This window comes from Streptomyces sp. NRRL B-1140 (assembly GCF_001280065.1).
GTDB lineage: Bacteria > Actinomycetota > Actinomycetes > Streptomycetales > Streptomycetaceae > Streptomyces.
This window is the reverse complement of record NZ_LGEA01000091.1, coordinates 511,597-563,631: the sequence shown is the minus strand read 5'-3', so window position 1 is coordinate 563,631 and position 52,035 is coordinate 511,597. Positions and strand designations below refer to the sequence as shown.

At 70.6% G+C, this 52,035-nt stretch carries 47 protein-coding genes (1 of these 47 only partly in view); 13 read left to right on the top strand and 34 right to left on the bottom strand.

What is annotated here, in order from left to right; all coding sequences use genetic code 11:
- From ADK65_RS14430 to ADK65_RS14420, 3 genes are all read right to left on the bottom strand, one after another.
- The coding region (locus ADK65_RS14430; RefSeq protein ID WP_234352878.1) for a serine/threonine-protein kinase at window positions 1-1,113 on the bottom strand (1,113 nt) is incomplete at its 3' end.
- Window positions 1,114-1,192: 79 nt separating this feature from the next.
- On the bottom strand, window positions 1,193-1,651 hold the full coding sequence (locus ADK65_RS14425; protein WP_053670477.1) for a MarR family winged helix-turn-helix transcriptional regulator: 459 nt from the start codon (window positions 1,649-1,651) through the stop codon (window positions 1,193-1,195).
- On the bottom strand, window positions 1,648-2,253 hold the full coding sequence (locus tag ADK65_RS14420; RefSeq protein WP_053670476.1) for a DJ-1/PfpI family protein: 606 nt from the start codon (window positions 2,251-2,253) through the stop codon (window positions 1,648-1,650). The genes ADK65_RS14425 and ADK65_RS14420 overlap by 4 nt, the downstream gene beginning before the upstream one ends.
- A gap of 169 nt (window positions 2,254-2,422) precedes the next feature.
- Here ADK65_RS14420 and ADK65_RS14415 point away from each other — a divergent pair, with 169 nt between their 5' ends.
- The 3 genes from ADK65_RS14415 to ADK65_RS14405 all read left to right on the top strand — a co-directional run bounded on the left by ADK65_RS14415 (window position 2,423) and on the right by ADK65_RS14405 (window position 5,393).
- A complete protein-coding gene (locus ADK65_RS14415; RefSeq protein WP_053670519.1) occupies window positions 2,423-3,778 on the top strand; it encodes an aspartate aminotransferase family protein in 1,356 nt (451 codons plus the stop codon).
- A 141-nt stretch (window positions 3,779-3,919) separates the two neighbouring features.
- On the top strand, window positions 3,920-4,621 hold the full coding sequence (locus ADK65_RS14410) for a GntR family transcriptional regulator (protein WP_053670475.1): 702 nt from the start codon (window positions 3,920-3,922) through the stop codon (window positions 4,619-4,621).
- Window positions 4,622-4,742: 121 nt separating this feature from the next.
- Window positions 4,743-5,393, top strand: coding sequence for a hypothetical protein (locus ADK65_RS14405; protein ID WP_053670474.1), 651 nt, complete (start codon window positions 4,743-4,745; stop codon window positions 5,391-5,393).
- A gap of 9 nt (window positions 5,394-5,402) precedes the next feature.
- On the opposite strand, the gene ADK65_RS14400 is transcribed toward ADK65_RS14405, so the two are convergent.
- Together ADK65_RS14400 and ADK65_RS14395 are read right to left on the bottom strand one after the other, a co-directional pair.
- Window positions 5,403-5,696 carry a hypothetical protein gene (locus ADK65_RS14400; protein ID WP_053670518.1) on the bottom strand — a complete coding sequence of 98 codons (294 nt, stop codon included), beginning with the start codon at window positions 5,694-5,696 and terminating at the stop codon, window positions 5,403-5,405.
- Between the two features lie 136 nt (window positions 5,697-5,832).
- Window positions 5,833-7,116: an adenylosuccinate synthase gene (locus ADK65_RS14395; RefSeq protein ID WP_053670473.1), complete on the bottom strand. Its 1,284-nt coding sequence runs from the start codon at window positions 7,114-7,116 to the stop codon at window positions 5,833-5,835.
- Window positions 7,117-7,302: 186 nt separating this feature from the next.
- On the opposite strand from ADK65_RS14395, the gene ADK65_RS14390 reads away from it, so the two are divergent.
- Window positions 7,303-8,178 (top strand): diacylglycerol kinase family protein, encoded by an 876-nt coding sequence (locus tag ADK65_RS14390; protein ID WP_053670472.1) that lies wholly within the window; start codon window positions 7,303-7,305, stop codon window positions 8,176-8,178.
- 1 nt (window position 8,179) lies between these two features.
- On the opposite strand, the gene ADK65_RS14385 is transcribed toward ADK65_RS14390, so the two are convergent.
- From ADK65_RS14385 to ADK65_RS14285, 21 genes are all read right to left on the bottom strand, one after another.
- Window positions 8,180-8,779: a Uma2 family endonuclease gene (locus ADK65_RS14385; protein WP_053670471.1), complete on the bottom strand. Its 600-nt coding sequence runs from the start codon at window positions 8,777-8,779 to the stop codon at window positions 8,180-8,182.
- Between the two features lie 148 nt (window positions 8,780-8,927).
- A complete protein-coding gene (locus ADK65_RS14380; protein ID WP_053670470.1) occupies window positions 8,928-10,148 on the bottom strand; it encodes a cytochrome P450 in 1,221 nt (406 codons plus the stop codon).
- A 52-nt stretch (window positions 10,149-10,200) separates the two neighbouring features.
- Window positions 10,201-10,866: a response regulator gene (locus ADK65_RS14375; RefSeq protein ID WP_053670469.1), complete on the bottom strand. Its 666-nt coding sequence runs from the start codon at window positions 10,864-10,866 to the stop codon at window positions 10,201-10,203.
- Complete coding sequence (locus ADK65_RS14370) at window positions 10,863-12,203, bottom strand: sensor histidine kinase (RefSeq protein ID WP_234352877.1); 1,341 nt, start codon at window positions 12,201-12,203, stop codon at window positions 10,863-10,865. Before ADK65_RS14370 ends, ADK65_RS14375 begins: the two co-directional genes overlap by 4 nt.
- 101 nt (window positions 12,204-12,304) lie before the next feature.
- Window positions 12,305-12,988 carry a response regulator gene (locus ADK65_RS14365; protein ID WP_053670467.1) on the bottom strand — a complete coding sequence of 228 codons (684 nt, stop codon included), beginning with the start codon at window positions 12,986-12,988 and terminating at the stop codon, window positions 12,305-12,307.
- The gene (locus tag ADK65_RS14360) at window positions 12,985-14,361 is read right to left on the bottom strand and encodes a sensor histidine kinase (RefSeq protein ID WP_053670466.1); all 1,377 of its coding nucleotides are present in this window, start codon (window positions 14,359-14,361) and stop codon (window positions 12,985-12,987) included. The genes ADK65_RS14365 and ADK65_RS14360 overlap by 4 nt, the downstream gene beginning before the upstream one ends.
- Window positions 14,354-15,565 (bottom strand): acyltransferase family protein, encoded by a 1,212-nt coding sequence (locus ADK65_RS14355; RefSeq protein ID WP_053670465.1) that lies wholly within the window; start codon window positions 15,563-15,565, stop codon window positions 14,354-14,356. The genes ADK65_RS14360 and ADK65_RS14355 overlap by 8 nt, the downstream gene beginning before the upstream one ends.
- Complete coding sequence (locus ADK65_RS14350; protein ID WP_053670464.1) at window positions 15,558-16,562, bottom strand: alpha/beta hydrolase; 1,005 nt, start codon at window positions 16,560-16,562, stop codon at window positions 15,558-15,560. Before ADK65_RS14350 ends, ADK65_RS14355 begins: the two co-directional genes overlap by 8 nt.
- 156 nt (window positions 16,563-16,718) lie before the next feature.
- On the bottom strand, window positions 16,719-17,915 hold the full coding sequence (locus ADK65_RS14345; RefSeq protein ID WP_107092286.1) for an RNA-guided endonuclease InsQ/TnpB family protein: 1,197 nt from the start codon (window positions 17,913-17,915) through the stop codon (window positions 16,719-16,721).
- Between the two features lie 240 nt (window positions 17,916-18,155).
- Window positions 18,156-19,019: an alpha/beta hydrolase gene (locus ADK65_RS14340; RefSeq protein ID WP_053670462.1), complete on the bottom strand. Its 864-nt coding sequence runs from the start codon at window positions 19,017-19,019 to the stop codon at window positions 18,156-18,158.
- A gap of 176 nt (window positions 19,020-19,195) precedes the next feature.
- Window positions 19,196-20,380, bottom strand: a complete 1,185-nt coding sequence (gene kynU / locus ADK65_RS14335) for a kynureninase (protein WP_053670461.1) — start codon at window positions 20,378-20,380, stop codon at window positions 19,196-19,198.
- Window positions 20,373-21,203 (bottom strand): tryptophan 2,3-dioxygenase family protein, encoded by an 831-nt coding sequence (locus ADK65_RS14330; RefSeq protein ID WP_053670460.1) that lies wholly within the window; start codon window positions 21,201-21,203, stop codon window positions 20,373-20,375. Before ADK65_RS14330 ends, kynU begins: the two co-directional genes overlap by 8 nt.
- Before the next feature lie 169 nt (window positions 21,204-21,372).
- Window positions 21,373-21,786, bottom strand: a complete 414-nt coding sequence (locus tag ADK65_RS14325; RefSeq protein ID WP_053670459.1) for a DUF3151 domain-containing protein — start codon at window positions 21,784-21,786, stop codon at window positions 21,373-21,375.
- Between the two features lie 198 nt (window positions 21,787-21,984).
- Entirely contained in the window at window positions 21,985-23,457 is a 1,473-nt protein-coding gene (locus ADK65_RS14320; protein ID WP_053670458.1) for an MFS transporter, read from the bottom strand.
- 70 nt (window positions 23,458-23,527) lie between these two features.
- Window positions 23,528-24,550, bottom strand: a complete 1,023-nt coding sequence (gene fbaA, locus ADK65_RS14315; protein WP_053670457.1) for a class II fructose-bisphosphate aldolase — start codon at window positions 24,548-24,550, stop codon at window positions 23,528-23,530.
- Window positions 24,551-24,698: 148 nt separating this feature from the next.
- Window positions 24,699-25,247, bottom strand: coding sequence for an orotate phosphoribosyltransferase (pyrE, locus tag ADK65_RS14310; RefSeq protein ID WP_003991805.1), 549 nt, complete (start codon window positions 25,245-25,247; stop codon window positions 24,699-24,701).
- 10 nt (window positions 25,248-25,257) lie between these two features.
- Window positions 25,258-26,046: an aldose epimerase gene (locus tag ADK65_RS14305; protein WP_053670456.1), complete on the bottom strand. Its 789-nt coding sequence runs from the start codon at window positions 26,044-26,046 to the stop codon at window positions 25,258-25,260.
- Window positions 26,047-26,168: 122 nt separating this feature from the next.
- On the bottom strand, window positions 26,169-26,990 hold the full coding sequence (locus tag ADK65_RS14300) for an SRPBCC domain-containing protein (protein WP_053670455.1): 822 nt from the start codon (window positions 26,988-26,990) through the stop codon (window positions 26,169-26,171).
- Between the two features lie 140 nt (window positions 26,991-27,130).
- Window positions 27,131-28,786 (bottom strand): polyamine aminopropyltransferase, encoded by a 1,656-nt coding sequence (locus tag ADK65_RS14295; protein WP_053670454.1) that lies wholly within the window; start codon window positions 28,784-28,786, stop codon window positions 27,131-27,133.
- 105 nt (window positions 28,787-28,891) lie between these two features.
- Window positions 28,892-29,419 (bottom strand): DUF2617 family protein, encoded by a 528-nt coding sequence (locus ADK65_RS14290; RefSeq protein ID WP_053670453.1) that lies wholly within the window; start codon window positions 29,417-29,419, stop codon window positions 28,892-28,894.
- Window positions 29,420-30,034: 615 nt separating this feature from the next.
- Window positions 30,035-30,316 carry a hypothetical protein gene (locus ADK65_RS14285; RefSeq protein WP_053670452.1) on the bottom strand — a complete coding sequence of 94 codons (282 nt, stop codon included), beginning with the start codon at window positions 30,314-30,316 and terminating at the stop codon, window positions 30,035-30,037.
- Between the two features lie 128 nt (window positions 30,317-30,444).
- Here ADK65_RS14285 and ADK65_RS14280 point away from each other — a divergent pair, with 128 nt between their 5' ends.
- The 5 genes from ADK65_RS14280 (at window position 30,445) to ADK65_RS14265 (ending at window position 36,402) form a co-directional block, all read left to right on the top strand.
- On the top strand, window positions 30,445-31,644 hold the full coding sequence (locus tag ADK65_RS14280) for a pyridoxal phosphate-dependent aminotransferase (protein ID WP_053670451.1): 1,200 nt from the start codon (window positions 30,445-30,447) through the stop codon (window positions 31,642-31,644).
- A gap of 135 nt (window positions 31,645-31,779) precedes the next feature.
- Entirely contained in the window at window positions 31,780-32,025 is a 246-nt protein-coding gene (locus tag ADK65_RS38565; RefSeq protein WP_159038785.1) for a hypothetical protein, read from the top strand.
- A 279-nt stretch (window positions 32,026-32,304) separates the two neighbouring features.
- Window positions 32,305-34,038 carry a hypothetical protein gene (locus ADK65_RS37120; protein ID WP_234352876.1) on the top strand — a complete coding sequence of 578 codons (1,734 nt, stop codon included), beginning with the start codon at window positions 32,305-32,307 and terminating at the stop codon, window positions 34,036-34,038.
- A complete protein-coding gene (locus ADK65_RS14270) occupies window positions 34,038-34,439 on the top strand; it encodes a hypothetical protein (RefSeq protein WP_053670450.1) in 402 nt (133 codons plus the stop codon). The genes ADK65_RS37120 and ADK65_RS14270 overlap by 1 nt, the downstream gene beginning before the upstream one ends.
- A 436-nt stretch (window positions 34,440-34,875) precedes the next feature.
- Window positions 34,876-36,402: a hypothetical protein gene (locus tag ADK65_RS14265; protein ID WP_159038784.1), complete on the top strand. Its 1,527-nt coding sequence runs from the start codon at window positions 34,876-34,878 to the stop codon at window positions 36,400-36,402.
- Window positions 36,403-36,532: 130 nt separating this feature from the next.
- On the opposite strand, the gene ADK65_RS38560 is transcribed toward ADK65_RS14265, so the two are convergent.
- Window positions 36,533-39,205, bottom strand: a complete 2,673-nt coding sequence (locus tag ADK65_RS38560) for a hypothetical protein (protein WP_159038783.1) — start codon at window positions 39,203-39,205, stop codon at window positions 36,533-36,535.
- Window positions 39,198-40,721, bottom strand: a complete 1,524-nt coding sequence (locus ADK65_RS14255; RefSeq protein WP_053670447.1) for a hypothetical protein — start codon at window positions 40,719-40,721, stop codon at window positions 39,198-39,200. The genes ADK65_RS38560 and ADK65_RS14255 overlap by 8 nt, the downstream gene beginning before the upstream one ends.
- Window positions 40,722-41,028: 307 nt before the next feature.
- Between ADK65_RS14255 and ADK65_RS14250 the strand changes: the two genes are divergently transcribed.
- The 4 genes from ADK65_RS14250 to ADK65_RS14235 are packed head-to-tail and all read left to right on the top strand — an operon-like array spanning window position 41,029 to window position 49,335.
- Window positions 41,029-43,203: a hypothetical protein gene (locus ADK65_RS14250; RefSeq protein WP_063788015.1), complete on the top strand. Its 2,175-nt coding sequence runs from the start codon at window positions 41,029-41,031 to the stop codon at window positions 43,201-43,203.
- A gap of 33 nt (window positions 43,204-43,236) precedes the next feature.
- A complete protein-coding gene (locus ADK65_RS14245) occupies window positions 43,237-44,877 on the top strand; it encodes a type I restriction-modification system subunit M (protein ID WP_053670446.1) in 1,641 nt (546 codons plus the stop codon).
- Window positions 44,870-46,066 carry a restriction endonuclease subunit S gene (locus ADK65_RS37115; RefSeq protein ID WP_199825628.1) on the top strand — a complete coding sequence of 399 codons (1,197 nt, stop codon included), beginning with the start codon at window positions 44,870-44,872 and terminating at the stop codon, window positions 46,064-46,066. The genes ADK65_RS14245 and ADK65_RS37115 overlap by 8 nt, the downstream gene beginning before the upstream one ends.
- Complete coding sequence (locus ADK65_RS14235) at window positions 46,063-49,335, top strand: type I restriction endonuclease subunit R (RefSeq protein WP_053670444.1); 3,273 nt, start codon at window positions 46,063-46,065, stop codon at window positions 49,333-49,335. The genes ADK65_RS37115 and ADK65_RS14235 overlap by 4 nt, the downstream gene beginning before the upstream one ends.
- Window positions 49,336-49,374: 39 nt before the next feature.
- Here ADK65_RS14235 and ADK65_RS39255 read toward each other — a convergent pair whose 3' ends face one another.
- The 6 genes from ADK65_RS39255 to ADK65_RS14210 form a co-directional block, all read right to left on the bottom strand.
- Window positions 49,375-49,527, bottom strand: a complete 153-nt coding sequence (locus ADK65_RS39255) for a hypothetical protein (RefSeq protein WP_234352875.1) — start codon at window positions 49,525-49,527, stop codon at window positions 49,375-49,377.
- A 72-nt stretch (window positions 49,528-49,599) separates the two neighbouring features.
- Window positions 49,600-49,761, bottom strand: coding sequence for a hypothetical protein (locus ADK65_RS39250; RefSeq protein WP_234352874.1), 162 nt, complete (start codon window positions 49,759-49,761; stop codon window positions 49,600-49,602).
- Window positions 49,751-50,407 (bottom strand): DUF433 domain-containing protein, encoded by a 657-nt coding sequence (locus tag ADK65_RS14225; RefSeq protein ID WP_053670443.1) that lies wholly within the window; start codon window positions 50,405-50,407, stop codon window positions 49,751-49,753. The genes ADK65_RS39250 and ADK65_RS14225 overlap by 11 nt, the downstream gene beginning before the upstream one ends.
- Window positions 50,408-50,492: 85 nt before the next feature.
- The gene (locus tag ADK65_RS14220) at window positions 50,493-51,398 is read right to left on the bottom strand and encodes a hypothetical protein (protein ID WP_199825627.1); all 906 of its coding nucleotides are present in this window, start codon (window positions 51,396-51,398) and stop codon (window positions 50,493-50,495) included.
- 282 nt (window positions 51,399-51,680) lie between these two features.
- Entirely contained in the window at window positions 51,681-51,821 is a 141-nt protein-coding gene (locus ADK65_RS39245) for a DUF397 domain-containing protein (RefSeq protein WP_053670441.1), read from the bottom strand.
- Window positions 51,775-52,035, bottom strand: partial view of a helix-turn-helix domain-containing protein gene (locus ADK65_RS14210; RefSeq protein WP_053670440.1) — the 3' end only. It continues 657 nt past the right edge of the window; the window shows 261 of its 918 coding nt (coding positions 658-918); the start codon falls outside the window, past its right edge; it ends in the stop codon at window positions 51,775-51,777. The genes ADK65_RS39245 and ADK65_RS14210 overlap by 47 nt, the downstream gene beginning before the upstream one ends.

The following is a 52,035-nucleotide window of genomic DNA, read 5'->3' as shown; positions in this document are numbered from 1 at the left end:
GACTTGGGGCAGGGCGGGGCGTGGTGCCGACTCGTCGGCGGCGGGGGCGTGTTCGGGGGTGGGGCCGGGGCCGGCCGTGGGGACCGGACCCGGCTGCTTCCCGGCGCCGCCGTCCGCCTGCGGGCCGGTGGGGGCCGGTCGCACGGGTCCCCGCTCGGCTTCGGCGGCGGGCCGGGTCTGCCCTGTCTCCCCTTCCGGATCCTCCGTCTCCAGCAAGCGCACCGCGTGCCGCCCCAGTTGGGCCACCAGCGCGCTCGGCAGCCAGGGGTCGAGGGCGCGGCCGTCGGAGACGGTGTCGTCCGCGCCCGTGCGCTGCAGGACGCGGTCGAGGGAGGGCCGGGCGGCGGGGTCCTTGCGCAGGCAGTCCCGGACGAGGTCGGCGATGCCCTCGGGGACGCCCTCCAGGTCCGGTTCCTCCTGGGCGATGCGGAACATCAGGGCGTGCACGCCGCTGTTGGCGCTGCCGAACGGCAGGACGCCGGTGGCGGCGTAGGCGAGGACCGAGCCGAGGCAGAAGACGTCGCACGCCGGGGTGATGCGGTCGCCCCGCACCTGCTCGGGCGCCATGAAGCCGGGCGATCCGACGAGCGCGCCGGTCCGCGTGAGCCCGCCGTCCGTCACGGTCTGAAGGGCGCGGGCGATGCCGAAGTCGATGACGCGCGGGCCGTCGATGGTGACCAGCACGTTGGACGGCTTGAGGTCGCGGTGGACGATGCCGGCCGCGTGGATGTCCTTGAGCGCGTGCGCGAGCCCGGCCGCGAGGATGCGGACCGTCCGCTCGGGCAGGGCACCGTGGTCGTGCCCGACGACCTGCTGCAGGCTCGGCCCGGCGACGTACCCGGTGGCCACCCACGGCACGGCCGCCTCGGTGTCGGCGTCCAGCACCGGCGCCGTCCAGTACCCGCCGACCCGCCGCGCGGCCCGCACCTCCTGCCGGAACCGCTCCCGGAACTCCTCCTGCGCGGCGAGCTCCTCACGGACCAGCTTCACGGCGACCGTACGGCCCCGCTCCGAGCGGGCCAGGTACACGTGCCCCATGCCCCCCGCACCGAGCCGCGCCAGCAACCGGTACGAACCGATCTGCTGCGGATCCCCGGGCCCCAGCTTCTCCATCGCTCAGCCGCCTTCCCCCCACACGCGAGCAACAGACCGAGAATAGTGCGGGGCCGGGGCGGGGCGACCTGGACAATCCCTACGGTTCCGTAACAGGCGGGCCCACCTGGTCGAGCACCCTGGACAGCCGTTCCAGTACCCGGACCGCCTCCGCCAGCTCCTCCTGACCGAACGCCTCGGCCAGCCGGTCGGCGAACGCCGCGTGCCCGGGGTCGATCCGGGCGATGGCCGCACGCCCCTCCTCCGTGGGCGCGAGGAGCTTGGCGCGGCGGTGCGCCGGGTTCGGCCGGTACTCGGCGAGCCCCTTGCCGACGAGCAGGTCGGCGATGCGCTGGACGCTCTGCCGTGTGATGCCCATGGCGCGGGCGATGCCGGAGACGGGCAGCGGTTCGCCGAGGACCGCGCCGAGCACCTGCCACCAGGCGGCGGTCAGCCCGGAGGGCCGGGCCAGTTCCTCCGCGACGGCGAGGAACTGGCCGTTGAGCCGGAACACCCCGAGGGCGCTGCTGCTGAGCAGCTCCTGCCGCTCCCGGCTCACAGCGCGCCGGCCTTCTCCAGCACCCCGTACGCCGCCGCGTCGGAGTCGTGGAACAGCCGGTACCAGGCGTCCAGCACCTCCCCCTCGTGGACCCCGAGCAGCCGGAGGACCTCCCGGGCGAAGGCGACGGGCTCGGTCGGGCCGGCGGTGACCAGGTTGCCGTCGGTGACGGCGTCGGTCTCCACGTAGCGCCCGCCGCCCGCGTAGCCGGTCGCGGCCAGGTAGAAGGAGATCGCACTCGTGTGATCGCGGTCGTCCAGCAGGCCCTCGCGGGCGAGCCCGGCGGTGGCGCCGCAGATCGCGGCGACCGGGACGCCCGCGTCGAGGAAGGCCCGGGCGGTGCGGGCGAAGGGGGCGAGGTCGTCCGTGGTGTCCCAGAGGTCGGCGCCCGGGAGGATCAGCAGCGCGCTGTCCTCGGGGCGCAGGTCCGCCAGGGCCAGGTCGGGCTGGACACGCAGTCCGCCGGTGCTTCGCACGGGGGCCGTGGACGGGCCGACGGTGCGGATCTCGTGGCCGGCGCGGGCGAGGTGGGCGGTGGCGTGGCCGGTCTCCCAGTCGGCGAGGGTGTCGTACACGGCGAGATGGACGGGCTTGCTGCTCATGGCTCCTCCTCGACTTCCCTGTATGACAACATACTGTCGAATAGGCAGCATGTTGTCAATAGGTTGCACCGCACCGCACCTTCCCGTCGACAACCTGTCGCGGAAACCCCCGGACCTCACACACCACGCCGATTTCCCGCCCCCGCCCGCCATGCCTACGCTCGCCCGCATGACCCCTCAGCCGAACCCCGAAGCCGGCGCCGCCGTCAAGGCCGCCGACCGTGACCACGTGTTCCACTCCTGGTCCGCTCAGGAGCTCATCGATCCGCTCGCCGTCGCCGGTGCCGAGGGGTCGTACTTCTGGGACTACGACGGCCGCCGCTACCTCGACTTCTCCAGCGGGCTCGTCTACACCAACGTCGGCTACCAGCACCCGAAGATCGTCGCCGCGATCCAGGAGCAGGCGGCGAGGATGACGACCTTCGCGCCCGCCTTCGCCATCGAGGCGCGCTCGGAGGCGGCCCGGCTGATCGCCGAACGGACCCCGGGCGACCTGGACAAGATCTTCTTCACCAACGGCGGTGCCGACGCCGTCGAGCACGCGATCCGGATGGCCCGGCTGCACACCGGCCGTCCGAAGGTGCTCTCGGCGTACCGCTCGTACCACGGCGGCACCCAGCAGGCCGTGAACATCACCGGCGACCCGCGCCGCTGGGCCTCCGACAGCGGCACGGCCGGGGTCGTGCACTTCTGGGCGCCCTACCTCTACCGCTCCCGCTTCTACGCGGAGACCGAGGAGCAGGAGTGCGCCCGGGCGCTGGAGCACCTGGAGACGACGATCCGCTTCGAGGGCCCCTCGACCATCGCGGCGATCATCCTGGAGACGATCCCGGGCACGGCCGGGATCATGGTCCCGCCGCCCGGCTATCTCGCGGGCGTGCGCGAGCTGTGCGACCAGTACGGAATCGTCTTCGTCCTGGACGAGGTCATGGCCGGCTTCGGCCGCACCGGCGAGTGGTTCGCGGCGGACCTGTTCGGCGTCACGCCCGACCTGCTGACCTTCGCCAAGGGCGTGAACAGCGGCTATGTCCCGCTGGGCGGTGTCGCGATCTCCGGCGCGATAGCCGAGACGTTCGGCAAGCGGCCCTACCCCGGCGGCCTGACGTACTCCGGGCACCCGCTGGCGTGCGCGGCGGCGGTGGCGACGATCGACGTCATGGCGCAGGAGGGCGTCGTCGAGAACGCGGCCCGGCTCGGCGCCGACGTCGTCGGACCGGAGCTGCGGGCGCTCGCCGAGCGGCACCCGAGCGTCGGCGAGGTGCGCGGCACCGGCATGTTCTGGGCGCTGGAGCTGGTGCGCGACCGCGAGACGCGTGAGCCCCTGGTGCCGTACAACGCGGCCGGTGAGGCCAACGCCCCGATGGCCGCCTTCGCCGCCGCCGCGAAGAAGGGCGGACTGTGGCCCTTCGTGAACATGAACCGGACGCACGTCGTGCCGCCCTGCAACATCAGCGAGGCCGAGCTCAAGGAAGGCCTGGCGGTGCTGGACGCGGCGCTTTCGGTGGCGGACGAGCACACGCGGTAGACACCGGACACTTACGGTAAACACCTGTAAACCCGTCAGTAACCGACCTCCTCGCGCCTTATTCGAACGCGTAAGGTGGCGTGCTCGTAGACATCCATGTACGCGCACGCCACCCGAACGCGACGAGGGAGACGCCCGACCATGCCCGCCAGCTCCGGCAACGGCGCCGTGACGCGCAGCACCCTGCGGCAGCAGATCGCCGACGCGCTTCGTGACGAGGTGCTGGCCGGGCGGCTCCAGCCGGGGCAGGAGTTCACGGTCAAGGAGATCGCCGAGCAGTACGGGGTCTCGGCGACGCCGGTGCGCGAGGCGCTCGTCGACCTCTCCGCGCAGGGGCTCCTCGACGCCGACCAGCATCGCGGCTTCCGGGTCCACGAGTACTCGGTCGACGACTTCCGCGGCATGATCGAGGCGCGCGGTCTCGTCATCGAGGGCATGTTCCTCGCGCTGACCGACGGGCACCCGGGTGCGGTGCGGCCGGACGATCCCCGGTACGCCGCCGTCGTCGCCGGTGTCCGCAGGCGCGGCGAGGAGGCCCAGCGGGCCGCCGCGGCCGGTGACCTCACCGTCCTCATCGGCTACGACCTGCGCTTCTGGCGTGAGCTCGGCGCGTGCTTCGGCAACCCCTACCTCGCCGACTTCCTGAACCGGCTGCGCGTGCAGACCTGGGTCTGCGCGGTCCAGCACCTGCGCCGGCTCACCGATCTGCGCGGCGAGCTGTGGGCCGGTCACACCCGGCTGGTCGACGCCCTGATCGACCGCGACAACGACGCCGCCCGGGCGATCATCGCCGCGTACAACACGCACTCCCTCAGCCTGATCGAGCGGCTCGCCACCGGATGACCCGCGTCGCGGCTGTCCGTATGGGTATGGGACATGCACGGCGGGCGCCGTGACAGCGGCGCACCGCTACCCTTCTTGACCACCGTGCTACCCGAAGACCGCGCTGAGCGAGGAGCCCTCTTTGGCCTGTGACCTGTGGCTGGTACCGCTCGTCGACGTGTTGTGCCACACGCCGGACAATCCCTTCGCCGAGGAACTCGCGCAATACAACAAGGTGCTCGCCGAGGCCGGTCTGCCGCCGGTGCCGGTGTACCAGTACATGCCGGGGCTGTCCGGGGATGTCGCCCCGGTCGCGGGCTTCGACTACGACGCGCTGCACTTCCTGCGCCGCGCCTATCTGCTCCAGGTCTGCGGCCTGCCGGTGACGCCCGTGGACGAGCTGGGCGGCGACTACGAGCAGCTGCTGGAGATGTTCGAGTCGACGGCCCAGCAGTCGCACCTGGTCTGGCACTACGACCACGCGGGCGCCTACGTCCCCGTCGACTTCCCCGGGCCGCTCGCCGACGACGATCTCCTCGCCGGCGGCGGTCCGCTGGGCTCCTCGCACGCCCTGCTGCGGGAACTGGAGGTGGTCGCCCCGGCCATCGGGATCGACCCGGCGAACCCCCCGGCGGCCCCCCAGCCCCCGCCCGCCCCGACGGAACTGGAGGAACCCGCCGTTCCCGCCCCGTACGATCCGAGCCCGTTCGCCCGTGAGCGGCACGTCTGGCTCGGACTGCACGCGGCCGTGACCCGCAGCCTGGCCCAGGGGTCGATGATCGTCTTCAGCTGAGGGCGCGGTTCACCGTCCGAGCTGGGACAGGCCCTTCTGCACGTCCTCCATGTTCATCACGGGCGTGTAGGAGATCTCCGCGCCCAGCTGGAGGAAGTAGGGCTCGCTGATGACCGGCATCTGCCAGCTGTCCTGCATGTCGAAGACCACGTAGGCGGTGCGCTTGCCGTGGTCGGAGGTGAAATAGGCCGCTTCGGGCTTGATCTGTTCCATCGACTCCTGGATCAGCTTCCCCAGGGTGCCGTTGCGGATGGCCTCGTTGGCCTTCTCCGTGTCCATGGACGCCTTGAGCAGTACGCGCATCGCACTCACCTTCTCCTGGCCGACGCGCATGGGGGTACGGCTTCAGCGTATGCCCGTTCCCGGCAACCTTCCCGGCGGAAGAAAAGCGGGCCGCCCCCCGTGTGCACGAGGGGCGGCCGGCTCAGGTCGGGGCGGCTCAGAGGAACGAGTTGATCTCGATCGTCTCGTCCCGGCCCGGGCCCACGCCGATCGCGGAGATCGGGGCGCCGGACATCTCCTCCAGCGCCTTCACGTACGCCTGGGCGTTCTTCGGCAGGTCCGAGAACGACTTGGCCTTGGAGATGTCCTCGCTCCAGCCCGGCAGCATCTCGTAGACCGGCTTCGCGTGGTGGAAGTCGGTCTGCGAGTAGGGCAGCTCCTCGACGCGCTTGCCGTCGATCTCGTAGGCGACGCAGACCGGGATCTGCTCCCAGCCCGTGAGGACGTCGAGCTTGGTGAGGAAGAAGTCGGTCAGGCCGTTCACGCGGGTCGCGTAGCGGGCGATGACCGCGTCGAACCAGCCGCAACGGCGGTCACGGCCGGTGGTGACACCGCGCTCCCCACCGATCCGGCGCAGCGCCTCGCCGTCCTCGTCGAACAGCTCCGTCGGGAACGGGCCGGCGCCGACGCGGGTCGTGTACGCCTTGAGGATGCCGATGACCCGGCTGATCTTCGTCGGGCCCACGCCGGCGCCGGTGCAGGCGCCGCCCGCGGTCGGGTTCGACGAGGTGACGAAGGGGTACGTGCCGTGGTCGATGTCGAGCAGCGTGCCCTGGCCGCCCTCGAACAGGACGACCTTGTCGTCCTCCAGCGCCTGGTTGAGCACCAGGACGGTGTCGGAGACGTACGGCGCGAGCTTGTCGGCGTAGCCCAGCAGCTCCTCGACGACCTGGTCCACGGCGATCGCGCGGCGGTTGTAGAGCTTGGTGAGGACCTGGTTCTTGACGTCGAGGGCCGCCTCGACCTTCTGCGTGAGGATCGACTCGTCGTACAGGTCCTGCACGCGGATGCCGACACGGTTGATCTTGTCGGCGTAGGTCGGGCCGATGCCGCGCCCCGTGGTGCCGATCTTCCGCTTGCCGAGGAAGCGCTCGGTCACCTTGTCCACCGTCACGTTGTACGGCGTGATGATGTGCGCGTTTCCGCTGAGGAGGAGCTTGGACGTGTCGACGCCACGCTCGTTCAGACCGCTCAGCTCGGAGAGCAGGACCGACGGGTCGACGACGACGCCGTTACCGATGACCGGCGTGCAGCCGGGAGACAGGATTCCGGAAGGGAGGAGGTGCAGTGCGTACTTCTGGTCACCGACGACCACCGTGTGGCCGGCGTTGTTGCCGCCCTGGTAGCGCACCACATAGTCCACGGACCCACCGAGAAGGTCGGTGGCCTTTCCCTTGCCTTCGTCACCCCACTGAGCACCGAGCAGCACAAGTGCGGGCACGCGCGTACACCCCTTCCGGGCGGGGCATGTCCATGGTCGAGGGCGAACGCGGAGAATATGCAGCCGCGTGCACCGCGACCGCCGTTGGCCGCCAACCGTCGGACCGGATGCCCCGGAATAGACGAAGCCCCTGGCGCAATAGCGCAAGGGGCTCTTGCACAAAGATGCTACCCGAGGAAGCGAGGCATGGCCGAGGTGGCGACTTCCGCGACGTCCGAGCAGCTGCTGGTGGTGGTCGACCCGGTCGCCCGTAGGTCGGACGGCGAGTCCGTTCGGATCGCGAAAGACGTGCTCGGCGCGGGTGCGGGCATCAAGCTGTGCCTGCCGGACGGGCCGGACGAATTCGCCCGGGCGCTGGCCCGGCGGGGCTCGCGGCGGCCGGTGGTGGTGGGCGACGACCGGACCCTGATCCGCGCGGTGGCGCTGCTGCACCGCCACCGGGAGCTGGCCGGATGCCCGCTGTCGGTGGTGCCGGTCGGGGGCGCGCATTCCCTGGCCCGGTCGCTGGGGATACCCACGGGGACGGTGGCCGCTGCGCGTGCGGTGCTCGACGGGGTCGAGCGGCGCATGGACCTGATGGTCGACGACAGCGACGGGGTGGTGCTCGGCGCGCTGCGCATACCGCCGCTGCGGCCGGACGGAGTGACCGCCGAGGCCGCGCCGGATCCGGACGACGTCCCGGGCCGCCCCTGGCTGCGGACCTGCCAGTCCTTGGTCCGGACCCTGGTTCCGGCGGGCCGCCCGTCCCGGCTCGCCGCCCTGCCCGAGCCGGGGCCGTCCCGGCTGCGGGTCGAGGTGGACGGGGAGACCCTCGTCGATCTGGACCAGCCGGTGGAGGCGGTCTCCGTCGCACCGGCCGCGGCGGGGGTCGCGTCGGTGGAGGTCAGACCGGTGTCGGTGGGCGCGGAGGCCTCACCGCTGCTGGCACAGGGCCGGACGGTGACGGTGTCCGGGGCGCACTTCCGCTACCGGGCGGACACGGTGGTGTCGGGTCCGGTGCGGACCCGGACGTGGGTGGTGCGGGAGGGCGCGTGGGGGCTGACGGTGCCGGCGGTGTCGTGAATCAGTCACCGGGGGGCAGGAATCCGGCGGTGTCGAGGGTGCAGCCGAACGGCTCCGGGATGTCGAGCTTCTCACCGAAGGGCTTGGAGAGGCGCAGCTCGTACCCCTTCCCCGACGGGGACCCGTAGACGACCGCCTGCCGCTCCTGCATGTCGAGGATCAGGTAGACGGGGACACCGGCCTTGGCGTAGACGCCGACCTTGTCGGTCAGGTCCTCGGAACGGGTCGAGGGGGAAGTCAGCTCGGCGACGAGGGACAGGGCTTCGCCGTCGAGGTGGGTGCTCGTGGTCTCGAAGACACGCTCATGCGCCGCGTGGATGTCCGGCCCGAAGGCCCGCTCGTGCTCCGGGAAGACGTAGAGGAACGGCGAACGCTCGATCACATGCTCTTCGGGGAGATGCGGCTCCAGTTGGCTGCACACCAGCCGCATGACGCGGCGGTAGTACCCCTTCGACCACGGCGACACGACGATGCTCCCCCTGACGATCTCGGCCTTGTAGCCGTTGGGCACGTTCAGCTCGTCGAGGAGGCCCAGGAGCTCCTCGAAGTCACCTCGGGGCTCGGTGCCGCTGATCAACGGTCGCTCTGCCATGAGTGTCATGATGCGCCCTCCCTATGGGATGCGAGCCATCCGCCACCCGGTGTAGTCAGTTGATAACGCGCTGATGGTCCTGTCCGAGCCGCCGCTGGGCCGGCGGGGCTGCGGCGGCGGGACATGACGACGTGACCGGTGCGGGTCGGGGCAGGGGTCATGCCACCTCCACGGTCAGCGCCTCCAGCCCCCTGATCACGAAGTTCGGCTTGCGCGCCGGCTCCGCCGCGAGCCGCAGGGTCGGTGCCCTCTCCAGCAGCGCCCCCATCGACGCCGCCAGCTCGATCCGGGCCAGTGGTGCGCCGATGCAGTAGTGGATGCCGGCGCTGAAGGAGATGTGGGGGTTGTCGGTGCGGGTCAGGTCGAGGGCGGACGGGTTCCGGAAGACGGCGGGGTCGTGATTCGCGGAGCCGAACAGCATCGCGATCTCCGCGCCCCGGGGGATCGTCGTGCCGTCGATCTCGATCTCGTCCAGGACCCAGCGTTCGAAGAGCTGCAGCGGGGTGTCGTAGCGCATCAGCTCCTCGATCGCGGACGGGATCAGCGTGTGGTCCGCGCGCAGCAGCTCCAGCTGCGCCTCGTTGCGGAACAGCGCGTACCAGCCGTTGACCGTGGCGTTCACCGTGGCCTCGTGACCGGCGTTGAGCAGCAGGACGCAGGTGGAGATCATCTCCTGCTCGGTGAGGCGGTCGCCCTCGTCGTGGGCCTCGATGAGACCGGAGACGAGGTCGTCGCCGGGCTCCTTGCGGCGCGCCGCGATCAGCTCGCGCAGATAGTCGGTGAACTCGACCGACGCGCGGACCGCCCTGGCCGCGGTGTCCTCGGACGGGTTCAGCTCGTACATCCCGCAGATGTCCGCCGACCAGGGGCGCAGCGGGGCCCGGTCGGACTCCGGGATGCCGAGCATCTCGGCGATCACCGCGACCGGGAGGGGCTCGGCGACGTCCTTCAGCAGGTCGCCGCCGCCCGCCGCGACCAGATCGGACACCAGGTCGTCGGCCAGGGCGCGCACGTACGGCTTCAGCCGCTCCACCGTGCGTGGGGTGAACGCCTTCGACACCAGGCGGCGGATCCGCGTGTGGTCCGGCGGCTCCAGGTCGAGCATCCCGTGATCGTTCAGCGTGTGGAACGGCTCGTGCTCCGGCGGGGGCGCGGTGCGGCCGAACTCCTCGTGCGTGAACCGGTGCTGGTACGTGCGCCCGAGCCGCCGGTCGCGCAGCAGGGCCGAGACGTCCGCGTGGTGCGCGACGAGCCACTGGTTCGTGGGCTCGAAGTACCGCACGCGGCCCTGGGCCCGCAGGTCGGCGTAGGCGGGGTACGGGTCGGCGAGGAACGCCGGGTCCCACGGGTCGAACCCGAGGTCGGAAGCAGCTGCCATGAACGGACGCTAGCCCGGCACCCCCCACTCTGACCAGGGGCGGCGCCCCCTGTCACCCCGGCGTCACCAGCCGTGCCTCGTAGGCGAACACCGCCGCCTGCGTGCGGTCCCTGAGGCCGAGCTTCACCAGGATCCGGCTGACATGTGTCTTGATCGTCGACTCGGCGACCACCAGCCGCTGCGCGATCTCCGAGTTCGACAGGCCCTGCGCGATGAGCACCAGCACCTCCGTCTCCCGGTCGGTGAGATCCCCGTAGGCCGCCTGCGCGGAGGGCATCAGGGCCGGCTTCTCGGAGAGCTTGGAGAACTCGGTGATCAGCCGCCTGGTCACCGACGGCGCCAGCAGCGCCTCCCCCGAGGCCACCACACGCACCCCGTCGGCGAGCTGGCGGGCCGAGGCGTCCTTGAGGAGGAAGCCGGAGGCTCCCGCGCGCAGCGCCTGGTACACGTACTCGTCGAGGTCGAAGGTGGTGAGCACCAGCACCTTGGCCGCGCCGTCGGTGGCGACGATCTCGCGGGTCGCCTCGATGCCGTTCAGCTCGGGCATGCGGATGTCCATCAGCACCACGTCCGGGGCGAGCTCGCGGACCTTGGCCACGGCTTCCCGGCCGTTCACCGCCTCACCGACGACCTCGATGTCCGGCATCGCGTTCAGCAGGACCGAGAATCCCTCACGCACCATCATCTGGTCGTCCGCGATCAGCACCCGGATGGTCATGAGCCGCCCTCGTCCGGCAGGGCGACCGGCAGGAACACCGCCACCTCGTAGCCTCCGTCGTCGCTGCGGCCCGCCGTCATCTCCCCGTCCAGCATCGACACCCGCTCCCGCATGCCGGTGATGCCGTGCCCCGCGCCGGGCGAGGGCTTGATCAGGCTCGGGTTCGGCGGCGGGCCGTTGACGATGCGCAGCCCCAGGCCGCCGAGCACGTACCCGAGCTCCACCCGGGCGGTCGCGCCCGGCGCGTGCCGCAGGGTGTTGCTCAGCGCCTCCTGCACGATCCGGTACGCCGACAGCTCCACGCCCTGCGGCAGCTCGCGCACCGCGCCGGTCACCACCTTGTCGACGGCCAGCCCGGCCTCCCGCACATTGGCCAGCAGCCGCTCCAGGTCGGCGAGCGTCGGCTGCGGGGCGTCCGGGGCCTCGTAGTCCTCGGCGCGGACGACACCCAGCACGCGGCGCAGTTCGGTCAGCGCCGCCACCGCGTTCTCCCGGATCGTGACGAACGCCTTCTCCAGCTCCGGTGGCGGGTTGTCCACCCGGTAGGGCGCGGCCTCCGCCTGGATGGCGACCACCGACATGTGGTGCGCGACCACGTCGTGCAGCTCGCGGGCGATGGTCGTGCGCTCCTCCAGCAGGGTGCGGCGGGAGCGCTCGTGGGCGGTGACCGTCTGCTGGGCGGTGACTTCCTGCTCGGCGTGGCGGCGGATGTGCCAGACGGTGACGCTGAGCAGGATCAGCGCCGAGAGGATCAGCATGGCGGCCGAATTGCTGCCGTACATGGAGGTCGGGCCGATGCCGCTGTCCGCGAGGATGGCGTACAGCGCCGTCAGCACCCACATCCACCCGGCCGTGCGGGGCCTGGTGCGTATCGCCACCACCGTCAGCACGGTCAGATGGCTGAGGAAGCTGCCGGCCGCCCACGGCCATTCGAACCAGCGGCTGCCGAGCAGGGCGACGACCGGGGTGGACACCATGGACGCCCAGAACGCCCCCACCGGCCGCACCATGGTCAGCAGCACGGGAACCGCGCAGAACAGCCCCATCAGCGCCCCGGGTCCGCTGGTGTCGACGGTGGCGAGAGCCGCGGAGATCAGGGCCGCCGTGACGATCAGGGCGTGCGGCGTCCAGGCCACGTACTCCCGCAGCCGCCCCGGCAGCCGCCGGGCGAACCGCCCGTCCGTGCACCGGCCCGGCAGCGGCCGGTAGGCGAAGGCGTCGTGCATGAGGTCCTGCCGCAGTCCGCGCAGGGAGTCCACCGCCACCCGGTACTCCGGGCTGCGCGGTGTGGCCCCGTCCCCCGGTGGCGTGGTCTGTAGGTGAGTCGTCTCGGTCACGTACAGAACGGTAAGCGCGTCCAGGGCCCCGGTCGTCCCCAGTGAGAGGGGTTCCGCCGGGTCCCTCTCAGGTACTACGGAGCCCAGCGGGGGGGCACCCCTCAGTAGCCCGCCGGCCGCACCAGCCCCGACTCGTAGGCGAACACCGCCGCCTGGGTCCGGTCCCTGAGGCCCAGCTTCACCAGGATCCTGCCGACGTGGGTCTTCACCGTCTGCTCGGCCACGAACAGGTGCTGGGCGATCTCCGCGTTCGACAGGCCCTGGGCGATCAGCGAGAGGACCTCCGTCTCCCGCTCGGTCAGATCGCCGACGCGGTCCCTCAGCGGGGCGCGGGGCCTGCCGTCGAGCCGGGAGAACTCGGCGATCAGCTTGCGGGTGATGACCGGGGCGAGCAGCGCCTCCCCGGCCGCCACCACCCGGACCGCCTCGGCGAGCTGCTCGGACGAGGCGTCCTTCAGCAGGAACCCGGAGGCTCCCGCGCGCAGCGCGTCGTACACGTACTCGTCCAGGTCGAAGGTGGTCAGGACCAGCACCCTGATGTCCGGGTGGGCGGCGGTGATGCGCTGGGTGGCCTCGATGCCGCCGATGCCGGGCATGCGGATGTCCATCAGGACGACGTCGGGGGCGAACTCCGCGGCCAGGGCGACGCCGCCCTCACCGTTCTTCGCGTCGCCGACGACCTCTATGTCGGGCTGGACGCCGAGCAGCACGGTGAAGCCCTGCCGGACCATCGCCTGGTCGTCGACGATCAGAACCCGGATGGGTTCGCCGGTACCGCTCGTCATGAGGTCCTTCTCCGGGGTGCGGTGGGTGGGTGGGTGCCCGGGGTGTCGGCGGGCGGGGTGTCCGGGAGGAAGGCGGTGACCTTGAAGCCGTCCCAGTGCCACGGGTGGGCCGTCATCGTGCCGCCGAGCATCGCGACCCGCTCCCGCATGCCGAGCAGTCCGTGTCCCGCGCCGGTCGACGGCGGGGGCGGTCCTGTGGGGCGGCCGTTGACGATCTCCACCTCCAGGCCGTCCGGCTCATAGGCGAGACGGACCGTGATCCTCGCGCCGGGCGCGTGCCGCAGGGCGTTGCTCAGCGCCTCCTGCACGATCCTGTACGCCGACAGCTCCACGCCGGGCGGCAGTGGGCGCCGCTCGCCCGTGATGTCGGTGACGACCTCACGGCCGACCGCCCGGGTGTTCTCCACCAGCGCGTCGAGCCGGTCGAGCGTGGGCTGCGGGGCGTGCGGTGTGCTCTCGTCACCCGCGTCGGCGAACGGCTCCCCCGGCCCGGGGTGCTCCGAGCGCAGCACGCCCAGCACGCGGCGCAGTTCGGTCAGGGCCTCCAGAGCGTTCTGCCGGATGCCCGCCAGGTTCTCCCTGAGCTCGTCGGGCGGGTTCTCCACGAGATGCGGGGCGACCTGCGCCTGGATGGAGATGACCGACATGTGGTGAGCGACCACGTCGTGCAGCTCCCGCGCGATGCGGCTGCGCTCCTCCAGCAGGGTGCGCCGGGTGCGTTCCTCGGCGGTGAGGGTGGTCTGCTCGACCAGTTGCGCGCGGGCCTCGCGGCGGCCGCGCAGGGCGGTGCCGAGGACCACGACGACGGCGGACAGGGAGACGGCGATCGTGCCCGTGGCGTCGTAATCCACCCCCCTTACAAGGCCATCGAGGACGTACGTGACCAGCGCGGTGACGACCAGTGCCGCTATCGCCGCCCGGGTGGGCACCCGCAGGGCGAGCAGCAGCAGCACGAGCAGCAGACCGATGATCCCGGCCGCGGTCCACGGCCATGTGTAGGTCTCCAGGTCGAAACCCAGCTGCCCGCGCAGCGTGACGGCGCCCACGAGGAAGGCGCCCAACGCCACCCACCACGCCAGAACGGGCCGCCAGAGCCCCAGCACCACGGCGCCGCCCTGCGCGACCGCGATCAGGAGGGCCAGACCGGCGGCCAGATGGCCGTTGTCGTTCATGTCGCCCGTGCCGCCGAGGGTGATCCCGAACGCGGCCATGCACAGCACGCCGTGCGGCAGCCAGCGCAGCCAAGTGGACGGCGGCAGTGGATCGACCCGGAGGGTCCACAGGTCCTGGCGCAGCATCCGCAGCCAGCCGCCGACGCGTGCCCGCAGCACGCGGCCCACCCCCGTGTCCGTCACACGGCCCAGCCTAGACATGACGCGCCTCCGTCGCCGCGCCCCGGTCGGACGGACGGTGCGCCCGCACCACCCGCGACCTGCGGCCCCGGCCGCCGCCGTCTCGCTCGAAGGAGCGGAAGGCGGCCCAGCAGACTGCGAGGGCCAGCGCGAACACGGGCAGCCAGAGCAGCCGGGCCCCGACCCAGCCGAGGTCGTCGGGCCGCGTGTGCAGCCCGGGGAGCCGGCCGACGAGGAGGCCGCTGGCCGTGGTCGCCATCAGGGCCGTCTGGTGCCAGAGGAAGACGGTCATCGCGGAGAGGTTGACGAGCGCCACCGCCGCCCACGCCACGGGCCGGCGCATCGCCCGCCGCAGCCGCTCGCGCAGCAGCAGGGCGCCGCCGCACTGGGCCAGGCCGAACGTGACGACGGCCAGGGTCGGCGGGTACAGGTTGGACATGGCCTCGCCCGGGACGCCGACCATGGCCGCCGGATAGCCCGCCCACGCTACGAGCGCCGCGGTCGCCGCCGCCCCGGCACCCAGCAGGACCCAGCCCGCACGCCTGCGCTCCAGTTCGCCGCGGGTCCAGGCCGCGCCCAGCGTGTAGGGCACCATCCAGGCGGCCGCCACGTTCACCCAGCCCAGCCAGGCGGGGCCGCCGAGGCCGAAGCGCAGCAGGTCCACGTGCAGGACGACGGCCAGCGGCCACAGCGGGTTGAGCCGGGTGAGCAGCGGGGTCGCCGCCGTCAGGGCCGCGAACACCACGAGGAACCACAGAGGGGACAGGGCCAGTTTCACCAGCGTGCGGACCGTGCCGTACTCGGTGCCCGACAGCAGCAGCGAGACGGCGGCGACCGTCCACAGACCGACGACGGCGGCGACCGGCTTGAACAGCCGGGCCAGCCGGGCCGTCAGCCACCGGCGGTACGGCACTCCACGGGCCTGGGCCGAGGCGTGGCTGCGGGTGGCGACATGGCCGCCGACCAGGAAGAACACGGCGAGCGTCTGGAACGTCCAGGAGACGGGTGCCAGCCACGGCATGTGCTGCAGCGGGCTCGCCGTGCGCAGGGTACGGCCGTCGGACACCAGGGCCGTGACGAGCCAGTGCCCGAGGACGACACCGAGGACGGCGGCGGCCCGCAGGGCGTCCACGGCCCGGTCGCGGCCGGGCGGGGTGGCCGCGCCGATGCGGTCGGCGCCCCGGCGCACTCCCTGCCGGGCGGCGCGTACGCCGATGTCAGTCATGGGTCACCGCCTTGGTCTCGCCCAGGACGATCCGGGCCAGGTTGGTCAGGGAGGTCGAGCCGGGCTCGAAGTACGTGCTGTGGCCGGCGTCGCCCGCCGCGAACACCCGGGCGCCGAAGGCGGGGGTGACGGGGTCGGTGCCGAAGCCGACGCTGGTGCCGAACAGGTCCACGCTGAGGTGCGGTACGTGCTCCACCCAGTCGTCACCACCCCGGGCCGCCCAGACACGGGCCCGGGTGTGCAGGCCGGCGGTGGTGTCCGCGCCGGTGCCCGGGCTGCCGACGAGCGCGATGTCGTCGACGGCGAGCCCGGCGGCGGAACGGCCGCAGACGACCGAGCCGTACGAGTGGCACAGCAGCGAGATGCGGGGTCCGGGGCCCGCTATGGCCCGCAGGTCGGCGACCAGCGTCCGCAGACGGGGGGCCGCCTGCTCCGCCCTGCCGGTCGTGGTGACCGTGGTGCTGACCGTGCCCGGCGTCGCGTAGCCCAGCCAGGCCACGACCGCGGTGCGGGTGCCCGCCGGGGCCTGCCGGGTGAGCTGCCGGTGCAGGGCGGCGGCCGCCGCGTGGAACCGGCCGTAGGTGTCGAGGCTCGTGTCGGAGCCGGGGACCAGGACGGCGATGCGGTCGGCCCGGGCGAGGTCGCCGAGGACCTCCGTCACCCGGCCGGAGCCGCGGCCGTCGAACCGCAGGAGGTGCCGGGTCGGTGCGGCCAGACGACGGTCCGTCGCGGCGCGGTCCCGGTCGTGGTGGGCGGCGGCCGTACGGGCCGCCTCGGCGGCGTTGGCCCGGTTGGCCGCGTACGCCTCGTCGAGCGTCGACGCGGTGAGGGGGGCGAGGTTGGCGGGGGCCGGTGCGGGGGTCTGCGGTCGTACGGCCCCGGACAGCGGGACGACCACCGCACCGGTGATGAGGGCCGCGAGCGCGGCGCGGCGCCATCGGCCGGCGCGGCGCCTGCCGCCGTCGCCGGCACGGCGGTACTGCGGTGCGGACCCCATGGTCGTCCCCCTCCAGCGCACCCGGCCATCGGGTCTGCGTGGAAGGGAAGTTACGGAGCGCGGCACCTCGTCCGCGTCACACCGGGGAACTCACCTGCGGCGTAGCTCTCAGGTACTACGGGTTTGACTTCTCCCCCTCCTGAAGGAGGGGGGTTCTCACGGCTTGCGCTGTGAGGGTTTCTGCTTCGTCGCCGACTGCCCGCCCGGAGTGCTCCGTTGAGGTCTTACACCGGCTCCACAGACTGTCACCGCCAGCCCGGCGGCCAGAAGGTTCTTCGCCGCGTTCACGTCCCGGTCGTGGGTCGTGCCACAGCTGCCGCACGTCCAGGTACGGACGTGCAGCGGCATCTTGTCCTGCAAGGCACCGCAGCCGGAGCACAGCCTGGACGAGGGGAAGAAGCGGTCCACCGCGATCACTTCCCGCCCGTACCAGGCAGCCTTGTACTCCAGAAGGCTCCGGAACTGCGCCCAGGCGGCATCCGAGATGGCACGGGCCAGGCTCCGGTTCCTGACCATGGTGCGCACGGTCAGGTCCTCGATCACGAGCGTTTGGTTTTCACGCACGAGCCGGGTGGTCAGTTTGTGCAGGTGGTCACGGCGCCGGTCGGCAATCCTCGCGTGGACCCTCGCGACCTTCCTGCGCGCCTTGGCCCGGTTGTTCGACCCCTTGGCCTTGCGCGACAGTTCCCGCTGAGCCTTGGCCAAGCGGGCGCGGTCGCGGCGCTCGTGCCGGGGGTTTGTGATCTTCTCGCCGGTGGAGAGGGTCAGCAGGTGGTCCAGGCCGACATCCACGCCGATCGCCGTATCGGCGGCCGGGAGCGGCTTGACGCCAGGGTCGTCACACAGCATGGAGACGAACCAGCGTCCAGCCGCGTCCTGGGAGACGGTCACCGTGGACGGCGTCGCCCCCGGCGGGAGCGGGCGCGACCACACGATGTCCAGTGGTTCCGTCATCTTCGCCAGGGTCAGCTTCCCCTCGCGGAAGCGGAATCCGGACGTGGTGTACTCGGCGGACCTGCGCGACTTCTTCCGCGACTTGAAACGCGGGTACTTCGCCCGCTTGCCGAAGAAGTTCGTGAACGCTGTCTGCAGGTGCCGCAGGCACTGCTGCAACGGCACCGACGACACGTCGTTGAGGTAGGCCAGTTCCTCGGTCTTCTTCCACTCCGTGAGCATGGCCGAGGTCTGGTTGTAGTTCACCCGCTCCTGACGCGCCCACGCCTCGGTGCGGGCCGCGAGCGCCAGGTTGTAGACCTTGCGCACACATCCGAACGTGCGCGACAGCTCAGCTGCCTGCGCATCGGTCGGGTAGAAGCGGTACTTCAATGCCCGCTTCACGCACGTCGTGGCCACGCTCAACAACTAGCGTTCCCACAGGTGAAGATCAAACCTGCGGATCAGAGCACTGCGATCCGCCTTGACGGCGAATCACAGCTCCCCGCCCTGCTCCGCCGGAGTCCGATTCCTCCCCCGCCTGAAGGCGGGGGTCTTCTCGGAGGCAACTGATGACCGGGGCCCTCTTGAGGGGCAGACCTTGAGGGTCAGCTCTCAAGGGTCGGATTCCAAGGGGCAGACCCCTGAGGCGGCCGCCCCTCACCAGGCCAGCTGCGCGATCTCCTCCACCGCCACCGCGCACGCGTCGGCCGCCGGGTCGATGAGCGGGAAGTGCCCCACGCCCTCCAGCAGCGTCACCCCCACCATCTCCCCGGCCTTCGCCGCCGCCTCCGCGTACGACTCGGCGACCGGCTGCGGCACGTCGAGGTCCGCGCGGCCCTGCACGAGGGTGGTGGCGATGCCCGTGGGCAGCAGCAGCGCCGGGTCCGCGTACGGCTGGCGCTCGGCGAAGTGCTCGTCCCCGCCGAGGAGTTGACGCGCGGCGCCCCCGCACACGTCCAGCTTGTCGGCGATCGCCAGGTCCGCGATCGGGGCGAGGGCGACGACGCCGCGCAGGGTCACCGGACTGCCGCTGCGCCAGGGCGAGTCGGCCGGCAGGACGTGCCGGGCGGCACCCCACAGCGCGAGGTGCCCGCCCGCCGAGTGGCCGGTGAGCACCGTACGGCGCGGGTCGGCCTGCGGCAGCGACTCCCGTACCAGCGCGGGCAGGGTGTCCAGCGCCGCCGCGACGTCGTCGAAGGTGTCGGGCCACCGGCCCGCGACGGAGTCGCCGTCCCCGCCGCGCCGGTACTCGACGCTCGCCACGGCGAACCCGCGGCGGGCGAGGAAGTCCGCGAACGGGCTGATGTGACGCCGGTCGTACGGCGCCCGCCAGGCACCGCCGTGCAGCACGACGACAACCGGGGCCGGCCCGGGTCCGCCCGCCCGGCGCGGTGCGAAGAAGTCGATCACCTGGTCCGGGTGGTCGCCATAGGCCGCGGTGGCGTCGGGGCCGACGGGCGCGTGGGAGAAGGCCGACTCCTCCTCGGCAGCGGCCCGTGCTGCTGCGGCGTCGTCCGTCATGCTCCAACCCTCCAGCGATGAACCGTACGCGGCGCCCCAGTTGAGGGGTTCAGCCGTTGGCCGGGACGGTACCAGGCGCGTGACGTGCGCGGACATGCAGATGTCACGCTCGGTGAAGAGCGGGCGGAGACCGCGGGGCCGGGACACCACCGGAGTGCCCCGGCCCCCGCCACCGCTCAGGCCAGCGTCCGCGCCAGCACCCGCGCCGCCCGCTCCACGTCGGCGAACCCGACGTACAGCGGCGTGAAGCCGAAGCGCAGCACGTCCGGCGCCCGGAAGTCGCCGACCACACCCCGCTCGATCAGCCGTTTCATCACGTCACCGGCGTCGTCGCAGCGCAGGGCGATCTGGCTGCCCCGCTCCTCGTGCGCCCTCGGCGTCACACACGCGACCCTGCCCTCGGGCACGTACGCCGTCACGCACTCCAGGAAGAAGTCCGTCAGCGCCAGGGACTTGGCCCGCACCGCCTCGACCGACACCCCGTCCCAGACCTCCAGGGCCGCCTCCAGGGCGAGCATGGAGAGGATGTCGGGCGTGCCGACCCGGCCGCGCAGGGCACCGGGGGCCGCCTCGTACTCGCTCCGCATCCCGAACGGCTCGGCGTGCGAGTTCCAGCCGGGCAGCGGCGAGTCGAATCGGTCCTGCAGCTCCCGCCGCACGTACAGGTACGCCGGTGAACCGGGCCCGCCGTTCAGGTACTTGTAGGTGCAGCCGACCGCGAGGTCCACGCCGTGCTCGTCGAGCCCGACCGGCAGCGCGCCCGCGCTGTGGCAGAGGTCCCAGACGGCGACCGCCCCGGCCTCGTGCGCGGCGGCCGTCAGTCCGGGCAGGTCGTGCAGCCTGCCCGTGCGGTAGTCGACGTGGTTGAGCAGGACGGCGGCGGTGCGCTCGCCCAGCGCCCCCGGCACGTCCGCGGGCGCCACGGGCCGCAGGGTGCAGCCGGTCATGCGGGCGGCGGACTCGGCGATGTACCCGTCGGTGGGGAAGGTCGTCGCGTCGACGAGGAGCTCGTCACGGCCCTCCCCGGCCATCCGCACCGCGCCGACGAGTGCCTTGAAGACGTTGACACTCGTGGAGTCGCCCACGACGATCTGCCCGGGCGCCGCCCCGACCAGCGGGGCGATCCGGTCACCGATCCGTTCGGGCGCCGTCCACCAGCCGCTCTCCTCCCAGGACCGAATGCGCAGCTCGCCCCACTGACGGCGTACGACGTCCTCGACCCGGCCGGGGAGCACGGCCGGGAGCGCGCCGAGGGAGTTGCCGTCGAGGTAGACCACGTCATCGAGGACGAACTCGGCGCGCTTGGCCGCCAGTTCATCGACGGCGTCCAGCTTCTCCGCAACGATCGCCAGGTCAGACATAGGAGCGCGCCGTCCACAGCTCGGGGAACACGTTCTTCTGCGCGCGCTTCTCCAGCCAGGCCACCCCGGCGGAGCCGCCCGTGCCGGTCTTGGCGCCCATCGCGCGACGTGTGGCGACCAGATGGTCGTTGCGCCAGCGCCACACCAGCTCGGCGACGTCGCTCAGCGCCTCGCCCAGCCGGGCGACCTCGTCACTCTCGTCGCCCGAGTAGACGGCCGTCCAGGCCGCCTCCACCTCCGGCGACGGCTCGTAGCGCTTCGACACGTCGCGCCGCAGCACCGCCTCGGGGATGTCGTGCCCGCGCCGCGCCAGCAGCCGTACGACCTCGTCGTACAGACTCGGTTCGTGCAGCGCCTTCTCCAGCTCGGCGTGCACACGCGGTGCGCCCCGGTGCGGGACGAGCATGGACGCGGACTTGTCGCCGAGCAGGAACTCCATGCGCCGGTACATCGCCGACTGGAAGCCGGAGCCCTCGCCGAGTGCGCTGCGGTACGAGTTGAACTGGGCGGGCGTCAGCTGGGCCAGCGGCTTCCAGGAGTGGTTGAGCGCCTCCAGCTCGCGCACGGACCGCTTGAGCGCGGCGATGGCGGTGGGGACGTCGTCGCTCCTGAGCGCCCCCGCCGCCGTCTCCCACTCGTGGACGATGACGGTGAACCACAGCTCCATCACCTGGGTCGTCACCAGGAAGACCATCTCTCCGGGATCGTCGGAGAGGGTGTGCTGGAGGTGGGTGAGTACGTCGGCCTTGACGTAGTCCTCGTACGGCGTCGTGCCGTGGAAGTCGAGATGCGGGGTCTCGGGCTCGTGAGCCTCGTGGGACATCGCTGTCTCCTGCGTATTACTCCGGGTAGCGGTCCGCCCCTGCCGAATCCGACACGGGGGCCCCGGTCCCCAGGGGGCATCTTGCGCAATCGTCCTGCGAAACGCAATCGTCCCCCGAAACCGCAAGGCCCGCCTTTCGCGGACGGGCCTCGCGTGCACGGACCGTGTGTCAGCCCAGGACCTGCGCCGCCGTCGGCGAGGAGTCCTTCAGGAACTGGGAGCAGCGCTCGTACTCCTCCTGCTCGCCGATCGCCTGCGCGGCGCGGGCGAGGGCGTGCAGGGCACGCAGGAAGCCGCGGTTCGGCTCGTGCTCCCATGGCACCGGGCCGTGGCCCTTCCAGCCGTTGCGGCGCAGCGCGTCCAGACCGCGGTGGTAGCCCGTGCGGGCGTACGCGTAGGACTCCACGGCCGCGCCCCGCTCGAACGCCTCGTCGGCGAGCTGCGCCCAGGCGAGCGAGGAGGTGGGGTGCGCACCGGCGACCTCGACGGACGCGGCACCCGACGCGAGCATTTCCCGCGGCCCGGGGTCGTCGGGGAGATGGGTCGGGGGCGGGCCCCCGAGAAGGTTCTCGTGAATGGACATGAGGTCAAGTCTGCGCCATGCCGCCCGCCGCGGCGCAACGGGCGGGGGGATCGACGGGACGACTCCCGCGACGGCCCGCGCCGACTCCTCCGACCGGACCACCTCGACCGGCCCGGCGGGGCCCGGCCCGGCGACGGCCAGGTCGTGTCCGCAAAGTCCCGCCTGTCCTCCGGGCGGACGACGGGACTTTGCGGACACCTAGGACGGCAGCCTCTTGCGGACCGGCTCGCCCTCCAGCGGCGGCGCCGTCACACCGCCGTGCCGCAGGCACTCCGGGCGCCTGCAGTCCGGGGGCGGCCTGCGCACCACCGCGGCGGCGATCAGGGCCCCGGCCACCAGCGCCCCCGCGCACCACCCCATGGCCTTTCCGAACGCCGTGTCGAAGGCGGCCGGCTCCCGGTACGCCTCCTCCCCCATGCCCGCCAGCAGCGGCAACGCCGCCACCGCCATCAGGCCCGCCGCCCGGGCCGCCGCGTTGTTGATGCCGCTGGCCAGCCCTGCGCGCACCACGCTCACCGAGCCCAGCACGGTCGCCGTCAGCGGTGCCACCAGCGTGACCAGGCCCAGCCCGAGCACCAGCAGCGCCGGCAGCACGTCGGTGAGGTAGGACGCCCCCGGCCCGACCCGCAGCATCAGCAGCATCCCGGCCGCGCACAGCAGCGGCCCCACCGTCAGCGGGATCCGCGGCCCGATGCGGTCGGCCAGTTGCCCGGAGCGCGCGGACAGCAGCAGCATCAGCACGGTCGTCGGCAGCAGCGCCGTACCGGCGGCGAGGGCCGAGTAGCCCACGACGACCTGGAGCTGGAGCGCGGCGAGGAAGAAGAACCCGCCGAGCGCCGCGTACACGCACAGGGTGACGAGGTTGACGGCCGTGAACTGCCGGGACGCGAAGATGTCCGGCGGCATCATCGGATCGGGCCGGCGCCGCTCGACGAGCACGAACGCGACGCCCGCGGCCAGCCCGGCCACCGCCGAGACCGTCACCACCACCCCGCCCTCACCGGCCTCGATCAGCGCGTACGTCACCAGGGCGAGCGCCAGCGCCCCCAGCACGGCCCCGAGCACGTCGAAGCGCCCGCGGGCCGCCGCTTCCCCACCCGACTCGGGGACGTGCCGCAGGGCCACCGGCACGCACACCAGGGCCACCGGAACGTTCAGCAGGAACACCCACCGCCAGCCCGGCCCGTCCACCAGCCAGCCGCCGACGAACGGCCCGACCGCCGCCCCGATCCCGCCGAAGCCGGACCACAGCCCGACGGCCCGCCCCCGGTCGTCGGGGTGGAAGGACGCCTGGATGAGTGCCAGCGACCCGGGGGTCAGGAGGGCGCCGCCCACCCCCTGCAGAGCCCGTGCGGCGTTCAGCACGCCCACGTTCGGCGCGATCCCGCACAGCAGCGACGCCAGCGCGAACCACACCACGCCGACGACGAACACCTTCCGCCGCCCGAACCGGTCCCCCAGCGCCCCGCCGAGCAGGATCAGCCCGGCCAGCGTGACCATGTACGCGTTGACCGTCCACTGCAGCGCGGACAGGCTCGCGTCGAGGTCGCGGCCGATGCGCGGCAGGGCGACGTTGACGACGGTCGAGTCCAGCATCGCCATGCTGGAGCCGAGGACGGTGGTGAGCAGGACCCACTTGCCCTGCGGTGAGGCCAACCGGACATCGGGCATGCAGGGAGCATACGGAAGAGCCCGGCATCTCAGGAGATGCCGGGCTCCGACGTGTGCGGGCGGACCGGGACTACTTGATCTTCGTGCCGGTCGAGCGCAGGTTGCCGCAGGCCTCGACGACGCGCGCGGACATGGACGCCTCGGCGAGCTTGCCCCAGGTGCGCGGGTCGTAGGTCTTCTTGTTGCCGACCTCGCCGTCGACCTTCAGGACACCGTCGTAGTTGCGGAACATGTGGTCCGCGACCGGGCGCGTGAACGCGTACTGGGTGTCGGTGTCGATGTTCATCTTCACGACGCCGTTCTCCAGCGCGGTGCGGATCTCGTCCTCCGTGGAGCCGGAGCCGCCGTGGAAGACGAAGTCGAACGGCGACGCCTTGCCGTACTTGGCGGCGACGCCCTCGTTCAGCTCCTTCAGCAGCTCGGGGCGCAGCACGACGTTGCCGGGCTTGTACACGCCGTGCACGTTGCCGAAGGACGCGGCGAGCAGGTAGCGGCCCTTCTCACCGAGGCCGAGGGCCTCGGCGGTGCGGAGCGCGTCGTCGACCGTGGTGTAGAGGGAGTCGTTGATCTCGTGGGAGACGCCGTCCTCCTCGCCACCGGTCGGGGTGATCTCCACCTCGAGGATGATCTTCGCGGCGCGGGCCTGCTCCAGCAGCTCCTGCGCGATGGAGAGGTTGTCGGCGAGGGTCTCGGCGGAGCCGTCCCACATGTGCGACTGGAAGAGCGGGTTCAGACCGGCCTCGACGCGCTTCTGGGAGAGCGCCAGCAGCGGACGTACGTACCCGTCGAGCTTGTCCTTGGGGCAGTGGTCGGTGTGCAGCGCGATGTTCACCGGGTACTTCTCGGCGACGATGTGCGCGAACTCGGCCAGGGCGACGGCGCCGGTGACCATGTCCTTGCTGTACTGACCGCCCAGGAACTCGGCACCACCCGTGGAGATCTGGACGATGCCGTCGCTCTCCGCCTCAGCGAAACCGCGCAGGGCCGCGTGCAGGGTCTGGGTGGAGGTCACGTTGATGGCCGGGTAGGCGAACTTTCCTGCCTTCGCCCGGTCCAGCATCTCGTTGTAGACCTCGGGAGTTGCGATGGGCATGCGTCCGCTCCTTGTATCTGCGGGTTGACGTACTGCTGTGTCTAACGGCCCTGACCTAGACCTTGGGGTGCGACGTCATCGTCGGCCCCATCTTTCCAGACTTGGCCGGAAGGTCCAGGCCACCGTCCACGCCCTGGTCGGTCCCCGGTCAGTCCAGGCCCAGCTCGTCCTTCGAGAAGGCGAAGAGGTACGGCACTCCGGCGCCCTCCTGGATCTTCTCCGCGGCGCCGGTCGCCCGGTCGACGATGGTCGCGACGGCGACGACCTCGGCCCCGGCCTCGCGCACGGCCTCGACGGCGGTCAGCGGGGAGCCGCCGGTGGTGGAGGTGTCCTCGACGACCAGCACGCGGCGGCCGGCGATGTCGGGGCCCTCGACGCGCCGCTGCAGGCCATGTGCCTTCGCGGCCTTCCGTACGACGAAGGCGTCCAGGCGCTTCCCGCGCGCGGCGGCGGCGTGCAGCATGGCGGCGGCGACGGGGTCGGCGCCCATGGTGAGGCCGCCGACGGCGTCGAAGTCCAGGTCGGCGGTCAGGTCCAGCAGCACCTGCCCGACCAGCGGGGCGGCCTCCCCGTCGAGCGTGACGCGCCGGAGGTCGACGTAGTAGTCGGCTTCCAGACCCGACGACAGGGTCACCTTGCCGTGCACCACGGCCTTGTCCTTGATCTGCTGCAGCAGCGCGCCACGTGTGTCCGTCATGCCGCCCAGCTTAGAGGCGGCGCCACGTCCAGGTCGTGGTGGCCTCCAGCGGCTCCAGGGGCGTGACCAGGTGCGGCAGGGTGTTGAGGCCGTTGGGCGGGCCGGTCTGCGGCTCCACGCACACGGCGGCCTCCTGCTCGTCGTAGACGACGACCCACTCCTGGCGGCTCGCCACCTTCAGCTCCAGCTGCCCGGGCCAGGTCAGGGTGACGTCGACGCCGCCGGGCATCCCGAAGCAGTCGTCCCAGGGGCCGGGCTTCGGGTCGACGCGGTTGCCGGTGGGCAGGTGGTCGTCACCGCGTTCCTCCTGCCAGGCCGGGTCGAAGTCGAGCTGTACGTCCTCGCCGCCGAGGTTCCGGTTGAACCACGGGTGCCAGCCGATCTGGGCCGGGAAGGACGAGTCGTACGTCTCGACGGACATGGTGAGGGTCAGCGCGTCCTCGGTGAGGGCCACGACCTGGGTGACGCGGCCCTTGTGGGGCCAGGGGTCGGCGAGCTCGTGGGTGATGACGGCCTCGGCCGTGCTCGTGCGGGCGGTGCGCCAGGCGCTGTCTCGGGCGGTGCCGTGGATGGCGTGCGGCGGGGCGTTGAGGGGCATCTGCCGCACGGCGGCGCCGTCCAGGAACCGTCCGTCCCGGATCCGGCCGCACCACGGCACCATCGGGAAGCAGCCGAACCGCTCCCCCTGCCGGAGCACCTCCACGCCGCCGATCCGCAGCCCTCCGACCCGGCCGCCGTTGCCCGGCTGCACGGTCACCTCCGCGTCACCCGCGGTCAGCGTGATGTCTTCGTCACTCACGGGACGACCCTACTGCGGTGATCAAGGGGGCCTCACCGGTTGCGTCCTGCTTCGGCCTCGGACTCGGGGCGGGACGGTCAGGGGCCGACCGCCGTGTGGTCCGGCGGCGTCTGCCGCGTGGTTCAGCGGCGTCTGCGCAGGGCCCGGACCGCCACGATGGCCGACGCCACGGCCAGGGCCGCCGCGGGGGCCGCCCAGCGCAGCGGGGCCGGGGCCGACACGGTCTGAGGCGCGGGCACGGGGGCGTAGCGGCCGCGGGGCGGGGCGTGGTCGACCTCCTCGGCGCTGCGTCCGATCATGGTCCGCCGCGCGTGCGCCGCCTCGGCGATGTCCTCGTCGTCCTGCTCGTCCTCGTCGTCCACGTCGTCCACGTCGTCCTCGTCGTCCACGGGCCCCGGAGAGGCGGGCGGGGCGGCGGCGCCGAAGGTGGAGGGACGCTCGGGGGCCGGGGGTTCCTCGGTGAGACCGGGTTCGGTGGGGGTCCCCTCCCCGGGCTCCAGGCGCGCACCTTCGTCGCCCGCGTCCGTGGCCGCCGCGGCCAGGTGCTCCGCGAAACGGTTCAGCAGCCGGGTGACCGCGCCCTCCACAGCGTCCGCCGGAAGGTCGTTGATCCGTCCGTCCGCGGTGGCCGTGCCGTCGTACCCGACGGTGCAGCCGTCCTCGGCCTCCCGCAGGACGATCCGCAGGGCGAGCCGGACCGAGCCGCTGCCGCGCGATTCCTCCGCCTCGCCCTCGACGGCGTACGCGCCCTCGCTCCGGGACACCCGCAGGGCACCCCGGTAGGTGACGGAGTGACTGCCGACGCGGATCTTCAGCCGCCCGGCGACCGGCTCGGCGCCGGCGTCCTGCTGGAGCCCGGGAACGGCCCGGGCGACCCGCGCGGGGTCGTCCAGCACCTCCCTCAGCCGCTCGGCCGGAACCGGAACGAACACCTCGTGCTCCATGTCGACGGACTCTACCCAGCACAGCGCGGAACGCACCCCCGGCTGAGGGATTCGCCCCCCGAACCACCCCCACCAGGCGTACCCTCCCGCTCCGCCGGACGGGTCCCGCGAGGACGGCACCCCCTCGGCGGCCCTGCCCCTCAGTAGCGCGGGTGCACCAGCGTCGACGCCGGCAACCCCGGGATCCGCGTCCTGCGCGCCGCCCGTTCCCCCGCGGCCAGGGACGCCTCCGTGAGGACCCGGGGCCGCGGGCCTCCCGGGTCGAGCCGCGGCCGCGGGTCCGTGCGGGCGGCCAGGACGAAACCCCAGTCCCGGGACGCCCAGGAGCGGTCCGCGGGGGTGCGGCCGGGCCCGGCGGCGAAGTGGGCGTGGCCGCCGCCCGCGCCGTAGGGCGCGGTGCGGAAACCGGCCGCGCGCAGGGTCGCCTCGACCGTCCAGTACGCCCGGGGGCCGGACGCGACCGGCCCCGCGTGCACCACGAGCCGTCCGCCGGGGGCCAGCACGCGCCGTGCGAGGCCGTAGAACTCCTGCGAGTACAGCTTCGTGCTCGCCGTGATCCCGGGGTCCGGAAGGTCCGAGACGACCACGTCGTACGTCGCCGGAGCCGCTCCGCGCAGCCAGGCGAAGGCGTCCTCGGTCGTCACGTGCACGCGCGCGTCACCGAACGCGTGCCGGTTGAGCGCGGACAGGGCCGGGTCGGTGCGGGCCAGGCGGATCACCTCGGCGTCGAGTTCGACGACGTCGACCCGGTCCACTCGGGAATGGTGCAGCACCTCGCGGGCGGCCAGGCCGTCCCCGCCGCCGAGGATGAGCACGCGCGCGTGCGGCCCGCTCATCGCGGGGTGGACCAGGGCCTCGTGGTAGCGCAGCTCGTCGTGTCCGCTGACCCGGAGCCGGCCGTCGAGGAACAGGTCGAGGGACCGTCCGCTCGTGCCACCCGTGAGGACGACCTCCTGCACCTCGGTCCGCAGCGCCACGCGGACGTCGTCCCCGTACATCGCCTGCCGCGCGGCGTGTTCGAAGTCGTCGACGAGGACGGCGGCCGAGGCGAGGACCGCGAGGACGAGGGCGTTGCCGACCAGCAGCAGCCAGCGGGCCCGCCGGGTCAGGTCCCGGCGGAACAGGCCGAGCACCAGCGCACCGCCGACGACCGCGTTGACCGCGCCGGTGAGCAGCGCGCCGGTCAGCTGCCCGAGGAACGGCAGCAGGAGGAAGGGAAAGGCGAGGCCGCCGACGAGGGCGCCGACGTAGTCGGCGGCGGACAGGTCGGCGACCGCGCCGCCCGCGTCCTGGCGGCGGATCCGCTGGATCAGCTCCATCAGCAGCGGGACTTCGGCGCCGATGAGCAGTCCGGTGGCCAGGGAGAAGGCGACCAGCAGGCAGCGCGGCCCGTTGGCCCACATTCCGCCCCAGTCACCGGTCCAGGCGAACACCGCGTACAGGGCCATCGCGCTGCACCCGCCGACGAGCGCGAGGGCGGCCTCGACGGCACCGAAGCCGGCCGCGGCGAGCGGGCGCAGCCGCTTCGCGGCGAGGGAGCCGATGCCCATGGCGAAGACCATGACGGAGAGCACGACGGACGCCTGGGTGACCGAGTCGCCCATCAAGTAGGAGGCGAGCGCGACCAGTTCTAGTTCGTACACGAGTCCGCAGGCCGCGCAGACGAACACGCCCGCGAGGACCAGGAACCGTCCGGTGCCGGGCCGTACGGGCAGTCGCACCGGGCCGCCGGGGCCGTCCGGGGCGCTCCGGGGCTGCGGGCAACCGGGCGGGGCGGGCGCGTGCGGCTCGATCACCCTGCGACGTTACGTCACGCCTCGACCGCGGTTCGTCACCCACACGTGTGGTGCTGGTTTACCGCGGCCGGACGCCGGGGCGCCGAACGCGTCCTGGTGTCCGGGTCAGTTGACGAGCGCCGCCGCGGGTACGCGCACGCCCACTCTCGTGCGGGTCGCCACCAACTGCCCGTCCTGCGGGTAGGCGTGCCAGGTCCGCCAGTGGACCTGGCCCTCGTGATGCTGGGCGAGCAGGGCCGTGAAGGCGTAGGGGCTGCCGGGGAAGACGCCGACGAGGCCGTGCGGGTGGTCGGAGACGAGAGCCAGCAACTCCTGTGCGCGGCCCGCGAAGGAGCCGGGTGAGAGGACCTCGACGCGGGCCGCGAACTCGTACTCCCAGTCGTCCACCCGCTTGGCGACTCCGAGCGGAAGCGGGGTGCTGCTGCCCGCGATGCACGCCACCGTCTCCGAGCAGATGCCCCGCTCCTCCTCCAGCAGAACCTGATGGGACGCGCCGAGGAGCCGCAACTGCAGTTTGGTGCCCGCCAGTTCGAGGTCGAGTGCGGCCAGTGCGGGAAGCGGCTCGCGCCCCAGGGCCCACGCGAGATCGGCCGCGCGCGTGTCGGTGTAGGAGGTGTTCAGGGTCGTGAGCATGGATCGGCTCCGCAAGCACACAAGGAGAGGGAGTGGGGTCCGCTGCGCCCCGGCGGCACGGCACCGGGGGATGTCGGCCCGGGGCAGCCGGTCGGCCGGTTTCAGCAAGGTGTCCGCAGATCGTCCGAGGGGCTGCGTCGGTGACTTAGAGGGAATCATGAACAGTGACCCCGCCACAGCGTTTTTACCCAAGTTCGTAGGGTTTCCATCCCTCAGAGGGCTCCACAGCTCAACTGTTCAACCACGGCGTGCGCCGGTGCCGGGGAGGCGTACGCCGGTGCGCCGTGACGCACGCCCGCAGCCGGGACACAGGGGGCGCCCGGGATTCCTGCGAGATCCCGAAGGGGCCGCTCGGGGGGCGTAGTTGCCCAGGTCGCACGGTGTCGGGCAAGAGTTGCACGACAGACGGAGGAGGGCGCGGACAGCCGAGCGAAGCCGCCCGACAGGCATTCGACGGATCGTCCGTCCGGGAACCGCCTCCCTCTGCCCTGCCCCCCCTGACCGCGTGGCCCGCTGCCCACTGCCCGCTCGGCACGGCGACGCGGGGCCCGCCCCAGGTGCGGACCCCGCGTTCGGTGGTTGCTGCTCCCCCGTCGTGAGAACAGCCGACGTCAGTCAGCTGCCTCCGCCGCCGCAGCCACCGCCGCCACCCCCACAGGACGACCCGCCTCCGCAGGACGAGCCGCCGCCGCAGGAGTGTCCCCCGTGGTGTCCGCCGCCGGACGAGCCGGAGTCTCCTGCCCACCAGCTGCCGCCGGCGCTGTGGCTGCTGCTCGAACCGGTGGACGCCCACGCACCGCGTCCCGTCGTCCGCCGGGAACCGCCCCTGCGCCCCTTGGAGACCAGCGCCCCGACCAGGACGACTCCGACCACCGCCAGGATGATGCCGACGATCATGGCGTCATCCTCCTTCCATGTCCCCCGAAGCGGCCCCCCGTGGGCGCCTCGCTCTTGCGTGAGGCGGTGATGCCCTTCCCGCTCCCGGCCCAACACAGAGTTGAGGAACTCCAGAGCTTCGGCGCAGGATGACCGGCATGACCTCCAGCGCGCGACCCCTGCTGAACCGTCGGCTCGCCGAGTTCGGGACGACGATCTTCGCCGAGATGTCCGCCCTCGCCCTGAGCACCGGCGCCATCAACCTCGGGCAGGGCTTCCCCGACACCGACGGCCCCGAGGAGATCCGGGAGGCCGCCGTGCGGGCGCTGCGGGACGGCCGCGGCAATCAGTACCCGCCGGGGCCCGGCGTCCCCGAGCTGCGCGCCGCGATCACCGCCCACCAGCAGCGCCGCTACGGCCTGGCCTGGGACCCCGACACGGAGGTCCTGGTCACCGCGGGCGCCACGGAGGCCATCGCCGCCGCCCTGCTGGCCCTGGTGGAGCCCGGCGACGAGGTGATCGCCCTCGAGCCGTACTACGACTCCTACGCCGCGTGCATCGCCATGGCGGGTGGCCGCCGGGTGCCGGTCACGCTGCGCGCTCAGGTGGACGAGGGCCGGTTCCGTCTCGACCTCGACGAGCTGCGCGACGCCGTCACCGACCGCACCCGGCTGTTGCTGATCAACACGCCGCACAACCCGACCGGCACGGTCCTCACCCGTGAGGAGCTGGCCGCGATCGCCGAGCTGGCGGTGGAGCGGGACCTGCTGGTGGTGACGGACGAGGTGTACGAGCACCTGGTCTTCGACGACGCCGAGCACGTGCCGCTGGCGACGTTCCCGGGGATGCGGGAGCGCACGGTCACCATTTCGAGCAGCGGCAAGACGTTCTCGTTCACCGGCTGGAAGGTCGGCTGGGTGACGGGGTCCCCGGAGCTGGTCACGGCGGTCCGGTCGGCCAAGCAGTACCTGACGTACGTCTCGGCCGGCCCGTTCCAGTACGCGATCGCCGAGGCGCTCTCGCTGCCCGAGTCCTACTTCACGGACTTCCGCGCGGACATGCTGGCCAAGCGGAACCTGCTGGCGGGCGGCCTGGCGGAAGCCGGCTTCCGCGTCTTCCGGCCCTCGGGCACCTACTTCGTCACCACCGACATCCGCCCCCTCGGCGAGAGCGACGGTTTCGCCTTCTGCCGCGGCCTGCCGGAACGCGCGGGCGTGGTCGCGATCCCCAACGCGGTCTTCTACGACCACCGCGAGGAGGGCGCGCCGTTCGTACGGTTCGCGTTCTGCAAGAAGGACGACGTTCTCCGGGAGGCCGCTGACCGCCTGCAACGCCTGGCGTCGTCCTGAGCTCAGCCCCTTCCCCTCGGATGAGATCGAGGCAAGACCACCCTGCGTGAGAGGGTTCGACTCCCAGGCCGGTCTGCACTCGTTCGAGTGCAGACCAACCGATCGAACTCGGCAGAACGCCGTAGCGTCGCCGGAGTGGAGTACAGACGCGTAGCCCAAGGCGTGCCGCTTGAGGAGTACCAGCTGACGCGTGCGGATCACCGTCGGCAGGACGACGCAGTGGCCATGGCGGACTGGGTGCAGCGCCAACTGGCCAAGGCACCACCATGGTGGCACTGCGGGCACATCCGTGAGGTCAGGTGTTCGCGGAGCAAGGAACGACCCGACGGAGGGGTCACCGGCCGCGAGCGCTGCACGGAGTACAGCCTCGACCCCTCGTGATCGTGGCGTTCGAACCATGTGCCGACGGCAGTTGATCACTGCCCCGCTCTTCGAGTGGCGGAGCACGACCACACGCTGATGCCGAGCGCAACGCGCTCTCGCCTGCGAGCGGTATTCGGCCAAACCTTCACCGATCCGGATCGATTGCGCGCATTGTCGCGTTTGCGGTCTGGTGGCTCCAGGACTTCACCATGATGATGCCCGCCGTGTCAGCGAACGGGGGCGTCAATGGGGTTCGGTCGGGGACTGCGTGTACGAGAGGGGCGCGCCACGGCAGGAATGGTCGACGGGCCCGCAGTGCCGGTTCAAGTCAGCCCCGCCGCCTCTGCCCGCGGCGGCCACGGCGAGGTGGACCCGACCTCGTCGGAGGTGACAAGGCTGCTGTGCCAAGCCGTCTACACCCGTCCCGACCGGGTGAAGGCCGTCAAGGCGTGGTGGAGCAAGATCCGGGGCAAGGATCAAAAACCGAACAAGCCGCGGCGCAGCACTCGCAGACGCATCTATCTGGAGGGCAGCGACGACTGCCCTCCCCTGGGTGAGCCCATGGCCCAGTGGGTACGAGACCACGTCCTGCAGGGACCGCCGTTACCTGTCCCGTCGTACGGATTCGACCTTGTGCCCGTCGTCGCGCACAGTCTGCGCGCGCGGAGACGCCGATGGCTGCGGCGAACACTCATCCTGCTCCTCGCCATCGCCGTCACGTACGAGGTTCCCCGTGCCGCCGTCGTCTGGGGCAGTGCCGTTTTGCTGGCTTGCCTCATGTGGTGGGCCGGGTTACGGGCAGCCCGCAAGGGCAAGGAGTCGAGGCTGGCACCCTCGCCCCGTCTGGCTTACCTCGTTCTGTGTGTGCCCTGGATACTCGCGGTAGTGCCCTACGAGCCGATACGCGGCGAAGCGGTCGCGCTGCGAACCGGGCTGCTACTGCTGCCCTTCGTCCTGCTGGCCGGAGCCGTGCTCGTCTGTGCGGGAGATCGCCTCATGGCGCGGGCGGGGTTGTCCGGGATCGTCCGGCACGGCATCGCGTCTGACCGCCTGCCCTGGGCATCGGCGAAGGCCAGGCGGCGGATGGCAATCATCAGCAACGAGCAGACACGACTCGAACTGCCGTATGACCATCCGGAAACTTTCGTCGGAGCCGGACGCTATGTATGGGGCGTGGCTGACATCGGTATCCCGCTCAAGCCCAAGGACCCAGAGGTATCGATCAAGCCCTTCGGCGAGCGGGAACTGCTGCGGCGGATGGGCGACGCACTCAAAGAACTGGGCCGTGGTGCGCGGGAGATCACCGACCCCTTGCCCGGCTTCTCCGTCACGGAGATTCTCGGGCTGCCGTCCGAGCTGTGGCTGCGACGGACCCGTGTCGCGAAATTGGAGCTGCCAGACCTGCGCGGCCGGGGCCGCCGGTCACCGTCCAGCATGCCGGACCGACTGTATTTGCGGGCGCAGTGCGTCAGTTGGGACGGCCAGGTCGTGGTCACCCTGTACGCGCATGCCGCACTGGAGGCAGGCGAATTGCGACTTACCCTGCGCCCCCACGTGATGACGCCCCTCTACAACGAGCTGAGGGCGACCGACTCTCCCGCGGCCAAGCGCGGAACACGACTGTACGGCTGGGTGGTGTTGCAGGGCCTACTGGACGCCGTCCACGGGCCGCTCACATTGTGGCGGCTGCTGACCCGGCTCGCCCTCGGAGTGCAGTCGGACGGTGGCCGGGCCGAGGAAAAGGATCCGGTCAGCCTCCGGGACCGGTACTCCACCGAAGAAGTCACCGACATGCACCAGGCCGACGACGCGAAGCGGCACGTCGTCCTCATGCAGACCTGCGTCTTCCGCGCTGTCTCCGCGTACCTCGAAGAGCTGGGCGTCGACACCGTTGCGTACGAGCGCCAGGTGGCCGCGGTCATCACCAACATCCAGGTCTACGGCGACAACAACGCGCCCATCCAGAACATCGCCGGCAGCGGCATCAGCAATGTTGGCCAGGACAACAAGCCTCAAGGAGGAGGAAGTTGATGGCTGCAGGACGTCGCCGCCTCGAACCGGAACAGGGGCACGGCTCGGGTATCAGCATCGGCGGCAACAACATCGCCCCGCTCCAGAACGTGGTCGGGCAGAACATCTCGAACGTCCACCAGTCCGCGTCCGTCGAGAGTCCCGCCGTCAGCATGGAAACCGTGCGGGATCTCCTTGCTGCATTCCGCACCGATGTGGATCAAAACGGATCGGTCCTGCCGAACGCGCAGGTGCTCCGCGCCATGGCGGACTCCATCGACACCTCGCTGACAGCCCCGGATACGCCGGCGATCGGGGCGCTGCGCGGGGCTGTGCAAGCGTTGCCGGCCTTGGTGGCAGGGACAGTGGTGCAGCAGGGGGGTGACGCGCTCGCTCACGCCATTGCCGGATGGCTCAGCTGAGGTGGCGACTGCGCAAATTCTTGGCTGGTCCTGTCAACGATCCCGGTGGTGTCGTCACCGTCTCACCCAGCAGTCTGCGGCGTGCTTCGCACATCCGGATGGGAAGCTGCTCAACCCGGAACCGGCACGAGGGCTCTCTCGTGACGGCTGGAACCGCACGGTATCAGCCAATGTCGCGTGGGGTGCCCGAAGAGATGGCGTGGAGTTACCACTCGGCGACTTGATCGCTGGCAGGATCGGTGCCTCTGAGCAGCGTGCACACGTGTACGAATCGAAGTGGTAGTGGGGTGGGGGCGGTATGGCCAGAGGGCCGGAGGCCAGGGAGCGCGTTCGCCGGGAGCTCTGGAGGCTGGCAAACGGCATGTGCCAGATGTGTCGGCGGGAGCTGGACCCTGGGACCGCCGGACGCATCCCAACGGCTCAGGCGGCACACAACGTGGCGCTCAGCGATCACGGGCCCCGAGCAGACCCCACCCTGCCGATCGAGGCCAGGAACGCCGTATCGAACCTCCTGTTGTTGTGCTCGACCTGCCACGACATCGTCGACAAGAACAACGGGGCGGCGTACACCGTTGAGGAGCTGTCCAGACTCAAGTCGGAGCATGAGACCTGGACCGCCGCTCTGAGGAAAGCCGGGCAAGCGTGGAGGATGAGCTATAGCAGCATCGACTACCTCAACGTGCCGAGAGTTGCGATGCTTCCTGGCGGGGACGTCGTCCAACAGGCGGCTCAACGTGCCGGCCTCGACCCGACGCGGCCCTTCTCCGGACAAGGATTCGCCCCCGGAATGTTCGTCGGGACTGTGCGTCCCGTCTTCGAGTCGTGGCGAGGGCACGCCGTTCCTCTCGACGAAGCCCGTCCGGACGCGATCCGGCAGGGGATGTACGTGGCGTTCAACGCGCCGATGCGTAGCCGCAACGTGTCCAACCGGCCGTTTCCTCGGCCGCTCACCGGAACATGGCAGGACGACCCCTACCTGTCCTTTCGACTGGACGGACGTACGGTCATGATCCGGTATGACCCGCAATGGCTCACCACCACTACCGCTGGCACGGACCTGGTCAGCGCAGCGACAGAGCAGGCCACCTATGCGGGGATCGGCCTTGTCGTGGGTGAATCCGCCGATGCGATTCGGATCTCCGCGCTGTTCTTCGGAAAGCCGCAAACCGCAGAAGGGGCGTTCATGAAGTACGTCATCAAGGGCGAGGGCAAGATCGCAGGGGCGGTCTCTGTCGATGACTTCGAGACAGGGTTGTCGTCGCGCGGGTCGGGATCACAGCTGCTGGGCGCTACTCGTGACCCGAGCAACGATGGCGTCACTGTGGCACTGCACTTCAACGAACTCGAGGTCGATCCGGGGCAGATCCAGCGCGAGACATTCCGGCAGCTGATGCGGGTGGTGCCGGAGTTCCGGCGCGATCTCACGGTCGCCGTGGGCACGCTCTTCACCCACTCGGGGCTGACCGGCCTGCCGAAGCCGCTTGACATCGCAGCGGACCACTTGGCTGGTGAGCCCAAGGTGTGGTCGACGCACTCCATAGACGGCCTGGGCACCCTGCTGGCGGACGTGGAAGTGGCCTTCGCCCTCGTCCGTGGCGTGCGTAGAGGCCAACTCGATGACTTGCACCAAGCCCTCCTGGCCGAGTCCGAGAGCTACCTCGGGGCGGTCGAGGTGAATCTCCGGCGCCCGACGCACCAGCATTTCTACGGGGTTAAACCCCGCTATCGGCTCATCGAAGCGGATCTCCGACTGCTGTACAGCGCCGAGGAGTACTACGGGGAACTCGGCAACTGGGACCACAGACCTCACGAGCTGCTTGATGAGTGGAAATCGGAGGAGATCTTCAACAGCGTGGCCTGGGAGGAGGACAAAGACCAAAGCGCTGCTGACGAACGTCAGGCTGAGGAATGGATGTCCGAGTGGTTGGCCACGATCGACCCGGACGAGACAGCAGCGGATTGACGGACCCTGACCCCGGAGGCGCACAGCGCTCCCCGCGCGCACCTTGCCGTGGACAGATCCTGAGGACTGTGGCCGCCGGTGGCCGGTGGCACGGCGTCCTCCCCGGCGAGCACGCGGGGTAGTCCACGGACTATGGCTCGCACTGTGGTGGCTGAGGCGAGGCCAGACGGAGATCCGACAGGATTTGCTGCGCCAGTTCGAAAGGCTGGTTGCGGGGGCCGTGGGGTACGGAGGTGGCGGATTCGAACCCGCGTTGTGCGGCGAGGGCTCTGGGGCCCACCAGCCCGGTGAGCCGGTAATGCCGCCAGAGGGGTATGGGCCGACGGGCATCGACCACGACGAGGTCGGGCCGACGCCAGACGACCAGCGCCCAAGATCCTCCGCCGGAGTCCGAGCCAGAGTCGGCCCAAGCCCCGACCAGAGATGCGTCCTCGGCGGCGCCGACTGCTTCGAGTGCAACCAGTGCGGGGTTGCTGAAGCGGCCGGCGACATGGAGCAGGAGTCGTCCGTGGCGGTGCACGTCGCGCCCCTTCTCGGCAAGGGACCATACGGCGTCAGCGAGGGGATCGTCCTGTACGACGTCCGACGCGACATCGAGTACGGCGGCCTGGTCGACGGCAGGGCCGAAGGCTGTGTCGAGCAGCGCCGTGTATTCCGCAACGTACGCGGCATCCACTGCGGGAAGCAGGTGGCCGACCGCCTGGGAGGCTTCGTTGAAGGCAAGCGTCTCAGGGGTGATCTCGTAGCGTGGGGCGTGGCTTCGAAGCACGGCCAGGGCGACCGCGGCAAGGCTGCCGACCTGGGGCTCGATCCGCTCGGGGAGATCGTTTCGGTTCAGTGCGCGGACCGCGCGGGAGAGCAGCGGCAGCCAGTCGGTGTGTGCCGGAGGCCAGGCGCCTGCCGCGACGGTCCACAGCGTCAGCCGGACGACGAGCATGCGCTCCGGAGGGCCCAAGTGGGGAGCGAGAGCGACGAGGCGCTCCACCCAGCGCCGGTATCTACGGCGGACTTCCTGGTCGGCATGCCGAAGGTCGGGCAGGGCGGCGGTGCTGTTCGCTTCGGCACCGGCCGCCTCGGGATCGTGCTCCGCTGCCACAGCCTCGGCATCGTCATCATCGAGGGCGGCTTCGATGTCGTCCGTGAACCGCTCGTCCCAGGAGACGGGCAACAGGTCCTGAAAGGGCGTGCTGACGTCGGCGGGCAGGGGGACACCCAGCGCGAAGCGCGTGAGCGGATGTCCGAGCCGCCGGGCGCACTCGTCCAGGTAGTGCTCCCAGCCGTCCTCACCGCCCTCCAGCCGGGCACCAGCGGCCGCACCGCCAGTGCTGCTGCTCGCGGATACGCCCGCTGGAGTGGGGGTCAGTCCCGTACGGAGGGTTTCCAGGTCGCCCAGGAATCGTTCGGCGAGCCGGGGATCCGCGAACAGGTCGGGTGGCCGTGTCGCGGGGGCCTGGGACTGGGCCGGGGTCATTCGGCGCAGGGCGCGATCAGGGTCGACGACGAACACGATGTTGCCGAAGTGGGGTACGCCGTCGTTGTCGACTACGACCAGTCGCACACGGCTGCCCGCATCCGCTGGAGCCGTCACCGTCAGCGTGACCTGGCCGGCCGGGATGTCGGCGATGCGCTCCCATGCCTCCGGCGGTGCCGCAGCCTGGGACAACTCCAGGTGAGCGGTGCCGGATAGGGGCCGGGCCACGCTGATCTCCAGGCCGTCCGATACGCGTAGGGCACCGAGCAACAGCGGTCCATGGGCAGCGCTGGGGCGAGGGAGGGGTGGGACCGTGCGCAGCCGGGCTGCAGGCTCGTCGGTGCCGTCCGGAAGAAGGGTCGCGGTGATGGGGGTGACGATGCCGAGTTCGCAGTTGCCGCCGTCGCCCTGGGAAAGCAGCAGGGCCGCGGCGGAGAGGTTCGGGCTTCCGGTCAGGGCCCACCGCTGCCCTTCGGAGACCCACTCGACGAGCTTCCCGTGGCGGTACCGTTGGGAGTTGTCGCTGATGACGCGTCCGCCGTACTCCTTGACCAGGGCGGCGACCGACGGGCCGTCGAGGTCACTGAGTCCGGGCTGGTAGGCGAGGGCGAACCGGCGTGGCCGGAAGCGTTCGAGCAGTCGCCGCAGTGCCATGGAGCGCCGGTCGTAGAAGGGTGCGAACACGGCCAGTTCGTCGACGGGCCCCTGCGGAAGCTGTTCGATGATCGGCGAACGCAGGCTGCAGACGATGCGGACCTGTGGCGCCGTGGGGGTCCTGTTGTGGTGGAGCCGGTCCAGCAGCGCTGCGACCCGCCCCAGCGCCTGCGGCACACCGGCGGAGAACCTCACCTTCTCCGGGAGGCCGCGCAGCCATGCGGACAACTCCGGAACAGCGGTGGGACTCTGCTCGGCGTCCACCCGCAGAACCGTCCACAGCTCGGCGTTGGCCTGCCAGCCGGCCAGCGTGGTGTTGCCGGAGCCGAGCGCGATAGTGGCGTGCTCCGGTCCGGCGAGGACCATCAGCTTGGGGTGGAACGCGGCACCGTGGGCGTATGCCAGTCCGGCGAGGTAGCTACGACCGGCCCGCCGAACGGAGCGCGGATCGTTCCGGGTCATGGAGACGTCTCCCGCCACGGTGACGCGTGCGCCGGTGGCCTGGGTGACGCCGAGGGCGACCTCCTCGAAGAAGCCGAGATCGGCGGTGAAGCTGAGGAAGAGGGCTTCTTCCAGGCTCCCTCCGCCCCTGCGCTCCTCGTCGAGGATGAGGGTCAGAGGCGAGGCGAACGCGGTGGGCGGCTCCACCGCTTCCGGTGCCGGTGCGGTCTCAGTCAACGAGAGTCCTCCAGCTTCTGGTCACCGACCAGCGCTGGTCGTGGTACCGCAGTACGCCGCAGGTGGCCAGGACGGTCCCGAGCTGGTCCAGCCGAAGGCCGACGTCACCACGTCCCTCCTTGCTCGTCCGGTACAGCAGCCCGCCCCGCTCGTGCAGCCGGGTCGGTAACCACAACGTGCCGTCGGCGCGTCGGCGGGCCTTGGCCAGCGAGATCCGCTGCGACCGCGCCACCAGGTCGTGGGTGAGTCGGCGGGCGACGTCGCGCAGTTTCATGGGCCGGGCTTCGTCAAGCCGCCGCTGGACCCATTCCGGGCCGAGCTCGACACCGCGCTGGCCGAGGAACGCGTCCCGGACCCGACCGGTGAGTTCGTCCACCCGGCGGGCGCCGGCGGCGAGCACCTTTAGCTCGTTGAGGGGCAAGGGATCGTCCGTCCCCCGCAGGTCGTGCTCGACGGGCAACGGCGCTCCGGTCGTGCTCTGCGTCGCGGGAAGGGAGGACAGGAACGCGTCCACCGTCATGTCGGGCAACTGCGCGGCGAAGCGGTCGGCCACGTCCTCGATCGGCACGAGCCCGTCGACCTGCTCCACGAGCCAGGACCACAGGCGGCGCCAGGCTCCTACGGAGTAGTTGCGCAACACCACCCCGCGCCAGGCACCGGCCACGTCGATGCCGCTGGTCACGGGATCGGTGGTCAGGAAGTCGCCGAAGGCGAGCACCTGGCCGATGTCCCGGGTGAAGTACCGGACGGGATGTGTGGCGACCACACGAGCCAGAAGCTGAATCGTCTGTCGCCGTGTCGCCGAGCGGGAGCCTGCTTCGGCCGGTGCATCGGGCTCGCACATCAGGTTCGCCAGCCACGCCCCGTCAGGATGCTCGCCGCCCACACACACGCACAGCCGGTCGCCGAAGGAGGCGAGATCATCCACGTCCAGGGTGTCCTCGGCAGCCAGTTCGAGCAGCCCGCCCAACCCGGCTCGCAGTGCCGCGGTCTCCAGCCGCGGTCCGGGAACCGGCATGGGGCCCGCGCCAAGGATGCCGAGCGCGACCTCGGATCCGGCGTACGGTGCCCAGAACCCCCACGCGTTGCCCACGTACCCGTCCTTGCCCGGGACCTCGGCTTCGGACATGGTGACCGTCCCGGAGTGCAGCCGCCGGGCCAGGGCATCGACCCCATGAGCGCGCGGCAGCCACTCCAGAGCCTGCGGATGATGCGCGAACGACACGGCGGCCAACGCCACTTCCGCACGGCGCAGCAGAGTCTGCGCGGCCGGGACCGTCAGGTCGTACGCATCGGCCTGCGCCGCGATCAGCCCGTGCAGAGCGTAGTAACGCGCGTGCGGAGTCAACGTGGTCACCCCTGGCACCAGGTGATCGACCATGCGCCCCACATGCCGCTCCACCGAGAGCGGATAACGGCCTGCGGCGACGTCCAGTCCGGGGCGGCTCCAGCCCGGTCCGGCCACGAGCTCCGGTGTTCGCCCGCCCCCTCCGACGGCGGCCATGCGCTCGGCCATGTCCCGCTGCCACCCCCTTGGCGCTGTTCGGTCGGGAGACCGATCCGCCATTGTGGCGCATCTCTCGCGGGGTCGTGGCACTTCGGATGTGCATCACACGGCCGGACGAGGCCCCCACGGCAGCCTGTGGTGAGTCTGATAACCGTCGTTATCAACGAAACCTGCACCTGCATCGCCGGGCTCGGCGTATCGTCTTGTGGCGTCGGGCGAGCGTCCGACGCAAGCGGAGCCGTGACGCAGGACAAGCCCGGCCTGCTGACCGAAGCAGCTGGTGTGACGATAGATGAGCGGGGGAGGGATGCGAACCGTGGTCACTGGTCTGCCGAACCCGGCACTCCGCTCCCCCGGACCGCTCCCCCTCCTGGTGGCGATGACCGACATCGCGACGTTCGCACGGGTGAAACGCCCCGTAGTGTCCACCTGGCGCCGACGCTACCCGGGCTTCCCCGCCGCCGTGTCCGAGAGCTCGGGACGGCCCCTGTTCGACGGCGCGCAGGTGACCGAGTGGCTGATCGCCTCCGGCCTCGGCAACGCCGCCCCGCGGGAGCTCCGATCCGAGCTGGCCCTCTTCGGCATCATCGCGCTGCGGGACCGTTTCACGCCGTGGCAGCTCGTCGAGACGCTCGGCAGCCTGCTGTGCCTGCGCCGACTCGACGGCCAGCCCCTGGCCGATGACGCGAACGTCTCTCGGGCCTCCGCGTCCGACGCCCAAGCCGACGAAGCCCACTGGTCCGCACTGCTGCGCCGAGCCGGACGGATCGACGCCGAGGACGATTTCGTACTCCGAGAGCTCCGCGCGATCGACGCCACGGCGGCCCCGCTCGCCCGCCTCGCCGAGGACCTGATCGAGTCCGCCTACGACGAGCGCGGCGCGTACGAATGGCTGCTCGCCGCCCGCTCCCGGCTCGGACTGGACTCCCTCGCCGCCGACGCGGTCGCCCCGGAACTGCGGAGCCTGATCACCCAGCTCACCGACCTCCGCCTCCGCCTTGAGCAGGGCGAGTCCCTCACCCTCGCCGACCCGCACGCCCGCGCCGGCGACCTGCTCGCCGCGCTCCTCGACGACACGGAGAACCACGACCGCGTCACCGTCCTGGCCGCCGACCCCGACGACCGGCTCACGCGCATCACCCGCCGCCGCCTCCTGCTGGCGGGCGTCGGCGAACTCGACCTCGACGTCCAGACCGGCACCGACCTGGAGGAACGCTTCGCGGACCCCGACCTCGTCGCCACCCAGCTCCCGTACCGCCCCGGCGAGGACCGCTCGGTACTCACCGCCCTGACGGAGCTCGAACGCGTCGCCTACCTTCTCCGCCCCGGCTGTACGGCCGTGGTCCTCGGACCGGCCGACGCGCTCGTCGACGAACTGAAGAGCACCGAGGCCGCCCAGCTCCGCTCGGCCCTCCTGCGCGAGAACATCGTCGAGTCGGTCATCTCGCTTCCGGGCGGGGTCCTGCCCTTCCGCCCCGGCTACCGTCCCGCGCTGTGGACGCTCACACGCGGCCCGGTCCAGGCGGCAGAGGGCAAGGTCTTACTGGCCGACATCAGCTCGGAACAGCTCACACCGGGCGTGCGCATGCGGCTCGCCGAGGACGTCCTCCTCTGGCGCGCGGAAGGCTTCCGAGGACTCGACGGTCACGACCCGCGCTACGGCCGTGTGGTCCCCGTCGCCGACCTGGACCGGGCCTTCGGCGGTCCCCTGACCCCGCCCGCGCCACCTGCCTCCGCGATCTGGTCCGACAAGGTGACCGAACGGCCCGCACGGATCGCTGAGGCCGAGGCCCGCCTGGAGCGGGCGACAGCGGACACCCGGGCGTACGAGGATGAGCGTGGCCCTTACCGAGGGGCCGTACTGCGCAGGGTCGGCCGCCTGCCGGAGCGCACCACCCTGGGCAAGCTGATCACCGCACGCAGGGTGACCCGACTCCCCGGCCACCGTATCGACGAGAAGCACCTCACGCGGGACGGCCACCACACCGTCCTGGGTCACGAGGAGATCACCGGCGTACGCCCCGTGGGCGGGCGCCGCATCGACCGCCTGCTGCTGGCCGCGGAGTACGAACAGGCGGCGCTCACCGAGCCCGGTGACGTCGTCTACACCCTGGCGCCCCGCCTGGGCGTGTACGTCGACCACGACGGCTTCTCGGTCGTCGCGTTTCCGGCCCGCGTCCTCAGGGTCAACGCCGATGCCCGTCGCCCGCTCACGCCCAGGGTCCTCGCGGCCCTGCTCGGCACGGCCCGTGGCACCGCCCGCAGTCCCAGCGCGGTACGCCCGGCCCGCCGTATCGAGGACTACCAGCTCCCCGACCTCGACCCGGACGAGGTGCTCCGCTTCGACGCCCTGCTGGCCGAGACGGAACGCCGGGAACGCCTGCTGCGGGCCCAGTCCGACGCCCTCGCGGAGGCTCGCAGTCTGACGATCGCGGGCTTGGCGGACGGCACCCTGACCCTCGGCGAACCCCGAACGACCAACCGCACGTAACCCATCCACCGACACCGTCTGGAAGAAGTAACGATGCCTCCCCGCAAGCGAGCCGCGGCAGCCGCCGGACAAGGCGAACTGCTCAGTGTCTCCAGCACCAAGGAGATCCAGGACATCCTGTGGAAGGCCGCGGACAAGCTCCGCGGCTCCATGGACGCCGCCCAGTACAAGGAGTTCGTGCTCGGCCTGGTCTTCCTGAAATACGTCTCCGACGCCTTCGCCGAACGCCGCGAGGAACTGGCCGCCGACCCCGAGCTGGCCCAGATCCCCGAGCACCGGCGGGCGGCCTTCCTTGAGGAGAAGGACGAGTACACGGAGAGGAACGTCTTCTGGGTGCCGCCGACGGCCCGCTGGGACTACATCTCCGAGAACGCGGCCAGCGCGGAGGGCGGCGTCGGCAAGCTCCTCGACGAGGCCATGGACGAGGTGATGAAGGCCAACAAGACCCTCACCGGCGTCCTCCCGAAGATCTTCAACCGTGACAACGTCGACCAGAAGCGCCTGAAGGAACTCGTCGACCTCATCAGCGACGCGCGCTTCACGGGGCACGGCGACCGTCCGGCGCAGGACGTTCTGGGCGAGACGTACGAGTACTTCCTGGAGCGCTTCGCGCGGGCCGAGGGCAAGCGGGCCGGCGAGTTCTACACGCCGGCGAGCGTGGTCCGCCTGATCGTCGAGGTGCTGGAGCCGTACGAGGGGCGGGTGTACGACCCTGCGTGCGGCTCGGGCGGCATGTTCGTGCAGAGCGGCAAGTTCGTCGCGAAGCGGCGCGGCAAGGACCACACGCACGACATCGCGGTCTACGGCCAGGAGGCCAACGAGCGCACGTGGCGCCTGGCCAAGATGAACCTCGCCATCCACGGCATGGACCCCAAGGGCGTCGGCGACCGCTGGGCGGACACGTTCGCGGACGACAAGTTGCCTGACCTGAAGGCCGACTTCGTCATGGCCAACCCGCCCTTCAACATGTCCGACTGGGCTAGGAAGTCGGACGACAGGCGATGGCGGTACGGCACCCCGCCCCAGTCGAACGCCAACTATGCCTGGCTCCAGCACATCGTGTCCAAGCTGGGTGACCGAGGCAGCGCAGGTGTGGTCCTGTCCAACGGGTCCATGTCGTCCAAGCAGTCGGGCGAGGGCGAGATCCGCGCCGCGATGGTCGAGGCGGACCTGGTCTCCTGCATGATCGCCCTGCCAGGCAACTTGTTCCGTACGACGGCCATCCCGGCGTGCCTGTGGTTCCTGACGAAGGACAAGTCCCCGCAGGGCACGAAGGCGCTGGAGGACCGGCGGAGCCGGGTGCTGTTCATCGACGCGCGTGCGATGGGCACGATGGTCGACCGCACGGAGCGAGTCCTCACGGAGGAGGACCTGGAGAAAATCTCCGACACGTATCACGCGTGGCGGGGCACCAAGTCGGCGAAGGACAAGGGCCTTTCGTACGAGGACGTGCCGGGGTACTGCTACAGCGCGACGCTGGAGGAGGTCGAGAAGCACGACTATGTGCTGACACCGGGGCGGTACGTGGGGGCGGCGGAGGTCGAAGAGGACCCGGACGCGGAGCCGGTGGAGGAGCGGATCGCTCGGCTGACGAAGGAGCTGTTCGAGCAGTTGGATGAGTCAGCTCGGTTGGATGCCGTGGTGCGGGAGCAGTTGGGGAGGATCGGTGACTGAGTGGCGTTCCTATACGGTCGGAGAAGTCGCCCAGGTATTCGACGGGCCTCATGCAACCCCCAAAAAGACGAGTAGCGGTCCTTGGTTCCTGAGCATCTCTAGCTTGGATCGCGGCCGGCTTAACCTCGCCGAGTCTGCACATATTTCAGAGGAAGACTTCGTCAAGTGGACAAGAAGGGTTACGCCTGAACCAGGCGATGTTCTGTTCTCTTACGAGACCCGTCTAGGGGATGCCGCCCTCATGCCCCAAGGCGTAAAAGCCTGCCTGGGGCGTAGAATGGGGATTCTGCGCCCGAATCGAGATCGGGTGCTCCCTAGGTTTCTGCTGCTTACATACCTGGCTCCTGAATTTCAGGCAACCATTCGATCTGGTGCGATTCATGGGGCTACTGTCGACCGGATCCCTCTCACCGAGTTGCCGAGGTGGCCCATCGCTTTGCCTGATCTGTCAGATCAGGCGGCCATCGTTGAGGTGCTTGGAGTTCTGGACGACAAAATCGCGGTGAACGAGCGCATCGCTGTTACATACGAACAGCTGCTCAAGTTGCAAGCTGAGCGTATGGGTTTGGAGGACGAACCAGATCCTGCAATCGCCGCGCCCGTGACGGACTTCGTCCACTTCAGCCCCAAGGTTCCGAAGCCGTCCGAGGAGGCTGTTTACGTCGATATGGCCGCTCTCTCTACAAGTCGGGCAGGAATCGGGACCTGGGCAAGGAGAGAGCCGAAGGGCGGAACTCGATTCGTCAATGGAGACACCCTCCTGGCTCGTATCACGCCGTGTCTAGAGAACGGGAAGACGGGGTACGTCAACTTCATGGAGGATGGCGAAATCGGGGTGGGTTCCACTGAGTTCATCGTGATGCGTTCAGCCGAGGGAGTCCCATCCGAGTTCAGCTATTTCCTGGCGCGCAGTAGTAGGTTCCGTGAGCATGCCATCCGGAACATGGTTGGCTCATCAGGGCGTCAGCGGGTCACTGCCGTGGACGCGGCGAACTTTCACATCAATCGGCCTGATGAAAGGTTGCTCACTGAGTTCGGTGAAGTGGCATCGGATTCCTTCGCGCACATGCAATCACTCGACCGCGAATCCCGTATCCTGGCCGCCCTTCGCGACACCCTCCTCCCCCAACTAATGTCCGGCAAACTCCGAGTCCGAGACGCCGAAAAGATCGTGGAGGACGCCGTATGACCACCGAAAACGGCAGCGCGCCCACCACCGCCGCCACCCCCGCCCACCTCGACGCAAAAATGACCGAGTCCACCTGGGAGCACCTGGCCCTCAACGAACTCGCCCAACTCGCGTGGGAAACCAAGCCCGGCAAAGACCTAGCCCCCGGCACCGGCCACCGCCGGGACTGGGACGACCTGATTCTCCACGACGAGCTCCAGGCAGCCATCGAGAAGCTGAACCCGGAGTTGACCTCCACCGCCGTCCACGAAGCAGTCCGCATCGCCACCGACCCCGCATCCCGCGAGGCGTACCCGGAGAACAAGCAGGCCCACGAGTACCTGACCACAGGCATTCGCCTCACCTACACCGACGAGTTCGGCGCTGAGCAGACCCCCACCGTCCGCCTCGTCGACTTCACGGACCCTGACGCGAACAGCTACCTCGCCGTCAACCAGGTCACGGTCAGGGACACCGACGGCAGTCACCGCCGCTTCGACATCGTCCTGTACGTCAACGGCCTCCCCCTCGCCGTCGTCGAACTCAAGAGCGCCTCTGACGAGAACGCGACCCTGAAGTCAGCGCACGCCCAACTCCAGACGTACGTCTCGGAGTTCCCGATCGCGTTCCGCTACAACGTGCTCTGCCTGGTCTCGGACGGCATAACCGCCAAGTACGGCACGGCATTCACGCCGTACGAGCACTTCGCACCCTGGAACGTCGACCACGAGGGCAAGCCGGTCGACACCAACGAGCCCGGCTACGACGGCATCGACGCGCTGAACCTGGCCCTGCATGGCCTGTTCACGCAGGAGCGGTTCCTCTCCCTCACCCGCAACTTCGTCAACTTCCCCCCGCCCAAGCCGGGCGAGCCCCTGACCGGCAAGCGCATCGCGAAGCCGCACCAGTACTTCGCCGTGAACAAGGCCGTGGACGCCGTCGTCGAGGCGGCACGGACGAACGGCCAGGCCGGCGTCGTCTGGCACACGCAGGGCGCCGGCAAGTCGGAGGAGATGGTGGAGACGGCCGCGCTCGTCCTCCGCCACCCGGCACTCAACAACCCCACCATCGTCGTCATCACCGACCGCAACGACCTCGACGACCAGCTCTACGACACTTTCCTCGACAGTGAAACTCTGCTGGAGACAAAGGCTCACCAGCTCAACACGCGTGAAGATCTCCGCGTCGAGCTGAAGAGGCGTACCGTCGGCGGGGTCCTCTTCACCACCCTCCAGAAGTTCGGCCTGAGCAAGGAGGAGAAGGACGCCGGCAAGTCGCACCCGCTCCTCTCCGAGCGCCGCAACATCCTGGTCATCGTCGACGAAGCCCACCGCTCGCACTACGACAGCCTCGACGGCTACGCCCGCCACCTGCGCGACGCCCTGCCGTACGCCACCCTGCTCGCCTTCACCGGTACGCCCATCTCGAAGGCCGAGGCCGATACCCGTGCTGTCTTCGGCGAGTACATCGACATCTACGACCTGAAGCGCGCCGTAGACGACGGGGCCACGGTCCGCGTCTTCCACGAGCCGCGTGTCATCAAGGTCGACCTGCCCAAGGACGTCGACCCGAACACGCTCGACGAGCAGGCCAACACCCTCACCGAGGGCATGGACGACGCCGAGCGCCGCCGAGCCATCCAGTACGCCACGACGATGAACACGCTCTACGGCGCCGAGGACCGTATAGCCAAGCTCGCCGACGACCTGATCGCCCACTGGGAGCAGCGCCGCGAACTGGTCAAGCCCGACATCGGCGCCCCCGGCAAGGCGATGGTCGTGTGCGCGACCCGCGAGATCTGCGTACGGGTCTTCGACGCGCTGGCCGAGCGGCGGCCCGGCTGGGTCAGTGATGAGGTCGACAAGGGCGTCATGAAGATCGTCTTCCATGGTGACCGCTCCGACCCCGAGCACCTGCGCAAGCACTCACTGCGCAAGTCCCAGCAGAAGGTAGTCCAGAAGCGCGCCAAGGACCCCGACGACGAGCTGGAACTGCTCATCGTCCACTCGATGCTGCTCACCGGCTACGACGCGCCGCCCATCCACACCCTGTACATGGACCGCCCGATGCAGGGCGCCAACCTGATGCAGGCGCTCGCCCGCGTGAACCGCCGTTTCCGCGGCAAGCAGGACGGCCTCCTCGTCGGCTACGCGCCCCTCACCGACAACCTCACCAAGGCCCTGCGCGAGTACTCGGACCAGGACCGCAAGGACCAGACCCTCGGCGCGGACATCGAACGGGCCGTCACCGAGGTCAAGAACGAGATCGCCACCATCAAGGGCCTGCTGGCCGGGTGCCGTTGGAAGGAGTGGCTGGCCGACACCGGTCGCCCTGACTCCCGCAGGCGCGCACTGCGCCGGACCGCCGACTTCCTCCTGGACCCGAAGAACCCTGGCAACAAGGTCGAGCCCGGCACCAAGCCGCTCTCCGTCCGCTTCAAGGACAGCGCCGCCCGTCTGGACCGCTTCTACCGGGTGTGCGCGATGAGCAAGGAGATCGCCGAGCGCTGCGAGGACATGGACGACTGGCGTCGTGACATCTCCTTCTTCAGTGAGGTCCGGGCTTGGATGATCAAAATCGACGCGGCCCGGCGCGAAGCTAACGGAGAGCCGCTCAGCGCCGAGGTCCAGCGCTATCTGCAAGCCCTCGCCGCCTCGGTCGTCGACGCCGACGAGATCACCGACCTGTACGCGGAGGCCGGCATCGGTCGGCTGGACATCACCCGCCTCAACGAGGCGCAGCTGCGCAAGCTGGAGAACTCCGAGACCCCGCACCTGGTCACCGAGGCCCTGCGCCGCATGATCCAGCAGAAGATGCGCGAGGTGACCAAGCACAACGTCGTCCGCAACGAGAGCTTCACCGAGCGCCTGAACGACCTGATGAGGCGCTACATGCTCCAGCAGCTCACCAGCGCCCAGGTCATCGCCGAACTCGCCGCCCTGGCACGGGAGGTGTCGGCGGAAGCCCGCCGCGGCGAGCGGTTCGACCCGCCGCTGACCCACGCCGAGCTGGCTTTCTACGACGCCGTCGCCCACCGCGACATGGCCGAGGCGATGGAAGGCGGCGACGACACCCTTGCCAAGATCGCCCGCGCCCTCGTCAGGGACATCCAGAAGAACCTCTCCGTCGACTGGCTGTCCCGCGAACCTGTCCGGGCCAAGCTACGCACCCGCATCCGCCGCGTGCTGGCGATGTTCGACTACCCGCCGGAGGAGGAGCGCGAGGCGGTCGACCTGGTCCTCAAGCAGATGGAGATCGTGGCAGCCCTCTGGGCGCCCGCCGCGAAGTAGCAACGCGTACGGGAGGGTTCCACCAGGGACGCCCTCCCGTCACGGCCAGGTGCGCTCAATACGGTCGTGCCGCACGGCGTAGGCCGCCGGGCCGCCCTTCTCGACAGCCTGGTGGATCGCGTCACGGCGTGCGACGAGGCGCTCGACCATCTCGACGCTGCGAAGCTGCTGGTTGTCCAGGTAGAACAGCACCGCCTCGCGCTCCAGGACGGGCCGGATCTCCAGGTCCCGGGTCTTGATCCGCCCGTCCTTCGACAGCGGAACTCAGGACCGGTCGAGACCGTACGTGATCCACTCCTCGTCCGGAACGTCCTGTCCGTCGTCAGGAAAGACGTCCCCGATGCGGTGAACCGTCCATCCGCAGGCTCTCAGCCCTTCCGCGACACGGCGACCGAGATTCCGGTCGAGGAAGAACTCAGGCGGCAAGGTGCACCACGGCCCGGCAGAGGGCGTCCACCTGCTCAGGCGTCATGTCGTAGTCGTACGCGATGTCCTCGACGGTCTCCCCCGCCTCCCACAGGTCGGTGATGGCCTGGACCGTGACGCGGTTGGCGGCCACCACGGGGAGACCGTGGCCGAACCTCGGATCGATCACGACGGGGACGGAGTCCGGGTACTGCCTCAGCCGCAGGCTGGAGGGGAAGTCGTCGCCCGGTTCCCACGTGAGGTAGCGGAGATAGTCGGAGACCACTTCGTGGATGGGGACCTGGCCGTCGCGGGCTCTGCGCAGATCTCCCCAACCGTGCTCGATGAAGATGTCCACGCCATCCGTGGCGATCCGCTGCGACACAAGGCCGTAGGGGGTGTCGAAGGCGTCCCGTACAGCAGCTGCCGCCTCCCTGATCTCGCTCATGCGGAGTCCCAGGGAGCGAAGGGAACGCAGGACGTGCGCCTCGGCCACAGCGATGAACGGAACCGAGGGCTGTCCCTTCCGCACCGGCTCGACCTGGTGGACCAGCGGTGCTCCAGCGGCCTTGTTCTTCAGCCACGACGTGAGAGTCGACTGCGGAATCTCAAGGTAGGAGGCCGTTTCCGTGGGCGTCAGAAGTCCGTCGTCGAACCTGTCGACCATGCCCCACCTCCTCTTGGCGCCGGATTTCGAATCGTGCCACATCAAGCCTCCCACCTGCGGGTGGACCGCACACCCGGTCATCGGCTCAGCCGGCCGCACGGAATTGGTCCCCGGTCCGGCAGCCCCGGCAGCGGCCTGGTGCCTTCGAGCGGAAGGCCCGGTCGCAGCCGTCGCAGTTCCGCAGGGGCGCGACCATCGGGCGCACGGCGGGTTCCGCGCTTCTGGCTGGTACCGGCAGGGGAGTCTCCTTGAGGCGGTAGGCGAGGATACCGACCGGGCGGGTGAGGAAGTAGTCCGGCAGCCGTGCGGTGAGGTGGTCCGTGATGTGCGTGGGCAGCAGGCCCGCCGCGAGCCACCGGGCGACGGCCGGGGCGAGGCGGGCGGTTTCCTGCGCGGACAGGATGAGGCGGGGGTCGACCCGGCGCAGGCCGGTTAGTACGGCGACGGCTTTGGGGTCGGCATCGGCGAGCGGGACCAGTACCTCCGTCCCGGCTGGTGCGGGCGCCGGCGCGGCCACCGTCTCCTCCGGGGGCGCGGACGCTGGTGCAACCGCAGCGGCGGCGCCCTGCTTTCGAGGCCCGCGCGGCTTCGGCGGCTCGGGAGGCCCGTCCGGGTCTGGGTCCGGTTCCGTGTTCGGATCGCCGCCGGGCACGTCGTAGAAGTACGTGCGGGTACGGACGTGCCCGGTGGACGTCCGCTCGCGGCGGCGCTCCAGGTATCCGGCCGCTTCCAACTCCCTGAGCGCCCGCGAGATCAGGATCTCGCCCTCGCTGAAGTGCTTGCACAGGGCCGGGATGGTCACGGGGGTGCCGTCCGGCAGCGAGGAGATGTACGCCGCGACGCCGACCGTGACCGCGCTGCCGCGTCGCTGGGCGAGGGCGTTGGAGATCACCGTGAAGTCGGCCGTCAGCCGGGTGCGGACGTGGATCACGCCGGAGGTCGGAGCTCCGGCGCGGGCGCGCGAGGGCGCGTTAGACTGCGAGTCAGCCATCGGGAAGTCGTTCCTTCTCGATCGGTCAGGCCCTCGATCGGGACGGCAATCCCGGCCGGGGGCCGAAGTCTGTGTGCTGTTGTCGCGGCGAACGTAACCGTCCGTATCCCGACCCTGCAAGCCGGTCACTCGGACGAGTGACGCCAGCCGTGCGGCCGGGGAGGGTGGGTGGGGGGGTAGTTCTTTCCCCAGGTTCTTTAGGGAGGTCAGCGGCCTGCCGGGCCCTGGCGGACAAGGGTCCGGTGAGCCCGGGACGTGGACCGTGACCAGAGCCCGGCGGACTCAGTGACGGTGCCCTCCGGCCTTCACCTCGCCTATGAAGGCGGCCCAGGAGGCGGCCTCGAAGCACAGTGCCGGACCGTGCGGGACCTTGCTGTCACGGACGGGGACGACGGCCTCCTGGAGTCCGTCGGCGACCTCCACGCAGTTGCCGCCCTCCTGATTGCTGTAACTGCTCCTGCGCCAAGCGGCGTCGTTGAGTTCGGGACGGGAGATTCGAGCCATGGCGGTTGTCCTCCAGCACGGATCGGATCATGTCGAGTGACATGAGCGGGGGCAGAGCTTCCGCCCGCAGTCGATCGTAGGTCAGCGAGTAGCGCCTGACTTCGTCCGGATCCTCGATGAGCTGGCCGTAGTG

Coding starts and splice junctions, on each gene's coding strand:
- ADK65_RS14420 (WP_053670476.1), bottom strand. CDS start 2,253: ATGAGCAGCAAGCCCGTCCATCTCGCCGTGTACGACACCCTCGCCGAC.
- ADK65_RS14415 (WP_053670519.1), top strand. CDS start 2,423: ATGACCCCTCAGCCGAACCCCGAAGCCGGCGCCGCCGTCAAGGCCGCC.
- ADK65_RS14410 (WP_053670475.1), top strand. CDS start 3,920: ATGCCCGCCAGCTCCGGCAACGGCGCCGTGACGCGCAGCACCCTGCGG.
- ADK65_RS14400 (WP_053670518.1), bottom strand. CDS start 5,696: ATGCGCGTACTGCTCAAGGCGTCCATGGACACGGAGAAGGCCAACGAG.
- ADK65_RS14390 (WP_053670472.1), top strand. CDS start 7,303: ATGGCCGAGGTGGCGACTTCCGCGACGTCCGAGCAGCTGCTGGTGGTG.
- ADK65_RS14385 (WP_053670471.1), bottom strand. CDS start 8,779: ATGACACTCATGGCAGAGCGACCGTTGATCAGCGGCACCGAGCCCCGA.
- ADK65_RS14380 (WP_053670470.1), bottom strand. CDS start 10,148: ATGGCAGCTGCTTCCGACCTCGGGTTCGACCCGTGGGACCCGGCGTTC.
- ADK65_RS14375 (WP_053670469.1), bottom strand. CDS start 10,866: ATGACCATCCGGGTGCTGATCGCGGACGACCAGATGATGGTGCGTGAG.
- ADK65_RS14365 (WP_053670467.1), bottom strand. CDS start 12,988: ATGACGAGCGGTACCGGCGAACCCATCCGGGTTCTGATCGTCGACGAC.
- ADK65_RS14360 (WP_053670466.1), bottom strand. CDS start 14,361: ATGTCTAGGCTGGGCCGTGTGACGGACACGGGGGTGGGCCGCGTGCTG.
- ADK65_RS14355 (WP_053670465.1), bottom strand. CDS start 15,565: ATGACTGACATCGGCGTACGCGCCGCCCGGCAGGGAGTGCGCCGGGGC.
- ADK65_RS14350 (WP_053670464.1), bottom strand. CDS start 16,562: ATGGGGTCCGCACCGCAGTACCGCCGTGCCGGCGACGGCGGCAGGCGC.
- ADK65_RS14340 (WP_053670462.1), bottom strand. CDS start 19,019: ATGACGGACGACGCCGCAGCAGCACGGGCCGCTGCCGAGGAGGAGTCG.
- kynU (WP_053670461.1), bottom strand. CDS start 20,380: ATGTCTGACCTGGCGATCGTTGCGGAGAAGCTGGACGCCGTCGATGAA.
- ADK65_RS14330 (WP_053670460.1), bottom strand. CDS start 21,203: ATGTCCCACGAGGCTCACGAGCCCGAGACCCCGCATCTCGACTTCCAC.
- ADK65_RS14325 (WP_053670459.1), bottom strand. CDS start 21,786: ATGTCCATTCACGAGAACCTTCTCGGGGGCCCGCCCCCGACCCATCTC.
- ADK65_RS14320 (WP_053670458.1), bottom strand. CDS start 23,457: ATGCCCGATGTCCGGTTGGCCTCACCGCAGGGCAAGTGGGTCCTGCTC.
- fbaA (WP_053670457.1), bottom strand. CDS start 24,550: ATGCCCATCGCAACTCCCGAGGTCTACAACGAGATGCTGGACCGGGCG.
- pyrE (WP_003991805.1), bottom strand. CDS start 25,247: ATGACGGACACACGTGGCGCGCTGCTGCAGCAGATCAAGGACAAGGCC.
- ADK65_RS14300 (WP_053670455.1), bottom strand. CDS start 26,990: ATGGAGCACGAGGTGTTCGTTCCGGTTCCGGCCGAGCGGCTGAGGGAG.
- ADK65_RS14290 (WP_053670453.1), bottom strand. CDS start 29,419: ATGCTCACGACCCTGAACACCTCCTACACCGACACGCGCGCGGCCGAT.
- ADK65_RS14285 (WP_053670452.1), bottom strand. CDS start 30,316: ATGATCGTCGGCATCATCCTGGCGGTGGTCGGAGTCGTCCTGGTCGGG.
- ADK65_RS14280 (WP_053670451.1), top strand. CDS start 30,445: ATGACCGGCATGACCTCCAGCGCGCGACCCCTGCTGAACCGTCGGCTC.
- ADK65_RS37120 (WP_234352876.1), top strand. CDS start 32,305: ATGGTCGACGGGCCCGCAGTGCCGGTTCAAGTCAGCCCCGCCGCCTCT.
- ADK65_RS14270 (WP_053670450.1), top strand. CDS start 34,038: ATGGCTGCAGGACGTCGCCGCCTCGAACCGGAACAGGGGCACGGCTCG.
- ADK65_RS14255 (WP_053670447.1), bottom strand. CDS start 40,721: ATGGCCGAGCGCATGGCCGCCGTCGGAGGGGGCGGGCGAACACCGGAG.
- ADK65_RS14245 (WP_053670446.1), top strand. CDS start 43,237: ATGCCTCCCCGCAAGCGAGCCGCGGCAGCCGCCGGACAAGGCGAACTG.
- ADK65_RS14235 (WP_053670444.1), top strand. CDS start 46,063: ATGACCACCGAAAACGGCAGCGCGCCCACCACCGCCGCCACCCCCGCC.
- ADK65_RS14225 (WP_053670443.1), bottom strand. CDS start 50,407: ATGGTCGACAGGTTCGACGACGGACTTCTGACGCCCACGGAAACGGCC.
- ADK65_RS14220 (WP_199825627.1), bottom strand. CDS start 51,398: ATGGCTGACTCGCAGTCTAACGCGCCCTCGCGCGCCCGCGCCGGAGCT.